General features: G+C 33.2%; 43 protein-coding genes and 1 tRNA gene (1 of these 44 running past the window's edge). 25 read left to right on the top strand and 19 right to left on the bottom strand.

The window, feature by feature from the left end:
- Positions 1-790 precede the first annotated feature (790 nt).
- From DNC80_RS05345 to panB, 5 genes are all read right to left on the bottom strand, one after another.
- Entirely contained in the window at positions 791-1,588 is a 798-nt protein-coding gene (locus DNC80_RS05345; protein ID WP_182649870.1) for a hypothetical protein, read from the bottom strand.
- Positions 1,589-1,634: 46 nt separating this feature from the next.
- Positions 1,635-2,960: an aldehyde dehydrogenase gene (locus tag DNC80_RS05350; RefSeq protein ID WP_370628697.1), complete on the bottom strand. Its 1,326-nt coding sequence runs from the start codon at positions 2,958-2,960 to the stop codon at positions 1,635-1,637.
- Between the two features lie 143 nt (positions 2,961-3,103).
- Complete coding sequence (locus DNC80_RS05355; protein WP_182649872.1) at positions 3,104-3,793, bottom strand: RluA family pseudouridine synthase; 690 nt, start codon at positions 3,791-3,793, stop codon at positions 3,104-3,106.
- A 111-nt stretch (positions 3,794-3,904) separates the two neighbouring features.
- Positions 3,905-4,255 (bottom strand): four helix bundle protein, encoded by a 351-nt coding sequence (locus DNC80_RS05360; protein ID WP_182649874.1) that lies wholly within the window; start codon positions 4,253-4,255, stop codon positions 3,905-3,907.
- A 54-nt stretch (positions 4,256-4,309) separates the two neighbouring features.
- Positions 4,310-5,128, bottom strand: coding sequence for a 3-methyl-2-oxobutanoate hydroxymethyltransferase (panB, locus tag DNC80_RS05365; protein WP_144892010.1), 819 nt, complete (start codon positions 5,126-5,128; stop codon positions 4,310-4,312).
- A gap of 99 nt (positions 5,129-5,227) precedes the next feature.
- Between panB and DNC80_RS05370 the strand changes: the two genes are divergently transcribed.
- The gene (locus DNC80_RS05370) at positions 5,228-5,671 is read left to right on the top strand and encodes a nuclear transport factor 2 family protein (RefSeq protein WP_182649876.1); all 444 of its coding nucleotides are present in this window, start codon (positions 5,228-5,230) and stop codon (positions 5,669-5,671) included.
- Positions 5,672-5,756: 85 nt separating this feature from the next.
- Here the strand turns inward: DNC80_RS05370 and DNC80_RS05375 are convergent, their stop codons facing one another.
- The 3 genes from DNC80_RS05375 to DNC80_RS05385 all read right to left on the bottom strand — a co-directional run bounded on the left by DNC80_RS05375 (position 5,757) and on the right by DNC80_RS05385 (position 8,587).
- A complete protein-coding gene (locus DNC80_RS05375) occupies positions 5,757-5,927 on the bottom strand; it encodes a hypothetical protein (RefSeq protein ID WP_182649878.1) in 171 nt (56 codons plus the stop codon).
- Positions 5,928-6,121: 194 nt separating this feature from the next.
- Positions 6,122-7,108 carry a fumarylacetoacetate hydrolase family protein gene (locus DNC80_RS05380; protein WP_182649880.1) on the bottom strand — a complete coding sequence of 329 codons (987 nt, stop codon included), beginning with the start codon at positions 7,106-7,108 and terminating at the stop codon, positions 6,122-6,124.
- Positions 7,109-7,159: 51 nt separating this feature from the next.
- Entirely contained in the window at positions 7,160-8,587 is a 1,428-nt protein-coding gene (locus DNC80_RS05385) for an L-serine ammonia-lyase (RefSeq protein ID WP_182649881.1), read from the bottom strand.
- 248 nt (positions 8,588-8,835) lie between these two features.
- Between DNC80_RS05385 and DNC80_RS05390 the strand changes: the two genes are divergently transcribed.
- Entirely contained in the window at positions 8,836-11,343 is a 2,508-nt protein-coding gene (locus DNC80_RS05390; RefSeq protein ID WP_182649883.1) for a M14 family metallopeptidase, read from the top strand.
- Positions 11,344-11,397: 54 nt separating this feature from the next.
- On the opposite strand, the gene DNC80_RS05395 is transcribed toward DNC80_RS05390, so the two are convergent.
- From DNC80_RS05395 to DNC80_RS05405, 3 genes are all read right to left on the bottom strand, one after another.
- Positions 11,398-13,692: a BamA/TamA family outer membrane protein gene (locus DNC80_RS05395; RefSeq protein WP_182649885.1), complete on the bottom strand. Its 2,295-nt coding sequence runs from the start codon at positions 13,690-13,692 to the stop codon at positions 11,398-11,400.
- Between the two features lie 66 nt (positions 13,693-13,758).
- Entirely contained in the window at positions 13,759-18,633 is a 4,875-nt protein-coding gene (locus DNC80_RS05400; RefSeq protein WP_370628698.1) for a translocation/assembly module TamB domain-containing protein, read from the bottom strand.
- A gap of 348 nt (positions 18,634-18,981) precedes the next feature.
- A complete protein-coding gene (locus DNC80_RS05405; protein WP_158729898.1) occupies positions 18,982-19,401 on the bottom strand; it encodes a thioesterase family protein in 420 nt (139 codons plus the stop codon).
- 329 nt (positions 19,402-19,730) lie between these two features.
- On the opposite strand from DNC80_RS05405, the gene DNC80_RS05410 reads away from it, so the two are divergent.
- The 4 genes from DNC80_RS05410 to DNC80_RS05425 all read left to right on the top strand — a co-directional run bounded on the left by DNC80_RS05410 (position 19,731) and on the right by DNC80_RS05425 (position 24,060).
- A complete protein-coding gene (locus tag DNC80_RS05410) occupies positions 19,731-20,849 on the top strand; it encodes a VWA domain-containing protein (protein WP_182649889.1) in 1,119 nt (372 codons plus the stop codon).
- Positions 20,850-20,993: 144 nt separating this feature from the next.
- Positions 20,994-22,451: a magnesium chelatase gene (locus DNC80_RS05415; RefSeq protein ID WP_144891994.1), complete on the top strand. Its 1,458-nt coding sequence runs from the start codon at positions 20,994-20,996 to the stop codon at positions 22,449-22,451.
- A 114-nt stretch (positions 22,452-22,565) separates the two neighbouring features.
- Positions 22,566-23,159 carry a 2OG-Fe(II) oxygenase gene (locus DNC80_RS05420; protein ID WP_182649891.1) on the top strand — a complete coding sequence of 198 codons (594 nt, stop codon included), beginning with the start codon at positions 22,566-22,568 and terminating at the stop codon, positions 23,157-23,159.
- A 49-nt stretch (positions 23,160-23,208) separates the two neighbouring features.
- A complete protein-coding gene (locus DNC80_RS05425; RefSeq protein ID WP_182649893.1) occupies positions 23,209-24,060 on the top strand; it encodes an EamA family transporter in 852 nt (283 codons plus the stop codon).
- Here DNC80_RS05425 and mptB read toward each other — a convergent pair.
- Genes mptB through DNC80_RS05450 form a run of 5 tightly spaced genes read right to left on the bottom strand, consistent with a single transcriptional unit; the run spans position 24,057 to position 28,799 of the window.
- Positions 24,057-25,421, bottom strand: a complete 1,365-nt coding sequence (mptB, locus tag DNC80_RS05430; protein ID WP_182649895.1) for a polyprenol phosphomannose-dependent alpha 1,6 mannosyltransferase MptB — start codon at positions 25,419-25,421, stop codon at positions 24,057-24,059. The two genes, DNC80_RS05425 and mptB, sit on opposite strands and share 4 nt — an antisense overlap.
- A 41-nt stretch (positions 25,422-25,462) precedes the next feature.
- The gene (locus tag DNC80_RS05435; protein ID WP_182649897.1) at positions 25,463-26,944 is read right to left on the bottom strand and encodes a cellulose synthase family protein; all 1,482 of its coding nucleotides are present in this window, start codon (positions 26,942-26,944) and stop codon (positions 25,463-25,465) included.
- Position 26,945: 1 nt separating this feature from the next.
- Positions 26,946-27,635 (bottom strand): glycosyltransferase family 2 protein, encoded by a 690-nt coding sequence (locus tag DNC80_RS05440; RefSeq protein WP_144891987.1) that lies wholly within the window; start codon positions 27,633-27,635, stop codon positions 26,946-26,948.
- A 4-nt stretch (positions 27,636-27,639) separates the two neighbouring features.
- On the bottom strand, positions 27,640-28,038 hold the full coding sequence (locus DNC80_RS05445; RefSeq protein ID WP_182649899.1) for a toxin-antitoxin system YwqK family antitoxin: 399 nt from the start codon (positions 28,036-28,038) through the stop codon (positions 27,640-27,642).
- Between the two features lie 41 nt (positions 28,039-28,079).
- Complete coding sequence (locus tag DNC80_RS05450) at positions 28,080-28,799, bottom strand: DUF547 domain-containing protein (protein WP_144891983.1); 720 nt, start codon at positions 28,797-28,799, stop codon at positions 28,080-28,082.
- An 848-nt stretch (positions 28,800-29,647) separates the two neighbouring features.
- Between DNC80_RS05450 and DNC80_RS05455 the strand changes: the two genes are divergently transcribed.
- The 10 genes from DNC80_RS05455 (at position 29,648) to DNC80_RS05500 (ending at position 40,406) form a co-directional block, all read left to right on the top strand.
- Complete coding sequence (locus DNC80_RS05455) at positions 29,648-31,093, top strand: MFS transporter (RefSeq protein ID WP_182649901.1); 1,446 nt, start codon at positions 29,648-29,650, stop codon at positions 31,091-31,093.
- 89 nt (positions 31,094-31,182) lie between these two features.
- On the top strand, positions 31,183-32,019 hold the full coding sequence (gene kduI / locus DNC80_RS05460) for a 5-dehydro-4-deoxy-D-glucuronate isomerase (RefSeq protein ID WP_182649902.1): 837 nt from the start codon (positions 31,183-31,185) through the stop codon (positions 32,017-32,019).
- 5 nt (positions 32,020-32,024) lie between these two features.
- Complete coding sequence (locus DNC80_RS05465) at positions 32,025-32,810, top strand: gluconate 5-dehydrogenase (RefSeq protein ID WP_182649904.1); 786 nt, start codon at positions 32,025-32,027, stop codon at positions 32,808-32,810.
- A 16-nt stretch (positions 32,811-32,826) separates the two neighbouring features.
- Positions 32,827-34,227, top strand: coding sequence for a glucuronate isomerase (gene uxaC, locus DNC80_RS05470; protein WP_182649906.1), 1,401 nt, complete (start codon positions 32,827-32,829; stop codon positions 34,225-34,227).
- A 118-nt stretch (positions 34,228-34,345) separates the two neighbouring features.
- The gene (locus tag DNC80_RS05475) at positions 34,346-34,585 is read left to right on the top strand and encodes a cupin domain-containing protein (RefSeq protein WP_370628701.1); all 240 of its coding nucleotides are present in this window, start codon (positions 34,346-34,348) and stop codon (positions 34,583-34,585) included.
- 14 nt (positions 34,586-34,599) lie between these two features.
- On the top strand, positions 34,600-35,622 hold the full coding sequence (locus tag DNC80_RS05480; protein WP_158729884.1) for a sugar kinase: 1,023 nt from the start codon (positions 34,600-34,602) through the stop codon (positions 35,620-35,622).
- Between the two features lie 11 nt (positions 35,623-35,633).
- A complete protein-coding gene (locus tag DNC80_RS05485; protein WP_182649908.1) occupies positions 35,634-36,314 on the top strand; it encodes a bifunctional 4-hydroxy-2-oxoglutarate aldolase/2-dehydro-3-deoxy-phosphogluconate aldolase in 681 nt (226 codons plus the stop codon).
- Positions 36,315-37,130, top strand: coding sequence for an SDR family oxidoreductase (locus tag DNC80_RS05490; RefSeq protein WP_182649909.1), 816 nt, complete (start codon positions 36,315-36,317; stop codon positions 37,128-37,130).
- A gap of 186 nt (positions 37,131-37,316) precedes the next feature.
- The gene (locus tag DNC80_RS05495) at positions 37,317-38,762 is read left to right on the top strand and encodes a tagaturonate reductase (RefSeq protein ID WP_370628705.1); all 1,446 of its coding nucleotides are present in this window, start codon (positions 37,317-37,319) and stop codon (positions 38,760-38,762) included.
- A 27-nt stretch (positions 38,763-38,789) separates the two neighbouring features.
- On the top strand, positions 38,790-40,406 hold the full coding sequence (locus DNC80_RS05500; RefSeq protein ID WP_182649912.1) for a UxaA family hydrolase: 1,617 nt from the start codon (positions 38,790-38,792) through the stop codon (positions 40,404-40,406).
- 81 nt (positions 40,407-40,487) lie between these two features.
- Here DNC80_RS05500 and DNC80_RS05505 read toward each other — a convergent pair whose 3' ends face one another.
- Positions 40,488-41,516 carry a LacI family DNA-binding transcriptional regulator gene (locus DNC80_RS05505; protein WP_182649914.1) on the bottom strand — a complete coding sequence of 343 codons (1,029 nt, stop codon included), beginning with the start codon at positions 41,514-41,516 and terminating at the stop codon, positions 40,488-40,490.
- Positions 41,517-41,822: 306 nt separating this feature from the next.
- Here DNC80_RS05505 and DNC80_RS05510 point away from each other — a divergent pair, with 306 nt between their 5' ends.
- The 8 genes from DNC80_RS05510 (at position 41,823) to DNC80_RS05545 (ending at position 53,758) form a co-directional block, all read left to right on the top strand.
- A complete protein-coding gene (locus DNC80_RS05510) occupies positions 41,823-43,268 on the top strand; it encodes a glycoside hydrolase family 28 protein (protein WP_182649916.1) in 1,446 nt (481 codons plus the stop codon).
- 34 nt (positions 43,269-43,302) lie between these two features.
- A complete protein-coding gene (locus DNC80_RS05515) occupies positions 43,303-46,443 on the top strand; it encodes a TonB-dependent receptor (RefSeq protein WP_255493169.1) in 3,141 nt (1,046 codons plus the stop codon).
- A gap of 11 nt (positions 46,444-46,454) precedes the next feature.
- Entirely contained in the window at positions 46,455-48,110 is a 1,656-nt protein-coding gene (locus DNC80_RS05520) for a RagB/SusD family nutrient uptake outer membrane protein (protein WP_182649918.1), read from the top strand.
- A 117-nt stretch (positions 48,111-48,227) separates the two neighbouring features.
- Complete coding sequence (locus DNC80_RS05525; RefSeq protein ID WP_182649920.1) at positions 48,228-49,187, top strand: DUF4861 family protein; 960 nt, start codon at positions 48,228-48,230, stop codon at positions 49,185-49,187.
- 20 nt (positions 49,188-49,207) lie between these two features.
- Complete coding sequence (locus DNC80_RS05530; RefSeq protein ID WP_182649922.1) at positions 49,208-50,395, top strand: glycoside hydrolase family 88 protein; 1,188 nt, start codon at positions 49,208-49,210, stop codon at positions 50,393-50,395.
- A gap of 44 nt (positions 50,396-50,439) precedes the next feature.
- Entirely contained in the window at positions 50,440-51,459 is a 1,020-nt protein-coding gene (locus tag DNC80_RS05535; RefSeq protein ID WP_255493170.1) for a pectinesterase family protein, read from the top strand.
- 213 nt (positions 51,460-51,672) lie between these two features.
- Positions 51,673-53,019: a glycoside hydrolase family 28 protein gene (locus DNC80_RS05540; RefSeq protein WP_182649926.1), complete on the top strand. Its 1,347-nt coding sequence runs from the start codon at positions 51,673-51,675 to the stop codon at positions 53,017-53,019.
- A 7-nt stretch (positions 53,020-53,026) separates the two neighbouring features.
- Positions 53,027-53,758 carry a rhamnogalacturonan acetylesterase gene (locus tag DNC80_RS05545; protein WP_182649928.1) on the top strand — a complete coding sequence of 244 codons (732 nt, stop codon included), beginning with the start codon at positions 53,027-53,029 and terminating at the stop codon, positions 53,756-53,758.
- Between the two features lie 82 nt (positions 53,759-53,840).
- On the opposite strand, the gene DNC80_RS05550 is transcribed toward DNC80_RS05545, so the two are convergent.
- A complete protein-coding gene (locus DNC80_RS05550) occupies positions 53,841-54,173 on the bottom strand; it encodes a helix-turn-helix transcriptional regulator (protein ID WP_182649930.1) in 333 nt (110 codons plus the stop codon).
- A gap of 180 nt (positions 54,174-54,353) precedes the next feature.
- Between DNC80_RS05550 and DNC80_RS05555 the strand changes: the two genes are divergently transcribed.
- The gene (locus DNC80_RS05555) at positions 54,354-57,482 is read left to right on the top strand and encodes a TonB-dependent receptor (RefSeq protein WP_182649932.1); all 3,129 of its coding nucleotides are present in this window, start codon (positions 54,354-54,356) and stop codon (positions 57,480-57,482) included.
- Between the two features lie 146 nt (positions 57,483-57,628).
- On the opposite strand, the gene DNC80_RS05560 is transcribed toward DNC80_RS05555, so the two are convergent.
- Positions 57,629-57,671 (bottom strand) — tRNA-Tyr (locus DNC80_RS05560) (it continues 38 nt past the right edge of the window).

The following is a 57,671-nucleotide window of genomic DNA, read 5'->3' on the forward strand; positions in this document are numbered from 1 at the left end:
AACAACTATAATGCAATAATTAAAGAGTAGAACAGCTGAGTCAAAAGGGATGATTTCAAATAATAAAAGAGTAGATATATAGATAAAATTTAAACTAATAAAAATCCAATACCATTTTTGAGATTTTATAATAGAATAGGAGAAAAAGAATGTAATTATGTATGCGACAAAGGGAATTTTATCATTTGGAAATAGTATTAAATTTCGTGAAATAACAACAAACGAGATTAGGAATGCAACTCTAAAAATCTTTTGGATGTAATGATAAATATATTTTGATTTAAGACTTAGGAAATAAATCAAAAATAAAAGGCTTCCTAATATTAAGTTAGGTATTAAAAGACTTTTTGTTCTTACTTTAAATATTTCGAATACAATTTCTAAAACGGGTATAACTAAACCCAAAAATAAAAAATACAGTTGGTATTCTTCACTCTTTGAATCCTTAAGAGGGTAATTTTTAATATATCCCGGATACAATAAAGTTCTAATTTTTGAGAATTTAAAAATTAGCAAAAAAAACAATAAAAAGATAAATGGATTAATTACCCGAAATAAATTATTATCTACTGCTAATTTATCAAAAAGCATCATTAATTTACTTGAAATAGTTGTTGTAAACCAACTTGTTGAAAGGTAGCTTAATGGGATTGTGGGTAAGTATCCGCAGTAATGATTCAAATTTTCTTAAATTGAGTTAGTTATTTTATTAAATAAAAAACAACAAATTACTACTTTTATTTGAATAAGCCAAAATTGATTTCAAAATCAATTTTGGCTTTATTTTTTATTACAGAGATTCAAAATTTGTAGGTACTACCTCTTCTTTATTTTCAGGAAAACCAATAATGTATTTGTAAATGATGTAGCTCATGGAATATATAAACGGAAAAGTAAAAAGGATTCCAATGCAACATGCAAAAATACCTAAGCAAACTACTATAATACCTATAATTAAGAGAGCAAATAATATAAATGGCTGTTTAGCAACAATAACGATACTAGTTTCTATGGCTTTCAACGCTTTTAAATTTCCAAAAATTATTAAAGGAATAGATAAAAAAGTGAATAATGATAAAATAGTTGAGAGTACGGCACCTAAAAGAGGTATTTCTGCATAGTTTATTACTCCACGAATGAAACTATCTACTACACCAATTAAAAATGAAGCAATAATAATTTCCTGAACATACGGAGATTTGTAATAATGAAACATGGTTGATACATGAAATTCTTCATCTTTATCTGCGTTATGAGCCATTTTAAATAATCCAGCAATAAAAGGACTTACTAATGTACCTATGGCAATACTTATAAGTAATACAATCAAATAGCCATAAAGGTCTAAATTTTCAGGCCTGAAATCTTCTGCTTTTAAAATAGTTAATGCTTCATCGGTTCCAAAAATTACTGCGAAAATTCCAGCAAGCCCCAATATAAAAACAACAAAAAACATAAAGAGTACTAGACCGCCATACATAGCAATTTTTTTATAGTTTTCTATAGTTTGATTAAATACATCGCCAAAATCAATGTTGTAGCCTTGTGATTTAATTTCGTCTATACGTTTTTTAACAGGTGCATTCATTTTAAAATAGGTTATTGGTTATTAATTAGTTTAAAGTTTAAAAATTTTACATCAGTTTTAAAAATTTCCGAATCGTTTTTAGTTTTTCATTGTAAGGAGCATAGCGCAAAGGTAAGTCAAGCCATGTTCCTCGTTTTACAATTGCTTTTTTATGCGAAAAAATATCAAAACTTAATTTACCGTGATAGGCACCCATTCCTGAATGTCCTACACCACCAAATGGCAATCTATTGTTTACGAGATGTACAACGGTGTCATTGACACAACCTCCACCAAATGAATATTTTTTAAGTATTTCATCAGTGAATGATTTATTAGTACTAAAAATGTAAAGAGCTAGAGGCTTTTCATAACTTTTTATTACTCTTTCCAAATCTGAAGTAGTTTGGTAAGATAGGATAGGTAATATTGGACCAAAAATTTCCTCATTCATTACGGGACTTGTACTTTTAGGTTCGTCTAGTAAAGTAGGGGCAATGTATAAGGTGTCTTTATTTGTTTGTCCTCCGAATAAAATGGTTTCGTTATTTAATAAATCGTTTAAACGCTGCCAGTTTTTCAAATTTACAATTCGAGCAAAGTCTGGTGATTGCTCAGGATTTGTACCTAGTGCTTTTTCAATTTCTTGAATCAAATAAGTTGTGAATTCTTTTTTTATTTTTTGGTGAACCAAAATATAATCAGGTGCTACACAGGTTTGTCCAGCATTGATGATTTTTCCCCATACAATTCGGCGTGCGCTAAGTTGTAAATCAGCCGTTTCATCTACAATACAAGGACTTTTCCCTCCTAATTCTAAGGTAACCGGCGTAAGATGAACGGCTGCGGCTTGTGCTATGATTTTTCCCACTGCAACGCTTCCTGTAAAAAAGATATAATCCCAACGTTTGCTCAATAATTGTGTTGACACGGTGGCGTCACCTGTTATGACAACGACATCTTTTGCGGCAAAAGTTTCACTAATAATTTTTGAAATGATGTGTGAAGTATTAGGAGTAAGCTCAGAGGGTTTTAGTGTTACTTTATTTCCGGCGGCTACAGCGGCTACAAGAGGACACAATGCGAGTTGAAAAGGATAATTCCACGGAGCCAAAATCAAAACATGTCCATAAGGTTCGCTATATATATAATCTGATGAAGGAAAATTTAGTAATGAGGATCTAACTTTTTTTGGCTTAGCCCAAGAATCAATATTTTTAATAGTTTCTTTTAAGTCGCTGATAACGTAATTTGTTTCTGTTAAAACGGCCTCAAAAGCTGGTTTTTTAAAATCATCATACAAAGCTTTTATTATTGCCTCTTCATGGTTTATGATGACTTGCAATAATTTTTTCAAAGATTCTTTACGAGTACTTATATCAATTTGATTCACAATTTAGATTTTAAATATTACAGTATTATTTTAGAAACAAAATATCGCAAGAGGTCTTTACCATAGAAATTTACAAATTCTTCTCTTGGTGTTAGTAGCATAAGTATCAAATTTGTTACGCTTTAAATTTCATGAAGTGCTCATTAAATGGCATTCCAGATTACATCATTTGGTGTGGGAGCAATAATAGTGGTTACTTCTTTAGAAACGGGGTGGGTAAACATTAACTTTCGGGCGTGCAAATGAATTCCACCGTCTGGATTGCTTCTGTCAAAACCATATTTTAAATCTCCTTTTATGGGCGTATTTATGGCAGCGAGTTGGGCTCTAATTTGGTGGTGTCTACCTGTATGAAGATTTATTTCTAACGCATAATAATTATTGAGTTCCTTGATGATTTTATAATCTAAACTAGCTAATTTGCTGTCAGGAACTTCTTTTAAATGTGCTTTTGAGCTGTTATTTTTTTCGTTTCTTTTAAGATAGTGCACGAGTTTATCCGTATCATGTAAGGGTTTGTTTTTTACCACACACCAATAGGTTTTTTGAGTCTCGCGATTGCTAAACAACTCATTCATTCTAGTCAACGCTTTGCTGGTTCTTGCAAAAACTACAATTCCTGTTGTAGGTCTGTCAAGCCTATGTACCACTCCTAGAAAAACTTCTCCTGGTTTGTTGTATTTCTCTTTGATGTATTCTTTAACCACATCAGATAATGGTTTGTCACCCGTTTTATCGCCTTGCACAATATCACCCACACGTTTGTTTACCACAATTAAATGGTTGTCTTCGTGTAGAATTTGTAAGTTATTTTTATCAGAAACTATTTTCATTTGGATTTTTTAGATTGTTAGATTATTAGATTTTTAGACAGGTTAGACTTTGTTAGATGTTTAGATTCTAAACAATTTTTACCGTCTAAAAACAATAAAAATTAAGAAAGACTATAATAAAGTTGCTCTAAACCTTGAAGTCATCTTAATAATTTCCTCTAACATATTTGTTAATTCTATTAAATCTTGCGGAGTGATGAAACCCAAATCGGATGAAATAAGAATTTGTGTTTCAATTTCATATGCTGAACCGATGGCAATTTCTAAAAATCGTGCAAAGTCCTTATTTGATTGCCTAGACGATCCTTCGGCTATATTTGAAGGAATAGAAACAGTAGCTCTTCTTAATTGATTTGTTAGTCCAAATTTTTCTTCGTTAGGAAAAGACGAAGTCACTGTGTAAATTTTTGAACAAAAAAATCTACTTTTTTTCCAAATTTCTAAATCTTTAAATCGATGCATTTCATTTTTTTATTCTAACAATCTAAATAGTCTGATAATCTATGTGGTCTCTACTTAATATTGTTCGTTTGCATTAGGGAAATCACTTGACTTTACATCAGCAACATATTGCCCGATAGCAGCTGTCATTTCTTTGTATAAATCCATATAGCGTCTTAAAAAACGTGGACTAAATTCGTTATTCATCCCTAGCATGTCATGAATTACAAGTACTTGGCCATCTACACCACCACCAGCACCAATCCCTATTACAGGAATAGAAATACTTTGCGCTACTTTTTCGGCTAAATGAGCTGGTATTTTTTCAAGAACTAATGCAAAACAGCCTAATTTTTCAAGTAATTGAGCATCTTCTATTAGTTTGTCTGCTTCTTCTTCTTCTTTGGCTCGAACGGTATATGTACCAAATTTATAAATGGATTGCGGCGTAAGACCTAAATGTCCCATAACCGGAATTCCCGCATTCAATATTTTTTTTATAGAGTCTTTTATTTCTTTACCGCCTTCAAGTTTTACGGCATGACCACCGCTTTCTTTCATAATTCTAATAGCAGATCGTAAGGCTTCTTTTGGGTCTGATTGATAACTTCCAAAAGGTAAATCAACCACAACAAGTGCTCTTTCTATGGCGCGCACTACAGATGAAGCATGATAAATCATTTGGTCAAGTGTAATTGGCAATGTAGTTTCATGACCCGCCATTACATTTGATGCCGAATCACCTACAAGAATCACATCAATTCCTGCTGTATCTACAATTTTTGCCATTGTAAAATCATAAGCTGTTAGCATTGAAATTTTTTCGCCATTGGCTTTCATTTCAATCAACGATTTAGTTGTAATTCTTTTATAATCTTTTTTAGCTACAGACATAATTTTATATTTAAGTTTGTAAAGGTACTAAAATGAATATTTTTATTCTTTAATGTCTAACTAAAGTTTTTCTATTCAAAAACTCGTAAATCATCTGCTATGAGAACTATTATTGTATTATTTTTTCTAGTTGTAAGTAACTGTATTCAAGCACAAAATAATGAAGCGCAAAATGCAATTGAAAAATTTTTCATGGCTTTTCATGCCAAAGATACGATGACGTTAAAATCTCTTTGTGATAAAAAAATGATTTTACAAACCATTTCAGAAAAAGAAGGAAGTGCTAAATTAGAAAATAGTGATCCAGATACGTTTTTTAAATCAATAGCTAGTATTCCAAAAGGAACAGTATTTCTTGAAAAAATATTGAGATATGAAGTTCAAATAGAAGGAAGTTTAGCGCACGTCTGGACGCCTTATGAATTTTATGTCAACGGTAAACTGAGTCACAAAGGAGTTAATTCATTCACCTTGTTTAAAGATCAGTTTGCAGAAAATTCAAATTGGAGAATCATTCATTTAATTGATACTCGCCGAAAATAATGCATGTTTTTGAGAATTTTTTTCGTCGAATAATACTCAAATAGAAAGTAGTATCAATTAAAATTGCTGTCTAAAAAGGGAATATTTAGTAATTTTCATCGTTTAAGTCAGATTCTTGTTCTTCTTGTTTTTTAAAATCTTGGTTTAAGAAATCCGTATAGTCTTCTTTGTCTTTATTGTTTTTTCTTATCAAAAAACATATTAAAACTAGAATCCCTATAGCTAATCCAATAAGTATTATCCAATTGATTTTCATGATTTTGCTAGGGATTAATGTAAGAGAAAGTATAATTAAAATCATCACAAAAAGTAACGCACTGTTTCGGCGCTTGGCAAGTTTGGAATTATGATAACTTTTTTTTAAAAATTAAATACGAAACTTTGAAAAGAACAAAATCATCTTTAAATTATATCTAAAACCCAAACTTGCCAAATGCCTTTTTACAACAGTTATTTTTTATATTCTTTTATGATTTGATTTATTTTACCAAAAATTGACTTACCATCATTATCTTTCATTTCAATTTCTATTCTGTCCCCAAAACTCATAAATGGAGTAGAGGCTTTTCCATCTTTTATTATTTCTAAACATCTAACCTCTGCTAGACAGCTTGAACCATCGAGACTTCCTTGATTTGCAACTGTTCCTGAGCCAATAATTGTTCCAGCCATTAATGAACGAGTTTTAGAAGCATGTGCAACTAATTGGCCAAAGTCAAAAGTCATATCAATCCCAGCATTAGGAGAACCAATAAGATTTCCGTTTAAGGTTGAATGTAGTGGCAAATGAAGTTTTCCATTTTTCCAGCTATCAGCAAGTTCATTTGGAGTTACAACCACAGGTGCAAATGATGTCCAAGGTTTAGATTGATAGAATCCAAATTGTTTGGAAAGCTCATTTGGTATTAAATTACGTAAAGACACATCGTTAATAATGGTGATTAACTTAATATGTTTTAAAGCATCTTCTGAATTAGTTCCTGCTGGAACATCATCTGTAATAACAGCTACTTCAGATTCAAAGTCAATACCCCAATCTTCATTTTCGATTTCAATGTCATCATTCGCTCCAATAAATGCGTCAGAAGCTCCCATATACATTAAAGGATCTGTCCAAAAAGATTCGGGTAATTCAGAATTTCTAGCCTTTCGCACTAGTTCTACGTGAGTTACATAAGCACTCCCGTCAGCCCAATGATACGCTCGAGGAATTGGCGCTAAAACTCTAACAGAAGAAAAGTGAAACGCATTAGGCAACTTATCAGAGTTTAAGTCATTATAAACACTTTCTAATTTAGTTTCTGTTTCTTTCCAGTTATCAATTGCGAATTGCATTGTTGCTGCAATTTCGGGTACTATAACTGCTTTTGTTAAATCTTTATTTACAACAACTAATTGTCCATCTCTGGTCTTATTGTCAATTGAAGCTAATTTCATTTAGATTTTGTTTATGAGTTTATTATTATAGCTTAAATATTTATTTCAAGGTTAACAATCAGCCATGTTTACTGCAATGGCAAGTCCACCTTCAGATGTTTCTTTGTATTTATTATTCATGTCTTTGGCAGTTTGCCACATTGTGTCAACTACTTTATCCAATGGCACTTTTGCATTCTTAGGATCAGTTTCAAGTGCAAGCTCAGCAGCATTAATGGCTTTGATGGCTCCCATAGTATTGCGTTCAATACACGGAATTTGAACCAAGCCTCCTATTGGGTCACAAGTTAAACCTAAGTGATGTTCCATTGCAATTTCGGCAGCCATAAGTACTTGCTCAGGAGTACCACCCATAGCTTCACAAAGTGCCGCTGCTGCCATGGCTGATGACACTCCAATTTCTGCTTGACAGCCACCCATAGCAGCTGATATTGTGGAGCCTTTCTTGAAAATACTACCTATTTCGCCGGCCACCATCAAGAATTGTTTGATTTCTGTGTTGCCTGCGTTATGATTTTCTATTACTAAATAGTACATTAAAACTGCTGGAATTACTCCAGCACTTCCATTTGTAGGGGCAGTCACTACGCGACCTAAAGCTGCATTAACTTCGTTAACGGCCAGTGCAAAACACGATACCCATTTTAGAATTTGACGAAATTTCACCTCCGTTTTTCTGATTTCTTCCAACCAAGATTGTGGCGAATCATAATTTGCTAATCCAATTAAATTTTGATGCATATCAAAGGCGCGTCTACGTACATTGAGTCCGCCTGGCAGAATCCCTTCAGAGTGGCAACCGATGTACATGCATTCTAGCATGGTTTTCCAAATACGCATGAGTTCATGATCAATTATCTCCTCAGTGCGCATTGATTTCTCATTCTCAAATACTATTTCTGAGATTGATTTTTTTTCTTTGGTACAAATTTCTAGCAATTCAGATGCCTTATCAATCGGATAGGGAAAAGCACATTTTACCTGTGTTTTCTTTTTAGCATTGGTACGTTCTTCTTTTACAACAAAACCACCACCTATGGAATAAAATGTAGCTGTGTAGTTTGAATCGTTAGTAAGAAATGCTGTAAAAGTCAATCCATTTGCATGAAAGGGAAGGAAGTTTTTATTGAAAACAATGTCTTGTAAAAAATAGAAAGGAATGTTTTTTTCGTTCCCTAAATTGATTTCGTTTTTATTTTCGATTGATTTAATGATGCTATCGATATTCTCAACGGGAATGTATTCTGGATCTTGGCCACTTAATCCTAGCATGACTGCTAGATCTGTTGCATGGCCTCTTCCTGTTAAGGAAAGTGAACCGTATAAATCTATTTGTACACGAGTCACAGCTGAGAGTAAATTTTCAGTTCTTAGTTCTTCTAAAAAGCGTTCAGCTGCTCTCCAAGGCCCTAATGTATGAGAACTTGAAGGACCAACACCAATCTTTAGCATGTCAAAAACAGAGATACATTCTTCCATCTAGATTTAATTTTGTTTACTGCAAATATAATAGAATGTTGCAACGAAACGAATTTTTGAACTCCTAAAAGTGCTTTTTTAACAATGAGAATGTCATTTTTATTCATTTTTATTAAAATTGAAACTTCCTAAATTTTGATATCTTTTGGAGCAATATGTACTTTCAATTTTTTCATTTTCGTAGTTAACGGTGCCTTGTAGAAAACTAATTTTATAGTTAAATTTGGAGCATAACTAATTTTAACTCTATGAAAAAAATCGTTTTTTCAGTTTTGTTCAGCGCAGCAATGGTGCTGCAAGCGTATGCTCAAATTCAATCTCCTGAGCAATTTTCACCTAACTATGGCAAGCAAATTTCGCATTACCATCAAGTTGAAAACTATTTCAAACAGCTTATTGATAATTCTTCTGCCATTGTAAAACATAAATACGGAGTAACGGCTGAGCAAAGAGATTTAAATGTTTACTATATTTCAACCCCAGAAAACTTGGCAAATCTTGAAGAAATCAGGACAAATAATCTGGCATCAATTGGGCTTTCGCCAAAGAAAAATCAAACTGTAGGTGATAAAGTAATTGTCTGGTTGAGTTTTAATGTTCATGGCAATGAATTTGCTGGAACAGAAAGTGCGATGACTGTTGCTTATGAATTGCTAAATCCTTCCAATACAACAACAAAAAAATGGTTAGAGAATACCATTGTAATTCTAGATCCGTGCATTAATCCAGATGGATATTCTCGATACGGGAATTGGTTAAGAGAAATTTCCGGAAAGAAAACACATCCAGAACTATCCGATAGAGAACACATGGAGGATTGGCCAGGCGGAAGATTCAATCATTATCTTTTTGATTTAAATAGAGATTGGGCTTGGCAAACTCAGCTAGAGTCTCAGCAACGCATTGCTTTGTACCACCAGTGGATGCCTCAAGTTCATACTGATGTGCATGAAATGGGGTATGACTCTCCTTATTTTTTTCCTCCGTCAGCTGAACCTTTACATGAATTTATTGAAAAATATCAGCGGGATTTTCACCAAACTTTAGGTCAAAACATTTCTAAAAAATTTGATGCGCAAAACTGGATGTACAACACCGGAGAACGTTTTGACTTGTTTTACCCAAGTTACGGCGATACTTATCCTACGTACAACGGAGCTGTAGGTATGACGCTAGAACAGGGCGGAATAGGAGCTGGGCGCGCAATACAAATGAGTAATGGATCTATATTGACCATTAAAGATAGAGTAGCGCATCATGCAACTGCGGTTTTAACAGTGGTTGAGTCGGCTTCTAACAAAGCAGAAGAATTGCTCAATGGTTTTCGTGGATTTATGAACAATTCCAGAAAAACAGTTAAGGGAGCTTACAAAACCTATGTTATGAAAAGCAATCCAAAATTAATTCAAATGACTGATTTACTTTCAAAAAACAAAATTGAATTTAGTTTTGCTGCAGCAAGTGCAAAAACATCAGGTTACAATTATTCCACAAAGAAGGAAATCAGTTTTGCAATAGAACCTAATGATTTAATTGTAAAAGTAGATCAACCTAAAGCGGTTTTGGCACAAATTCTTTTTGAACCCAATCAAAAACTAAATGATAGTTTATCCTATGACATAACGGCTTGGGCTTTGCCACTCGCTTATGGTGTTCAAGGTTATGCTGTAAAAAATGAGGTTGCCATTTCAACTAAGACATCCGTAGAAACTCCAGTTCGTGAAGTTTCAAAAAATATATATGCTTTTCATATACCTTGGAATAACAGAGTTTCAGCGCAAGTTTTATCTGTTTTACATCAAAATAATATTAAAGTTAGAACAGCTGCAAAAGAAGCCGTTTTTGGCACTGTTACTATTGCCCCAGGAGGGTTAGTAGTGACGAAAACAGATAATCCACAGGTATTAAATTTTGAACAAACCATTTCTAATTTAATCAAAGACAAATCTGATTTTAATACTATTTCAACGGGTTTTTCATCGAATGCTAGAGATGTTGGTGGTGAAAATTTTAGTCTTTTAAAAGCTCCAAAAGTGGTATTACTTTCTGGAAAAGGGGTGAGTCCAACAGAGTTTGGAGCCACTTGGTATTATATGCAAGAGACACTGGGCTATCCGGTAAGCGTAGTTGAAACCAATAATTTTAACAGATTGAATTTAGCTTCATATAACACACTGATTTTAGCAGATGGCTATTATGATTTTACTGAGGCACAGCAGAAAAAAATATCAGAATGGATTAACAATGGCGGAAAAGTGATTGCCATGAATAATGCTATTTCCCTTTTTGATGGAAAAGAAGGTTACGCTTTGACGCCATTTGCTTCAGAAGAAGAAAAACTGTTAGCAGAAAAAGAGGCGGATGAAGATGTTTTATTAGAAAGAACACTTGATTATCAAAATGCAGAGCGCAGGTTTATTTCTAAAGCAATTCCTGGAGCAATCATTGAAAATAAATTAGATCAATCACATCCTTTAAGTTTTGGACTAGGAGATCGCTATTTTAGTTTAAAAACAGATGACAAACGCTATTCATTATTAAAAAATGCATTTAATGTAATATATGTTCCTACTGATTACAAAAGTTACGGATTTGTAGGTAGTAAAATCAAGAAAAAACTAAATAATACTGTAAGTTTTGCAGTAGAATCAAAAGGGGCTGGATGTGTTGTTTACATGATTGATAATCCCTTGTTTAGAGGTTTTTGGGAAAATGGAATTCTCTTATTTAGTAATGCACTATTTCTTGTGGATTAATTATAAGAATTTCTTTTAACAAAAAAAGCACGTTGATTCATGCTTTTTTTGTTTTTAAAATGGATAACCAATGGCTAGATTGAAAATTAAATTTTCTTTTCTCCAAGGACCACTACCAAAATTGATTTGGTCTATAACCCAACGGTTCTCTGAGGGTAAATTTGGTTTTCGTAAAGGAAAAGCAAGATCCGTACGCAATACTAAAAAAGACAAATCGAAGCGTAATCCGGCACCCGCTCCAATGGCCATTTCACTCATAAATTTATTCGAAAATTTAGCGCCTGGTTTTTCTGTATTTTCACGTAATAACCAAATGTTTCCTGCATCAATAAATAAAGCTCCCTTTACGAGTCCATAAATTTGTGCGCGATATTCTGTATTGAACTCGAGCTTAATGTCACCTGATTGATCGGGTAAAAAAGAATTTGTATTTTGGTTTTCATTTTTAAAACTTCCTGGTCCTACAGATCGAGCTCTAAAAGCACGTAAACTATTGGTTCCGCCAATGAAGAATTGTTTAATAAAAGGCATTTCTCTTGAATTTCCGTATGCAATACCTGCGCCAGCAATGATTCTGGTTGCCAATTGGGAATTTTCTGAAAATTTATAATAATGCCTAAAGTCATTTTCTATTTTTATAAATTGACTAAAAGGAACATCAAATACGGTAATTGGGTCTTCTTTTTTTGCATTGGCACCTGTAGCTAATCCTGCAATATTTCCAGCTAAATCAACAGTTCCTTTGTAGTAAAAGGTGTTTTTTCTACGTTTTTGAGTAGTATTGGTATACGTATAAGAATAGGTAGGACCAAAAATCAATTGTTTTTCGATTACTTTATTTAAAGATGGATTTTCTGCAATTTTTTCTAAATACAATTCGGTAACATTCTGAGGACTTGCGTATGTTATTTCACTAACATTAAGTTGGTGTTCTTTTCTTTCATTTTCTTTCCAAAGGTATCCAAAAGAGGCTTTGAAGGTTTGCAAAGAATATAGTTTTGTTCTATTTTGAAACTCATAGCCTATTGTTGCTTTCGTTTTTGGTACAAAACCTGAAGGCGATTTAAATTTAAAAGGAGCGATAATTCTTGGCCAAATTAAATTAGCTTCAGTACCAAAACGATATACATTAAAGCCATTATTTTGTCCAGAAACTTGTACTTCAACACCACCAAATGCTGAAATAGTTAGCAATTCAGCACCTCTAAAAGTGTTGCGATTGCTCCAGTTTAGGTTTAATTCTGTCCCGGTATAATTGGCTGAATTGGTTTTACCCAAAAGCTCTAATTGAATAGATTTCCTTGGTAATGGAGTAAGATAATAATAGGCATCAAGATAATTTCCTATGGTATCTGAAACTTTGAATTGATTTTTTACAAATTTAAAAACACCAAGATTAACTAGTCTGTTTAGAGATAAATTATGATTGGTACGGTTGTATAAATCCTCTTTTTTAAAATACAAAGCTCTATCAAAAATGCGGGGTTTAAATAAATTTTCGGGATCAATAATAGCGAGTCCATTTTGTTTTTTAATGGTATCAATTTTTAGGGCTTTGTTTTCAGCATCAAGAGTATAATTAGAAAACACTACTATTTTATTTATTTTGTAAGGTGTTGTTGCAAGTTTTGATGCATCAGATTTGATTTTGACTATGAGGTCTACTTTATTTTTTGCAACAGTTGAGTCTACTTGAACAATAATATTGTCAGGATTAAAGTAAAAAAAACCTTTTTCTTTTAATCTTGCATCTATCCTAATTCTTTCCTCTTTTATGACCTCTAAACTGTATGGATCTCCTTTTTTTAATCTGGATCTTCGTTGCGTATTGCGTATTTCAATTCCTATTTTTGAGGAGTCTATAGGGAACTTAACTTCATTAATTGTATACTGTTTTCCTGTAGTTACCGTGTATGTAGCGCTAGCTTTTTTATCAACACGTGTTGAATCGGCTTTGCTTTTTCCGTTAAAGTATCCATTATTTTCAATGTAGTTTTGCAAGACACTTTTGTTATACTCTAAATCAACTTGGCTATATAATACAGGCGGTTCTCCCACTTTATTTTTAAGCCAGTATCGCAATCCTTTTTCTTTTTTTGGAGTTCCAGCAAGGTTATAAATGTATAATTTTGGTTTTAACCCTAAGATAGATTTATTGGGCTTGGGTCTGACTAGTGCTTCTAAATTGTTTTTGAGTTCTTTTCTTGATTTCTTAGTACTGTCATTTTTTTCAATAGTAACATCAGCACCTGTATACAACAATTCACCTTCAGGTAAAAAACGGGTGTTGCTGCAGGATTGAAATAGCAGACATAAAAAAAATAAGATTATAATACCTTTCCCTTTCATTACGATTCGTTTTGTAAAATAAAGACTATTTTGATTTGTAAGTACAGCTTTATTTATGATTTGAAATTATTTTTTTGATGCATTTTTTCGGAACAATTCACTGAACTTGTTGTAATCCATTGTGATTACAAATGCAACTCCAGTTTCTACAACTTCACCTTGAAGTGCTACTTGGTATTTATTGACACGATAAGCTCTTACTTTGTATCTTCCATCTTTTGTAAGTTGATAATCAATAGAAACATCACCTGCAATATTATTCGCATTTTGATTGGCTTGTTGAGAACCTTCTATACCAAAACTACTTCCTACGGTTATTTTGAGTCGGTCATTGAGTAGTTTTTTGGAAACACCTACACTAAAATCAGTTTTGTTTTGACGTTGTCCTGATGTGAAATCTTCAGTTGTATTTAAATCAAAATTCAATTCGATTCCTTGAATTAAATCTCCTGCCAAGTTATTGAGTTGTTGCGATAAAATTTTGCTAGCGCTTTCTCTAGCTAATGAAGAAACGGTTGTACCACCGTTTTCGCTAGTAAAAGGATTCTCCCCAATAAAACGATTTAACAATAACAATGCAAAAACTTGCTTGTTCAACTCATCTTGTTGTTCTCTTAATTGACTTAGTTTAGCTTGAGTTGTATTAATAATTTCAGTAGAAACATTGTTGTTACCATCAGGTAAAATAATATCAAATGAAATGTTGGGTTTCATAAGATCTCCATTCATTTTTAGGGCTGTTTCAAAAGGAATTTTTTCTTTGTATGTATTTCTTAACGTAGGTGTTATGTCACCCAATTGATCGTTTACTAAATCAATAGGCGCAGCATTAGTTTTATAAATAGCTGTAATATTAATATCTGCACTAGTTGGTTCGCCGGTCCATAAAATATAACTGCCTTCTTTAATATTGAATTTTCGTTTGATACCGTTAAAATTCATTTCATAGCTTCCTTCATTCAACTCATATCGACCAGTTAAATTTGTCTTCCCTGATGCATCTATGCCGCCAGTTAATTGAGCCTCGCCTTTCAATTTTAAATAATCTCCATTTGCTTTATCAATAACCAGTGAAAGCTCTGCATCCTTATCTATTTCAATATTTACTGATGCATTAATACCTTTTACGGTTGATTCACTACTTATATTTTCAAGATTTGTATTCGTAATTATTTGAGGATTATCTTGATCTATAAATTCAACAATTCCCTCACGATCAGCAATGGATGGATCAGATTGTGGCAATACAATGGTAAATTTGGTGTCCCTATTGATTTTTATTGTACCATCAATTATAGGATTGTTTAAACTACCAGCTATCCTGATGTTGTTATCCAGAAATAATTCACCGTAGTATAAATCATTGTCTTTTGCTTTTGAATTTACTGCTTTAAAATTTTTAGCATCAACGGTTAGATTAAATCCGAAATTACTAAAATTAGACGTATCAATTGTCCCATTAACGTTCAACTCATTGTCATTTTCATCCTTTATGGTAAAGGTTTCAAAAACAATTGTGTTGGGTTGAAAAACTATTTTATCATTAATGGATTTGAATCTAGCATTAAGAGGAGTCACTTTAAATCCGATTTCGTTAAAAGCTAATTCACCCTGTACATTAGGTTGGCTTGCACTTCCTGTAATCGATAATTTTCCGTTTAAAAAACCAGTACTTTCCGTTAGATTATTTAAAGTAAATCCTTGTATGCTTTTAAGGTTTAACTTGTCAATAATTAAATTCATATCAAAACTACTGGTGGTCGTTTTATAATTCCCTTCAAGATTTACTTGATTTCCTTGACCTGTTATTGCAACAACGGCATCATACTGGTTTGCAATAGTGTTATTTACTTGAAGCTTTATATTTCCAATAGTATCTTTTTTGAATGTAAAATTCTCGACACTTAAATCAGAAGTGAAAAGGGGTGATGTGTTTAAATTTCTTATTTCTGCCGTTCCATTGATTTTTCCACTAAGTTGTAAATCCTTTTTCTCTACAAAACTTGTAATAGTGTTGATATCAAACTCCTTAAAATTGACTTGTAACGGAGCATTGGCATTACTTGATTTTGATTGTACTTGAATAGTACTTCCGTTGTTTTTAAGATTAAAATTATTAATAAACAAGCCTTTAGTTAAACTGCTAACTACGTTTTCTTTATCAATGGTCCACGGTTCATAATTCAATATTAATTTATCAGGATTCAATCGTATTTCTGTACCACCATTTTGAGATTGAACAGTACCTGCAATGAGGTAGCGTTCTTCTTCTTTAGTGTTTTTTAACTGAAGTGCATACGTTATGATGTTATTTTGAATATCCCCAGTTAGTTCTGTATGCGGAAGTTCAAACTGTTCGTTTTGAATATCATCAACCATAAAATTATAAAGCAACTTTTGATCTTGTGTATCCAGTTTTAGTGTAGCATTTGTAACCGTTATGCTCTCATAAACTAGTTTTGGAATGGCTCCATTTAAAACAATCGAATCATTTACACTGTTGTAATTACCTGTAATAGTAATAGGTTCTAAGCTCTTAATTTGAGGAATCAATTGCATCACAATAGGACTATCCTTGATTTGAACCTTAAAATCAAACTGTTGATTTTCTTTAGTTTTCTTTTTCGATTTTTTAGGAGTAGTATCGTAATAAGCAGCAATCGAGTTGGTAATTGCAGTTCCTATTTTTGATAATTTGTATTTCCCTTCTAAAAACGCATCCATAAAAGGTGCTTTAACTTCAATAGAATTTTTTTGAGCGTTTGCTATTGCATGAACTTGGATAGAATCAATAGTATAGTTTTCTTTAGCATTGGTAATATTAATATGATGAGCAGTTAATGAACCATTGAGATAATCTAAATCCCCCGATTGGATGTCTGCATCTACAATACCACGAATTTTTAAAGGTCCAGCATGTAAATTCAGTTTTTCTAAATCAGCTATATCTACATTTAATTTTATTTTTCCGGATGGATATTTATCTTGAAATCTACCATTACCCACTAAATTGAATGTCAAATTAGGGTCTCTAGCCACTGCAGTAGCGTTAAAATTACCTTTTTGGATAGTTCCTTTTACAGCTATATTTTTATACGTATACTTGTTAAAATACGCTTTTTGAATACTTGCATTAAGAGCTACTGTAGCTGTTTTTGGGTTGAAACCAGTGCCTTTGATAGTGGTTTTTAGGGTAATTTTACCAATGGAGTCGTTCTTAATAAATTTCCCTAGATCAAAGTTTACAAAATCAGCTTTGGCATCATATTTTTCAAAGTTTTTGCGACTTTGATCAAATTTGGCTTTAATAGCTGCATTTCCATAACTACTTATGAGCTTCAAATCAGTCAAAAAAGTAGCAATAGTTCCCTTAAAAGTTCCTGTAACAGTCATTCTCGAAGGCAATTGAATGGTGTTAGGAATAGTTCCTTTGGGTACAAAATTATTTATGTCTTTTTGACCAGACTGAAATTTTTTAATATTAATGTCAAAGTAGGTTTTATCAACATTTGGTAAACCAATTATTGTGCCGCTCGCTGCCAGTGAAGTTGAGCCTATTCCGCTGATTTCCATTGACGGAATTGTTATATTTTTTACTTTTCCTTTAACCTTTCCGTTTATAGAAATGACTGCTTTTGGATTACTTTTAAATGGATTTGTAGAAGCTAAATTAGGAACAAATAACAGAATATCTTGAAAACCAATACTACTTTTGGTAAGGTTTGCTATCAAACTCAAATCTCCAATATTTTTTGAAATAGTAGCAAGAGATGAATATCCTATTTGTATTTCATTTTTTATTTCGGTTTGAGGGGTTTTTAAATACAGATTTTTGATGAAAGCATTTTTATTGCCATAGAAAAAGTCACCGTTTAGCGCCGAAATGTTCAATCCGCTTTTATCTTTAGCTGAAAAAGATTTAAGTTCACCTGAGATGTTTTCATTGTTGTAATTGAGAACTTCTAGGTCTAGATTCAAGCTTTTAATGTCTAAATGATTGTAGTCTAATCCTTTTTGAGTAAAAGCAACGTTATTGTTGTCATATTTAAAATTGATTCTCTTAAAAACACTCTTTTTTACTTTAATATCCCAATTGTTTGAACTGTTTGAAGTTTTAGTATTTTGGGTGACTAATTTTTTAATTTTACCTAACTCTAGAGCACCTTCAACTCCTGTTAATTCTAAATTTTCTAGAATAGCATATTGATTGTTCAAGTCTATTTTATCTAATTTTGTGATCAATTTTTTCACGTAGATATTGGTAGCCAATTTAGATTCTTGGCTTTTGTATTCAATTTTTATTTTACCAAGGTCTACATCACCAAATTTTAATTTCAGAGGATTTTCTATTGTATTATTCTCTGTTACAGTGCCTGATTTTTTTATAGAAGCAATGCCCTGAATTAATTTGAATTGCAAACCATTAACCTTGATTTTTGGAATGTCAAAGTTCATTTGGTTTAAATCAAATGTTTTGATACTAGTTTTAAAATGATTGAGATAAGTTGCAATTTCATTATTTGAAATAGCATCAGAATAGTGAAAATTAATTCTATCCAACTGAATTTCGTCAACTGAAAATTCCATTGGGGCTGAATCAGTCTTTTGTTTTTCTTGAGATGCAAGGGCTTTAATAATGTAGTCAAAATTAAAATTTCCTTTGCTGTCTTTTTTTATGTACGCCGTAATACCTGATAAATCAACACTATTTATGTCTACTTTATTGTTTATGAGTTGAAATAAACTGATGTTTACAGCAAGAGTATCTCCAGCAAAAAGAGTGTCTTTTTTTTGGTCTTCAAAGTATACGCCCTTTAATATAACTTTCTTTGGAAACCCTATTTCTAGACTGTCAATCACAACCTTTGTTTTGATTTTTTCTTCAAGATAGTGTACCGCTTTGTTCTTGGCATAATTTTGAACGGAAGGAATTTGTATCACCAAAAACAGTATTAAAAATAGGGATATCAAGGAGCCAACTGTCCAGAGGAACACTTTTAAAAGAATCTGTAAATATTTTTTCAAACGAAGTTTTTTATCTATCAAAATCATGTGATGTATTTGCTAATGCAGAAACATAAATGTCTACAAATATCGCTACAAAACAACAATTACCATTATATAATTGTATAAAATAGTTATATAATTCTTTCAAAAAAAAGTATAGCAATTGTTTCTAATTTCCATTTTCAAGATGAAGACGTCAACGTTATGCTTAAATACTTTGGGTGAAATATTCAAGGAATGTAATTCACCCAAAGGAAAAAAAGTGTGTTTGATAAGGACGTATTATTCTTTTGGAAAAACACTCAAAGCTTTTTTGGCCAATTCAGGTGTAGGCAAAGCTAATTTTCTCAGTTTAATATCCATCCAAGCACCATCAACGGTTATGGTTGCACAAACTTGATCGGCATCATTTCTAAACTCGTGAATAATAGACCATCTTGAGCCGTCTTCATTAACTTGTGAACTTCTGGTATGCATGACAATTTTGTCTGAAAGTTTGATTTCTTTTCTAAAAACACATTCTTCTCTAAACAATATAGGACCAAAGCCTTGTGATTGCATTACTTTCATGGTTAAGCCTAGGCTTTCTAGTATTTCAATACGGTGTTGCGCGCCAAAATCATAATACGCACTGTGTCTTACATGAAAGTTAGGATCAAGATCAGACCAACGAAAGGACAATTCTTTTATAAATACGCTCATTTTTAATCGGGGTTTTTGTTTTTAAAATGGATTGCTAAGGTGCGAAAAAGTTTTTAGAGTATTCATATTCTTATTTTACAATTAAACTCTGAATTTACTTTTTTAGGAAATACGTTCTTTTTAAGTGGTTTTGCGTGAGTGATGGTAGTGGAAATCCTCCCTTTTTTTGGGAGATTGAGAACGTACAGCACGACCTCACCGCAACGGTAGTGGAGGTGAGGGCACGCCCAAATCATTTTTGTAACGTTTATATTCTTGAAATTGCTTTTAACTAAAAATTAATAAACGTTTGTAAGCTTTCCTTTGAAAATGATGTAATTTTATGTTCTATGAAAAACGATAATAAAAAAGGATTTTATTTCAAGCAATACGAAGCACCTTTCCAGTCTCCGTTTGATAAACTCTTTGGTATTTTCAAGGAATTAATCACGCATACTTCGGGAGACTTTGATGAGGCAATTGACTGGTTACGAGAATTAGATGTAGAGTATAAACTTACTGATGAGGCTTATACCATTGATGATTTTGTTGAAGATTTAAAGAAGAAAGGCTATATTCGGGAAGAGTTGAAAGAGGATGGAAGTTCCGGACTGGGGATAACAGCCAAGACGGAGCGTGCCATTAGGCAGCAAGCTCTAGATAACATTTTTGGAAATCTTAAACGATCTGGAAGTGGCAATCACAAAACCAAACATGTAGGCAATGGCGATGAGCATACAGGAGAGTTTAGAGAATTTCATTTTGGTGACGGACTTGAGCGCATTTCCTTGACAGAGAGTTTGCGAAATGCTCAAATCAATAATGGTGTTGGCGATTTTATGCTAACCGAAAATGATTTGGTAGTGGAGGAAACTCAATTTAAGTCGCAAATGAGTACGGTTTTAATGATTGACATCAGTCACAGTATGATTTTGTATGGCGAGGATAGAATTACGCCTGCTAAAAAAGTTGCCATGGCACTGGCGGAATTAATCACCACGCGTTATCCCAAAGACACTTTGGATATTCTTGTTTTTGGTAACGATGCTTGGACTATCGCCATACGAGATTTACCCTATTTAAAAGTAGGTCCGTATCACACTAATACGGTTGCGGGCTTGCAACTAGCCATGGATATTTTGCGCAGAAAGCGTAATACAAACAAACAAATTTTCATGATTACAGATGGAAAACCAAGTTGTGTTCGTGAAAAAGATGGTTCGTATTATATGAACAGCAACGGTCTTGATGAATATATTGTGGATAAATGCTACAATCAGGCGCAACAAGCCAGAAAATTACACATCCCCATTACTACCTTTATGATTGCTAATGATCCTTATTTGCAAAAATTTGTGAACAAGTTTACGGAGTCAAATCAAGGAAAAGCCTTTTATACAGGATTAAAAGGATTGGGCGAAATGATTTTTGAGGACTACGAGACCAATAGAAAAAAGAGAATAAAGTAATTTTGGGCGTTTCCCTGCGGGTCGGGCTATTCGTTTCAATCTTTTTTGAGTCCCGATAATTTCGGGACTCAAAAAAGGATTTACACTGCTATCCCTAACGCAAACCCCAACAAATAATCAATATCAATTTCAATAGAAAAATAGATGAATACTATAAAAACATTAGGAGAATTAAAAAAATCAGGATACGAGAGCAAAAGCATTAAAGATGAATTGCGATCGAACTTGAGAGAAAAAATAAAATCAGGGAAACCCACTTTTGAAGGAGTTCATGGTTTTGAGAATACCGTAATTCCAGAGCTGGAGCGGGCTATTTTATCCCGTCATAACATCAATTTATTAGGGCTTCGCGGTCAAGCTAAAACGAGAATGGCTCGCAAGATGATTGAATTGCTTGATGAGTACATTCCGTTTGTAACAGGTTCTGAAATCAATGATGATCCGTTGCAGCCGATATCTCGTTTTGCCAAAGATCTTATCGACGAAAAAGGAGATGAAACCCCAATATCCTGGTTGCACAGAAGTGAACGTTTTTTTGAAAAACTAGCCACTCCAGATGTAACGGTTGCCGATTTAATAGGTGATGTAGATCCTATAAAAGCAGCAAATTTAAAATTATCGTATGCTGATGATCGCGTGATTCATTTTGGAATGATTCCAAGAGCGAATCGTTGCATATTCGTAATCAATGAGTTACCTGATTTACAAGCAAGAATTCAAGTAGCATTGTTTAATATTCTACAAGAAGGAGATATTCAAATTCGTGGATTTAAATTAAGAATGCCGCTGGACATGCAATTTGTCTTTACCGCAAACCCTGAAGACTATACCAATCGTGGTAGTATTGTAACTCCATTAAAAGATAGAATTGGGTCACAAATCCTGACGCATTATCCTGAAACCATCAAAATTGCTAGAACTATCACAGAGCAAGAAGCAAAACTGGATGTTACACAAAATGACATGGTGTATGTACCCTCATTAGCAAGAGATTTATTAGAACAAATAAGTTTTGAAGCTAGAGAAAGTGAATACATTGATAATAAAAGTGGCGTGAGTGCCAGATTGAGTATCACAGCTTTTGAAAATTTACTTAGCACTGCAGAAAGAAGAGCATTAAAAGCTGGTGCAGACAAAACTACCTTGCGTTTGTCTGATTTTATGGGGATTATTCCAGCCATTACTGGAAAAGTAGAGTTGGTTTATGAAGGAGAGCAGGAGGGAGCAGCTGCCGTAGCACAACACTTATTGGGTGATGCCATTCATACTTTCTTTCCAGCGTATTTTCCAAAAATTGAAAAACTAGAAAAAGAAGGTGTCAAAAATGCGTACACAGATATCATAGAATGGTTTTTTGCCGAAAGTGGTTTTGAATTACTTGATGATTGCTCAGATGAAGAGTATGAAAAAATTCTAGGTGGAATTGCACCATTGGAAGTTTTAATTAAAAAATACCAACCGCAAGTAAGTCCAGAAGATAAATTTTTCATGATGGAATTTATACTTTGGGGATTGGTAGAATACAAGAAACTAAGTAAAGATCGTTTTTCCGAAGGATACCAGTTCAAAGATATTTACGGTAGTTTTATCAGTAAGTTGTAAATGCAAAAGGGTTTAGTTTTTACTAAACCCTTTTTTTTATAAAAACAGCCTTTGTAATTTTATTTCATCTACCTTGCTACGTTGACTGTATTTTCAGTCTTTCCCAAAATTAAAATGGAAAATTCCTTTGAGAATTTGATATCAAGTTATGTTGAAAATAAAGTAGGCATAGCAGAGCATTTTTTAAGTCCAGAACTTTCAGATCATTTAATACAAAACATTCTTAACTTAAATGAAAGAAGTTTGCTTACGGCTGCTGGCATTGGCAACTCAGATAAATTGCTTTATGATGGTGCTATAAGGAGTGATTCTATTTATTGGTTGGATAAAAAGCACAATAATGTTTTTGAGAATGAATTTTTTAAATTAATTGAAGCCTTCATTTTATACTTGAATCAAAGTTGCTATGCTGGAATTACAGGTTATGAATTTCATTATTCCCTGTATGAAAAAGGAGATTTTTACTTAAAGCACTTGGATCAATTTAAAAGCAATCCTAGCCGAAAATTTAGCATGATAAGTTATTTAAATGCGGACTGGAAAGTTACAGATGGCGGTGAGCTAATGATACATCAAAACGATATTCCTCAAAAAATTGCTCCTACTCTGGGAAAAACAGTTTTTTTTAAGAGTGATGAGCTGGTTCATGAAGTATTGGAAACAAACTGTCCCCGAATGAGTATTACAGGATGGCTTAAAAGAGATTAGGTTGCTATTTTTAAAATTGGTACTTAAATAGTAATTTTGAGGAAAAAACATGATTTATCTTTTACTTAGTGTAGTTTGTAGTGTTACTGTAGGCGTGATTTTTAAATTATCTAGACAATACAACTCTAGTGCTATACAAATGGTAGTAACTAACTATGCGGTTGCCATACTTTTATGTTTCTTTTTTTTCGATTTTAAATTTACTTCTTTATCCACTGCTCCATGGGCATTGTATGTTAGTATCGGTTTTTTATTGCCAACAGTTTTTTTGTTTTTGGCAACCTCAATAAAACAAGTGGGAATTGTAAAAACAGATGCAGCTCAAAGACTGTCTTTATTTATTCCTATTTTGGCAGCTTGGTTGATTTTTGACGAGACTTTTAATTCGTACAAACTTGTAGCGATAATTATTGGTTTTCCAGCTATACTTATGATATTGATGAAACCTGTATCAAAAGAAAAAACAAATTGGACTTATCCATTATTAGTTTTACTAGGTTTTGGGATCATCGATATTCTTTTCAAGAAAATGGCACTTTATACAACGATGCCTTTTACAAGTTCATTGGTTGTCGTTTTTTCTATAGCATTAGTTATTATGCTGCTGGTGGTATGTTATGATACAGTTGTAAACGCATCTAAAATAACTCTAAAAAACATTTTGTTAGGTGGTCTTGTGGGTGTATTCAATTTTGGGAACATCCTTTTTTATCTCAAAGCGCACCAAGTATTTACTGCAAATCCATCTACTGTTTTTGCAGGAATGAATTTAGGAGTTATAATTTTAGGAAGTGTTATAGGTGTTGTTGTTTTCAAAGAAAAGTTGTCTTTAAAAAATTATCTAGGTTTACTTATTGCTTTAATTGCAATACTCTTGATTGTGTTTTCTCAGCAATCTTAAGCTTTTATAGAAAATGAATTTGAAAGTTTAGATTGTAATTTTTTATAAAATGCTAAGGGTTTAAGTTCTAATTCTCGAAACATAAACCAAAAAACAACTAAATATTCAATGGCAATAAGCATTAAATTCTCTTTGAATAGTTGACCTGAGTAAGCAAAATAGCTCAATACAACTGTAAAACTCCATAAAATTGGGAATTTGTATTTTGTAAAAACCGAAACTAAAACAAGATTTATTACATACCACGGATGTATTGTTGTTGATACAAAAAAGTAAATACTTAGCACAAGTAATATACTTTTTAGTAAGTCTGGTGTGGTTTTATTTTTACCAAAAAAGGACTGTAAGAGGATAAAGATTATGATTAGTATTGGGATTACTTTTCCAGTGCTATGAATGATGTTATAGCCTTTATAATAAAATCCTATTTCTCTGATGATGTAATAAAAACTGGCATTAAATTCAAAATTTACAAACCATAAAGCAATTGTATTCGAATAATTCTCAGCCATTGCGGTTGATAAAAACGGCAAGAAAAGCAGTACGTTAATACTAATAACTATGGGATAAAACACAAAGCTTTTTTTCCATCCTAATTTTTGAAAAAATAATGGAAGTAGTATAAGTGGCAAGAGTTTAGTTGCAATTGATAAGGCTATTGCTACTGCAGCCGTTTTCCACTTGTTTTGGTGTAATAAATAAATTCCCAATATAAAAAAGAACAGCATAACACCTTCAAAATGTAAGTTTCCTGTGAGTTCTATAAGTACCAATGGGTTTAATATGTACCAGTATATTTTATACTTTTCGAAACCCATTGATTGTAATAATCTTGCTCCAAAAATAGCTGTACCAAAATCGGCTGCAATGATAATGCATCGCAAAACAATGGTTGCCGTAACTATGGATTGGGTGCCAAAGATTCCCGCGATCACAAAAAAAAGTTGGTTAATTGGCGGATAATTTGAAAAATGAGAAGCACTGAGACTCCCCATAGATTTAATTAATTCCTGTGCCTGAGCAATATTAAAATTAGGGTTAACAATTAAATCATTGGGTAAATTGGTGTAAGGATTAAATCCTTCTAAGAGTATTCTCCCGTCCCAAATAAATCTGTAAAAATCCTGAGAAAGATTAGGTAAGGTAAATGCAAATAGGATTCTAAAACAAAGACCTAAACCAAGTAAATAGTTGATGTTTTCTTTTTGTTCCTGAATGATTTTTACAAGTGAGAAAAATAAAACACCAAATAATAAAAGCAAAACAACAAAATCCTTACGTTCCATGAAATAGCCTATGTAGGTATAGCATACAGCGCTCAATAGTGTATAAAGTTTACATGAATTACTAAGTGCTTTCATTTTGCGTAAGCGAATTTATTAAAAAAAATAGAGATTACATTCTAGTTTCCAATTCGGAAAGAATTAACAATCACAAACCCATAGCCAAAGGATAACATAATATGAAACGGAAGTAATCCATAGTCATTTAACTGAATTCCACTGTATATTCCAAAAAGAAAATAGAGGAGTAGCAGACTTTCAATGATTATATTTTTTGATATCTTTTTATTGATATAACTGTTTTGTTTCCATTTCTCTTTTAAGCTTTCAATGTTAAACTTAGGAGTACGGATGAAATCACTTTTTTTTCCAATAAGCCCTTGAACAACAGCAATGGTATTATGAAACGTAAAACCCATGGCAATGCTATAAAATGTAAAAAATAAACCAATGTATTTGATGAAATTTACAAATCCTCCACCATATATTTTTTTGTAGGTAAACCAATAACAAGTGAAAAAAACAACTGAGGTAAATACAAAAAATGCTAAAATTTTAAAAAAAACTTCCAGTTGCGGGAACCAACTTTTTATAAACAAAACAGGTACACTAAACAGTGCCATTGTAAAAACAAATAAAAACATAGAACTATTTAGTAAATGAAGTAAGCCATGAATTTTTGTTTTAAAATTGATATTTGTTGCGCTAATGATACGCTGATTCATTTTTACAAAATTTTCAGCGCCACCTTTATTCCAACGAAATTGTTGAGAACGGGCAGCACTTATAATTACGGGTAGTTCTGCGGGTGTAACTACATCAAGTAAATATTTGAATTTCCAGTTTTTTAATTGTGCTCTGTAACTTAAATCTAAGTCTTCGGTTAAAGTATCGCTTTCCCAGTTTCCAGCATCAATAATACAAGATTTTCGCCATACACCTGCAGTGCCGTTAAAATTTATAAAATGAGACTGTGAATTTCGGCCTACTTGTTCTAATGTGAAATGTGCATCAAGTGCAAATGCTTGAATTTTTGTTAAAATGGAATAATCTCTATTCAGGTGACCCCATCTAGTTTGTACCACTCCAATCTTTGGATCTTTAAAATGCGGAATAGTTTGCAACAACCACTCTTTTTGTGGCACAAAATCAGCATCAAAAATTACAATAAATTCGCCTTCAGCAGTTCTTAAACCTTCTTTCAGTGCACCTGCCTTAAAACCGATTCTATTGCTTCGGGTAATGTGTTTTATGTTTAAACCAGTTGCAGCTAATTCATTTACAATATGAATATTTTCGGTTAAACTTTCGTCAGTGCTATCGTCTAATACTTGAATGTCTAATTTGTCTTTTGGATATTCTAAATTAGAAATAGTATGCAACAAGCGTTCTACCACATATTTTTCATTATAAATAGGTAGTTGAATGGTAACTTTTGGAATTTCATTTGGGTCATTAAAATTAAATTGATTCGATTTTAAAATTTTCTTGGAACTTTTAAGGTAATTAACCAATAAGTTCAATTGAGAAAGGCCGTAAAAGAAGATTAATATAATAGATACACTATAAAAAAATAGGATGATGTAAGATAGTACTAACATATTATTTGAAAGCGTATTTAATGATCCAACTAATAATTTTAACTCCTGCCATAATAGTCCCTTTTACAGTACCGGATACTTTTGAAACTCCAATTCTATTTTTGTAGCGAACAGGGATTTCAGTATAGCTGATATTTTTTTTAAGTACTTTCAATTGCATTTCAACAGTCCAACCATAGGTTTTGTCTACCATGTTGAGTGACTGTAAAGTATCATATCTTATGGCTCTAAACGGACCTAGATCAGTAAATTTAGATCTAAAAAAAAGACGCATTAACACAGTGGCTAATTTATTTCCAAAAATTTGTTGTGGTGTCATTGAACCATCTTCTCTTAACTCAGGGACTCTAGCGCCAATGACAAAATCAGCCGTGTTATTTAAGATGGGAGCAATTAATTTAGAAAGATCTTCAGGATAATCTGAGTAGTCACCGTCAAGAAAAACAACTATATCGGGTGTGTTGGGAGTAGTATTTATGTAATCAAGACCTTTTAAACAGGCATGACCATATCCTTTTCTGTTTTCTGATAATACAGTAGCGCCAGCTTTTTGGGCTACCGCTACTGTTTGATCAGTGGAGTTGTTATTGACTACAATAATTTCTGACACATAACTTGGAATTTCATGAATAACATGTTCAATAGCATGTTCCTCATTATATGCGGGTATGATTACTTTAATTATTTTCATTGTTTTATGGATTGTCTTTTTTATAACTCGCTATTGATGTCCATTCTTTTATTTTTAATCCGGCATTGTATCTTGCAGCTTTGTAAATTTTACCATCGTTGTAAAAAATACTTAAACCATTTTCAAGATTGTTATTAAATTCAATTTTTCTTTGAATTTTACCGTTGACATCATATACAATCCACCACTTTGTTTTTTTATCGTTAAAGTAATGTCCTTCTTCTTTCTTGTTACCGTTTTTATGGTAAAAGAACCAGTAATCTGTTTTTTTATTTAGGTTGATCCAACCTTCAGAACTTATTTTTCCATTATCGTAATAATTTTTTAAATATGTTTTTTGTGCTTGTAAAGGTGTAAAACATAGTAAAAAAAGTACTGAAATAATATAATATATTTTTTTCATATAATTCTATTTGCCCTACACAGCGGTAGGGCCATATAGGATTATATTTTATTTAAATTCCAATCAAAATCGTAAGTTTTTACAGTTAATTTATTATCAATTTTTTTCTCTAAAAATAGATTGATAAAATCAATTTCATTAAAATAGTTTACTGCAAAATCTTTTTTGTACCATTCGAATATTTTTGGTAACTCAATAGTTTTATTTTCTTTGTCAACATAAAAGTAATATTTTGAATTAATTACTAATGTGGCTCTTGATTTAATTTGCTCGTCTACTGTTGTAGGTAAATAAGCAGTGTTTAATAGTGGCGCTCCACCATTTGCTGCACTTGTTAATGCAAAATGAATAGCAGGGTCAAAAAACAAATCTCTCAAGATTACATTTTCAATATCATCTAGAGTTAGTTCTTGATTACCTACTAAAAAAGTTTCAGTACTAAAAAATCCTGGAACTTTTTCAACTGACTCAATTGGGAATTTATCAACTACACTTTTAATGACACGTAAATTGTATACATTAATCCAGAATGCTTTTGCTACTTTTTTATCGCTAAATTTAGTGTCTAGTTTTTCTATATTGCTCAAAATATAAACAAGTTCTCCAGGACTTTTTTTGATTGAAAAGTAATCTACTTTACCCTCTGGAGTTACATTTTTCTTCAAGAACATCGTTGCCTGTTCAAAAAATAATTCTGTTGTTTGAGCTTTTGAAATCAATGTCAAGCCAAAAAAACAAAGCGTTAAAATAATTTTTTTCATTTTGAAATTCTTTAATTAGTATTGGTTATAAAATCTATTTAGTTTAAAATTTAATTTTTAATGTTGTCAGTGAATTTTCATCAATAACGTGTTATTATTAACTTATTAATTATAAATGTTTTAACATATATAACTAAAAAATAATACTATGGAGATGCAATTCATTTTACAATTTAGAATTCAGTACTTCAAACTCTATTCCAAATTTTGCGCAAAGATATAATAATTATATAGACAATCTAAAATATTGTTCATTTAGCTTTTAATTCGACAATTCCCAATATTTCAATGAACTTATAGTAATCAAATACTCATTTATTTATCAATACATTCACTTTCTTTAAATGATAACATGTACTAATGGATCCAATTTGACAAAGTGGACATTACTGTTTCACTTTATAGGATCATTTACGAGAGTTTAACATTTTTAGTTTTTTTCATTTTCTATTTGTGATAGCAAATACTTATTTATTTAAAGTATTTAGTATGCTATTGCTTTGTATTTTAATGTATTGGGAAGTTATAAAAATACTCAAATAAAATATCACTATTTGGTTTTTTTTCTAAAGTATATTGATGTTGCTGAAAGGGTTGTTTTTTACCTTTATTAACAGTTAACTTATAAAATATGTATTTGTTTATTGTTATTTTTAATTAATACATTTTTTTGAGTTGTTTATTTAAAATTATATGTAATTAATTTGGATAATCATTTTTTACATCTATATTTGTGCAATCGATTACATTTTATATTTTTATCTTTTTTTAAGTTTAAATAGTTATTGGTAAAATGTTTCATCGCTCAATAGTCAGGAATTAATGTAATAAATCATATCTACAACAATATGAATCAAAAAAGTAATAAAATTGGAAGCTATCGTTGGTCTATTTGTGGATTGCTATTTTTTGCAACAACAATTAATTATCTAGACAGACAAGTTTTATCCTTGACTTGGAGTGAATTTATAGCACCAGAATTTCATTGGACTAATAATGATTACGGAAACATAACTGCGTTATTCTCTATTTTTTATGCGGTTTCATTGTTGTTTGCAGGTCGTTTTGTCGACTGGATGGATACCAAAAAAGGTTTTTTGTGGGCTATTGGGATTTGGTCATTTGGTGCTTGCTTGCATGCTTTTTGTGGTATTGCCACTTCAGGAATTATCACTGGCAATTGGTTTGTGGGTTTTGAAGGAGCAAAAGAAACTTTAAAAACAGTCAATGACACGGGATTAATTATAAATGTTAGTGTAACCTTATTTATTTTTGCCCGATTTGTTTTAGCGGTGGGTGAGGCTGGTAATTTTCCTGCTGCAATAAAAACTACGGCAGAGTATTTCCCTAAGAAAGATAGAGCTTTTTCAACCAGTATTTTTAATGCTGGTGCAACAGTAGGTGCCTTAGCAGCTCCAATCTCCATTCCGTTTATTGCTAAAGCATTTGGTTGGGAAATGGCTTTTATAATTATTGGTGCACTTGGTTTTATATGGATGGGTTTCTGGGTTTTTATGTATGATAAACCTGAAAAGCATCCTAAAGTTTCACAAGCAGAGTTAGAGTACATTCAACAAGATGATATTGCCGATAGTAAACTTGCAGGTTATGTTCCTGAGACTACAACAAAAGTTTCTTTAAGTGATTGTCTTAAATACAAGCAAACTTGGGCTTTTGCATTTGGGAAATTCATGACTGATGGAGTTTGGTGGTTTTTCTTATTTTGGACACCAGCCTATTTAAGTTCTGTTTATAATATGGATTCAACACAATCTGCATTGCCATTGTTTGTGCTTTATATGATTACATTATTATCAATTATTGGTGGTTGGTTGCCTACTTATTTCGTAGAAAAGAAAGGAATGAATCCTTATGAAGGCAGAATGAAAGCCATGCTTATTTTTGCTTTTTTTCCACTCTTAGCACTCATAGCGCAACCACTTGGGCATATTAGTTATTGGCTTCCAGTAATTATTATTGGGATTTCAGGAGCGGCCCATCAATCGTGGTCTGCTAATATTTTTACAACCGTGGGAGATATGTTTCCTAAAAAAGCAATTGCCACAATAACAGGAATAGGAGGTCTGGCAGGAGGAATAGGTTCAACATTAATTAATAAAGGTTCTGGTGTTTTATTTGATTACTCAAAAGAAACGAATTTGATTTTTATGGGTTTCAAAGGTATTGAGGCTGGATATTTTATTATTTTTTCAATCTGTGCTGTGTGTTATTTAACGGGCTGGATTGTAATGAAGTCTTTGGTACCTAAATATAGTCCTATAACCTCTCTGTAATTCTTAATTTAAAATATTTATAAACTATTTTGCCAAAGTTTTATTTTATCAAGTACCTTTGTGCAATCGATTACATTAAAAAATAAAACATGACAAATCTTTCTTTTAGATACGCTACCAACCCTACTGATTTTAAAAATTATGGAACCGATGAATTGAGAGAACAGTTTTTAATAGAAAATATATTTGTTCCTGATGAAATTCAGCTTACGTATTCCATGTATGATCGGTATGTTGTTGGTGGAGTTATGCCAGTAAAATCAAGCTTAAAATTAGAAACAATTCCATATTTAAAGTCTGAAAACTTTTTAGATAGGAGAGAATTGGGAATAATCAATGTAGGTGGAGCCGGAGTTGTAACCGTTGATGGAGTTGTCTATGAATTGAATACTAAGGAAGCGCTTTATGTAGGTCAAGGTTGTAAAGAGGTTCTTTTTGCAAATGCTGATGGACAACAAGCCTTGTTTTATATCAATTCGGCACCAGCTCATACTTCTTATCCAACAAAAAAAATTGGTAGAGAAGATGCAGAAATCATTCCACTGGGAGATGAAATTACAGCTAATAAACGCATTCTAAATAAGCTGATAGTAAATAGTATTGTACAAACCTGTCAACTTCAAATGGGGCTAACAGAATTGTTACCAGGTAATGTTTGGAACACCATGCCCGCTCATACTCATGATCGTAGAATGGAAGCATATTTTTATTTTGATATTCAAGCTCCGCAAACAGTGTGTCATTTTATGGGAGAGCCACAAAATACAAGGCATCTTTTTATGCAAAATCACCAAGCAGTTTTATCACCAGAATGGTCTATACATTCAGGTGCGGGTACAAGCAATTACTCTTTTATTTGGGGTATGGCTGGAGAGAATTTAGATTATGGAGATATGGATATTGTAGCACCTAATGAACTAAGATAATACCTATGAATTTATTTGATTTAAATGGAAAAAGAGCTTTGATTACTGGTGGAACCCACGGATTAGGTTTGGCTATGGCCGAAGGTCTCGCTCAAGCTGGAGCAGCACTTGTCATTACAGGAACTACACCCTCAAAAATGGAAGAAGCTCTTGCTTATTATTCACAAAAAGGATATACCGTTTCGGGTTATTTATTTGATGTTACGGATGAGAATGCAGCAGCAGAAAATCTTGAACGTATTACAAAAGAGCAAGGTGATATTCATATTTTAATAAACAATGCGGGTATTATTAAGAGAGAATTAGCTGTTAATATGCCTATTGCTGATTTTAGAAAGGTGATTGATGTAGATCTTGTTGGTCCGTTTATTATGTCTCAACTTGTTGCTAAACAAATGATAGAAAGACAAGAAGGCAAGATAATTAACATTTGTTCTATGATGAGTGAGCTAGGACGCAATAGCGTATCTGCTTATGCTGCTGCAAAAGGTGGACTCAAGATGCTTACTAGAAATTTAGCTACAGAATGGGCAAAGTACAATATTCAAGTTAATGGGATTGGTCCGGGATATTTTGCCACTACACAAACAGAACCTATACGCGTAGATGGTCATCCGTTTAACGATTTTATAATCAACAGAACGCCAGCTGCACGTTGGGGAAATCCTGAAGATTTAGCAGGTACAGCTGTTTTTTTGGCTTCAAAAGCTAGTGACTTTATAAACGGTCAAATTGTATATGTAGATGGTGGAATTTTGGCCACTATTGGGAAACCTACAAACGAAAATTAATTCAAAAATTAAAAAAATGAGTGCGCCATTTATACACGATAATTTTTTATTAGAAAATAAATATGCAGAAGAGTTGTATCATGATTTTTCTAAAAATCAGCCTATTATAGATTATCATAATCACCTGTCACCACAGTATATTGCTGAAGATAAAATTTTTGAAAACATAACTCAAGTTTGGATAAATGGAGATCATTACAAGTGGCGTGCCATGAGAACTCTGGGTATTAAAGAACAATTTATTACTGGTAATGCAACTGATAAAGATAAGTTTTTACAATGGGCTAAAACGGTTCCTTACACGATGCGTAATCCATTGTTTCATTGGACACACCTAGAACTTGCCAGATATTTTGATATTCATGAGCTGTTAAATGAAAAAACAGCCGAAAAAATCTATGAGGAATCATCGGCAAAAATAGCTTCAAAAGAATACAGTACCCAAAACTTGTTAAAAAAAGTAAATGCCAGTTTTGTGTGTACAACTGAGGATCCAATTGACACTCTAGAACACCATCAGTTTTTGACTAAAAACCCATTTGAAACTAAAGTTAGTACCGCTTTTAGACCAGATAAAGCTATTCTTATTTTAAACGATGGGTATAATGCTTATATGAATTCATTAGGTGACGCTGCAGGTATTTCAATTGATTCGTATGCTGATTTGTGCGTAGCTTTAGAAAAAAGAATTGATTATTTTGATCAGAACGGTTGTAAACTTTGTGATCATGGCTTGGATCAGATTTATTTCGAAAATTTTACTGAGGTTGAAGTAAATCGTATTTTTAGAAAGAAAAGAGAAAACGTGTCTATAACTACTGAGGAGGCTTTTAAATTTCAATCAGCGATTTTATTGTTTTTATCCGAGACATATCACAAGTATGGCTGGGTACAACAGTTTCATTTAGGAGCATTACGAAATAATAATGAGCGAATGCACCGTATTTTAGGGCCAGACACAGGATGGGATTCTATAGGAGATTATCCGCAAGCGTTAAAACTTTCTCGTTTTTTAAATGCTTTGGATAGCCAAGATAAATTAACAAAAACGATAATTTATAATTTGAATCCTGCTGATAATGAAGTTATGGCTACTATGATTGGTAATTTTAATGATGGTAGCGTAAAAGGAAAAGTGCAATTTGGTTCAGGATGGTGGTTTTTAGATCAAAAGGATGGAATGACAAAACAATTAAACGCACTTTCTAACATGGGGTTAATAAGTTGTTTTATAGGAATGTTGACTGATTCAAGAAGTTTTTTATCATTTCCAAGACATGAATATTTCCGTAGAATTTTGTGTAATTTGTTAGGTGATGAAATTAAGAGGGGAGAGTTACCACCAGATATGGAATGGATAGGTAAAATGGTTTCTGACATTAGCTATCACAATGCAAAAGAGTATTTTAATTTGTAATTCAAAAGCTTATGTCTAAAAATAGTTCCAATCAATTATTTTTCTTGGCAGATGAAATGCAATGGGAAATTGCTAGTACTGGTGTTTTAAGACAGCTAACAGGATTTATGATCGTGTTATGATGGTGAATGTTAGGTTTAAAGATGGCGCTATAGGACCTATGCACAAGCACACGCACACACAACTGACATATGTAGCCGAGGGTAGATTTGAGGTTACCATAGAATCTGATACCTGTGTTTTAAAAAAAGGGGATTCATTTCAGGTTCCTTCTAATAGTTTGCATGGTGTTTTATGCTTAGAAGAAGGTATTTTGATTGATGTTTTTAGTCCTATGAGAGCTGATTTTATTAAATAGTAAAGGAATATTGAATGAGTAAAGTAGTCACTTTTGGCGAAATAATGTTAAGACTTTCAACAGAAAGACATTTGCGTTTTGAACAAGCCAAAACTTTTACAGCATCTTACGGTGGCGGTGAATTTAATGTAGCGGCATCATTAGCAAATTATGGAATTGAAGCTGAATTTGTTACTAGAATTCCTGATAATGAGATAGGAGTTTGTGCAGAGAAAGAAATGAGAAAAATGAACGTAAGTTCTAAAAACATTCTTCGTGGCGGGGAACGTTTGGGGACTTATTTTTTAGAAACTGGAGCAGGAACAAGAGGTAGTAATGTGGTTTATGATAGGGCTCACAGCGCTATGGCTACAATTACGAAAGGGTTAATTAATTGGGAACAGGTTTTTGAGGGTGCAACATGGTTCCACTGGAGTGGTATTACTCCAGCAATTTCTAATAGTGCTGCCGAAGCTTGCTTAGAAGCTGTTCTTGTGGCTCATAAATTGGGATTAACTATTTCATGTGATTTAAATTATAGATCTAAATTATGGCAATATGGTAAAACTCCTAGTGAAGTTATGCCAGAAATTCTTAAATACAGTAATGTCATTTTAGGTGATATTGATACAGCATATTTTATGTTGGGTTTATCTAAAGTGCAACCTAATTATCAAGACTTAGTTTCGTTGCCGTCCTTATACGGTAAATTATTTCAGCTATGTCCTAACTTAAAAATTGCAGCTACAACACTCCGCTATTCTGTGAGTGCATCACACCAAAGAATTGGAGGTATATTATATGATGGTAAACATATAAGTAATGCAGCAGTAAAAGAAGTAACGCCTGTGGTGGATAGAGTGGGTAGTGGGGATGCTTTTATGGGTGGTTTAATTTATGGATTATTGAATTTTCCAGTAAGTAATCAACGTGCTTTAGATTTTGCAGTTGCCGCTTGTTGTTTAAAACATACCATCGCGGGAGATTATAACTTAGTTACAATAAAAGAAATAGAAAACATGCTAGATGGAGACGGGTCTGGTTTAGTTTCACGATAAAATAGTATTATATGGCACGATATTCTAGAATTGAAGTAGCAAATGCAATGGCGGCAACGGGTTTAGTCCCATTGTTTTTTCATAATGACGTTGAACTTGGAAAAAAAATTATAAAAGCATGTTATGATGGTGGTGCCAGATTGATGGAGTTTACCAGTCGTGGTGATTTTGCTTTTGAAGTTTTTGGAGCCTTGAACAAATATGTATTATCAGAACTACCAGGAATGATTCTAGGTGTTGGTTCTGTTACTGATGCTGCTGCAGCATCGCTGTATATGCAACTTGGAGCTAATTTTATTATTACACCTGTATTGCGGGAAGATATTGCACTTATTTGCAATCGCAGGAAAGTGCTATGGTCACCGGGTTGTGCATCCCTTACAGAAATTGCTCGTGCAGAGGAATTAGGATGTGAAATTGTAAAACTTTTTCCTGGAGATGTATACGGTCCTCAATTTGTCAAAGGAATCAAAGGTCCTTGTCCTTGGACTAGTATTATGCCTACTGGCGGTGTAACTACAGATAAAGAAAACTTAAAAAGTTGGTTTGATTCAGGTGTGACTTGTGTGGGTATTGGTTCTCAATTAATATCACAAGTTGTGATAGAAAATCAAGATTTTCTTGGACTTGAAAACACAGTAAGAAATACCCTGGAAAATATACAACAAATTCGAGACGAAAATAAAAAGTAAATGGAAACTAATTTTTCATTAAAAGGGAAGGTGATTGTAGTCACTGGAGGAACTGGAATTATAGGGTATTCATTTATAAAAAGTATTGTTAGTGCAGGAGGTATTGTTGGTATTTTAGGCAGAAATGAAAAAATAGCACATCAAAGAGTTCAAGAAATACAAGATAAAGGTGGAAGTGCCATTGCTTTACTTGCAGATGTTACAAATGAAGCCCAATTGCTTTTGGCTAGGGATAAAATTTTAGATGCTTTTGGTAGAATTGATGGCTTAGTAAATGCTGCTGGAGGAAATATTCCAGATGCCGTTGTGCAACCAGATCAGGATATTTTTAGTCTTAACATAAATGCCTTAGAACAAGTGATGCAGTTAAATTTACTAGGAACCATTTTACCTACACAGGTTTTTGGTGCAAGTATTCAACAAGCAGGATCGGGCAGTATAGTTAATATTTCATCTGTAGTATCTCAACTGGCGGTAACTAAAGTTTTAGGGTATAGTTTAGCTAAATCATCAATAGACAGTTACACTAAATGGTTTGCTACAGAACTTGCCATACGGTATGGAGATGCCATCAGAATGAATTCTATTGCGCCAGGTTTTTTTTTAACAGAACAAAACAAAACCTTACTTACAAACCAAGATGGAACTCTTACTGATAGAGGAAATCAAGTATTGCAAAGCACTCCTTTCAAACGTTTTGGTCATCCTGATGAACTTGCAGGAGCATTAATATGGTTGTTAAGTGACGCATCAAAATTTGTCACCGGTTCTAAAATTACAGTAGATGGTGGCTTTACAATTTTTAGCGGAGTATAAATATAGTATTATAGTAAAGGTATAATAAGCGACTTATACCGTGTTTTTTTGATCGTTATTCTTAACTCCTCATAGAGAATAAAAGGATGTAAGCATAAAAGTAAGTCGTTTATAATACTCTATCATTAAATTTCTACTTTTTTAGGGGTATTATAAGTACTATAAAAGAGTGTTAAATAATTTAAAATCATGAATTTAAATAGAAAAAATACAAACCTAGAGGTCTTAAGTCCTATAAAAGTGGTGCAATTTGGCGAAGGTAATTTTTTAAGAGCTTTTGTTGATTATGCTTTTCAAGAGCTTAATGATTCTTTAGAATTTAATGCAGGAATTGCAGTTGTTCAACCCATAGAGAATGGTATGGTCGACTTGCTTAACAATCAAGATGGTTTGTATACGCTATTCTTGAAAGGATTAACTAAAGGACAAGAAATCCAAGAGAAAAAATTAATTACAAACTTGGTTACAGGGATTAATCCATATGTAAACTTTCAGGATTTTTTGGCTTTAGCCAAAGAACAGGAGCTTCAATTTGTGATTTCTAATACTACTGAGTCTGGAATTGCTTATGTCTCATCAGACACTCCTTCAATGCAACCACCTAGTTCTTATCCCGCTAAGTTAACACTTCTTTTATACGAAAGATTTAAGTTTTTTAACGGTGATCCTAGTAAAGGTTTGTGTATTATTCCATGTGAATTAATTAATAATAATGCAGATACGCTTAAGGAATTCATTATCAAATACAGTAATGATTGGAATTTAGGCATTGATTTTATAGATTGGGTAAACCAAAATAATAGTTTTCATAATACGCTAGTAGATAGGATTGTACCTGGTTATCCAAGAACTGAAATTGAGGAATACAACAATCAATTAGAGTATACCGACAATTTAATTGTAACTGCTGAAACCTTTTTTCTGTGGGTTATTGAAGGTGGTGACGCTTTAAGAGCCAAATTACCTTTTCACAAAACCAGTTTAGATGTGAAAATTGTAGATGATATGCAACCGTATAGAACGAGAAAAGTTCGTATTTTAAATGGTGCTCATACTGCAATGGTTCCATTTTCATTGCTATTTGGTAATGAAACTGTAAAACAAACTGTAGACCATACTTTTACAGGCTCTTTTGTCAATGATGCTATTTTTAAAGAAATAAATGAAACCATAGCAATGGACAAGGTAGAACTTGATCTTTTTGCAGAGGATGTTTTAGACCGTTTTAGAAATCCTTTCATAAAACATAATTTATCAAGTATTGCGTTAAATTCTATTGATAAGTTTAAAGTTAGAGTGCTACCAAGCATTGTGGAATATGTTAAAAAGCTTGATAAAACACCAATAAATCTTACATTCTCTTTTGCTTGTCTCATTAGGTTTTATCAAGGAACTTGGAACGGAGAAAAACTGCCGCTTGATGACAATCCCGAAATTATAACTTTTTTTGATGAGATTTGGAAAACAAATAGTTTAGAGGAAGTAGTTCAAAAAACGCTTTCAAATATCAATTTTTGGGGACAAGATTTAAATGCAATTAATGGATTGTACAATGATTTAGTGTTAGCATTGACGGAAATTGAAAAAAATGGGATTGAAAAGGGCTATGCTAATTTCAGTCAAAAAAAATAACTTCATCAACGAATTACATTTTTTATTATGCAAAAGAAATTAATAAAAGTAAACCCATCAGATAATGTAGCAGTTGCATTAGTTAATCTTGCAGCTGGTGAAAATATCAATTTTGAAAATGATACAATTACCATTACTGCTGCAGTAAAAATGAAGCATAAAATTGCCTTGAATGATTTAAATTTAGGGGATAGAATCATCATGTACGGAGTTTTAGTTGGTAAAGCGAGTGCATTTATAGAAAAAGGTGGATTACTCTCTACTGATAATGTAAAGCATGAAAGTGATGCTGTATCTGGAAAAACAGAAACTATTGGTTGGGAGGTTCCTAATATTGATAAATGGAAAAGTCGAACTTTTAATGGGTACCACAGAGAAGACGGACAGGTAGGGACCGAAAATGTGTGGCTGTTTTTTCCGCTTGTTTTTTGTGAAAACAGAAATATTGAAATCTTAAAAGATATTTTTGAAAAAGAACTTATGAAGCCAAAAGAAAATGATTATCAATTGTTATTGAGGTCATTAGTAAGTGCTGAAAACGGGGAAAACGAAACGATTTCAAAGACACAAAATTCAGATTTGTTTCAAAATATTGAAGTTAAATTTATAACTCATCAGGGTGGTTGTGGTGGTATTCGTCAAGATTCACATAGTTTAGCTAAATTATTAGCTGGTTATGTAAATAATCCTAATGTTGCTGGTGCAACTGTTTTAAGTTTAGGGTGTCAAAATTTACAAATCCAAATTTTTAAAGATGCGCTACACGAAATAAATCCTACGAGTACAAAACCGGTTTTGATTTATGATCAGCAACAAATAGGTACTATTGAAGCTATGTTGAGTAGCGTTGTTAAAGACACTTTTGAAGCCATAAAAAAAGCCAATGAATTGGAAAGAAAACCAGCTCCTTTGTCCAAACTTTCTATTGGTTTAGAATGTGGTGGATCTGATGGTTTTTCAGGTATATCAGCAAATCCAACTTTAGGTGTTACCTCAGATTTGTTGACAGCTCTTGGTGCTACTACTATACTCTCAGAGTTTCCAGAATTGTGTGGAGTAGAACAAGAATTAGTGAACCGTTGTGTTGAAGATGAGGCTGGCGTTCGATTTTTGGAACTAATGAAATGGTACGAAAAAACAGTAGTTGATGCAGGCTCAGGATTTGATATGAATCCGTCACCTGGAAACATAAAAGATGGTTTGATTACAGATGCTATGAAATCTGCTGGAGCAGCCAAAAAAGGTGGAACTTCACCTATTGTTGGTGTTTCTGATTATGGAGAATATATTACAAAACCAGGTTTAAATTTACTTTGCACTCCAGGAAACGATGTAGAATGCACTACTGCTATGGTAGGATCAGGAGCTAATATGGTTCTTTTTACCACAGGTTTAGGAACGCCAACGGGTAATCCAATTGCACCGGTTGTAAAAATTTCTTCTAATACTGACTTAGCGCAAAAGATGTCTGATATTATTGATATTGATACTGGTGGTATTATAACTGGTGAAAAAACAATTGATGAAATGGCCGATGAAATGCTAGAGTTTATTATTCAAGTGGCAAGCGGTGAGATAAAAACAAAAGCCGCTTTGTTAAATCAGAATGATTTTATACCATGGAAAAGAGGCGTTTCTTTATAATTTAATATAAAGATGTAAGTATTTGAATACCAATTAGAGTTCGTTAAAAACGGGTGTTGCTTAATTGCAACATCCGTTTTTTTATTCCTGATTTCTTAAAGAAGATTTTCTGATGTGTAATATTGGATTGAGAACAATCTTTTTTTCAATTTTAACATTATCTGAAGTATTCATTTGTTCTAAAAATACTTTTGCAGCCATTTTACCCATTTCTTGGGGAGATTGATCTATGGTTGTAATAGAGAGTTCCATGAATTTTGTAAAAGGTTCGTTTCCAAAACCCACCACACAAAAATCTTGTGGCAAAGTAAAACCTTGACTTTTTAATTCTTGTATGGCTCCTAATGCAGCAAAATCACTCGCCGAAAATATAGCGTCAGGAGGTGTTTCTAGTTGTAATAATGTTTTGGTTACCAATGCTCCTTCTTCTAAATTACTTTTAGAACGAATAACATATTCCTCTATAAAAGGAAATCCATGGTCTAGTAATGCTTTTTGATATCCTTTAAAACGATTTTCATAAATTTCAAGAGATTGATCACCACTCAAATGTGCAATTTTCGTACATCCTTGATCTATTAAATGTTTAGTAGCCATATAACCCGCTTTGAAATCATCAATAGTAATGGAGCTTACGCCATCTATATTTTTTTTTCTATCAAAAAAGATTAAGGGTACTTTTTTTTCTAAAACCCTATGAATTATTTTTTCATTTTTCTTTGATTCGTTTGTAATAGAAATCATTATACCATCTACTTGTGCATCAAGTAAGGTGTTTATGTTTTCAATTTCTCTATTCTCATCTTCATGAGTTTGACAAATGATTACGTTGTATTTATTAGGGTGAAGTTCTTCTTCGATACCACGAATAACAGAACCAAAAAAATTAGTATTGATACGAGGAACAATTACACCAATATTTCCGCTTTTTCCACTGCGCAAAGCTAGAGCAAGTCGGTTTTGCTTGTAGTTCATTTTTTCGGCAGTATCTAGAACAAGCTTAATGGTGGACTCACTAATTTTTGGATTTTTATTCAAAGCTCTTGATACAGTGGCTGCTGATATGTTGAGCTCTTTTGCGATATCGTAAATTGTTATTTTCTCACTCATTGGGAATCAGTAGTTTATATTGATGGTGTAAAACTAATACTTTTTTGTTAATAATACAGCTATGTTATCGATTGTATAAAACCAAATTTAGTTTCATTTTCACGAATGTACACCTGTTTATAATGTAATTTAAATGATAATATATTGCATTAAGTAAATAAAAACAATCTTTTTTTTATAGTACTGCTATTTTTATGATTTTAATTTTGGTAAAATGAAAATAAATATATACGTTTGTGTAATCGATTGCATTACTTGATTACAGTATTTAATAAGTATACGCATTTTTTAATTTTTAAAAATAAAATGACAGTAAAACACACTTATACAGTTCAGTTATTCTTATCTATCGCTTTAGTAAGTTTAGTGTTATTATCTTGTTCCACAACTAAAACAAAAGAAGTTGAAGGTTTAAATCCATGGAAAGAAATGGCTTTGATATTAGATAGTATTCAGGCTCCTCAATTTCCAAATAAAAATTACATTATTACTGATTTTGGTGCTCAATCTGGTGGGGTAATGAATGCAAGTGAGGCTTTTAAAAAAGCAATTGGTGCTTGTACAAAGAATGGTGGTGGGAAAGTAATTGTACCTGCGGGTAAATTTTTAACGGGGCCTATTCATCTTGAGGATAATGTTAATTTACACTTAGAGCAAGGTGCAGAAATAGTGTTTAGTACAAACCCAAAAGAGTATCCGCTGGTGCATACCTCTTGGGAAGGAACTGAATTAATGAATTATTCTCCATTAATTTATGCATATCAAAAAAAGAACGTTGCCGTGACGGGTAAAGGAGTTTTAAATGGTCAAGCCAATAATGAAAATTGGTGGTGGTGGTGTTCTAAAAAAGAATATGGATGGAAAGAAGGAAAACCCAATCAAAACGATCCTCTAAACCGATTGCGATTGATTGATTTGGCTGAAAAAAGAGTGCCTGTTGAAGAGCGTATTTTTGGCGAAGGCCATTACTTAAGACCTAGTTTTGTGGAGTTTTTTGATTGTAAAAATGTGCTTTTAAAAGATGTGAAAATAATAAATGCTCCTTTCTGGATTGTGCATCCTATAAAATCAGTAAATGTTACCATTGATGGAATTACGGTAGAGAGTCATGGTCCTAATAATGATGGTTGTGATCCTGAATATTCTAAGAATGTATTAATTAAGAATTGTGTTTTTAATACAGGAGATGATTGTATTGCTATAAAATCAGGAAGAGATGCTGATGGTAGGCGTGTAGCAATGAAAAGTCAAAATATAATTGTGCAAGATTGTAAGATGATTGATGGACATGGTGGTGTAGTTATAGGCAGTGAAATATCCGGAGGAGTGAGTAATGTTTTTGTTGAAAATTGTGTGATGGACAGTCCAAATTTAGAGCGAGCAATTCGAATTAAAACGAATTCAAATCGTGGTGGGCTAATAGAGAATGTTTTTGTTAGAAATTTAAAAGTAGGCCAGGTTAAAGAAGCGGTTTTAAAACTTAATATGTTTTATGAAGTCTATGGCGCTAAACCAGGCACTTTTATCCCTCAAATTCAAAATATACATTTAGAAAACATAACAGTCCAAAACGGTGGAATGTATGGTATACTTGCCAAAGGATATGAACAATCTCCTATTAAAAATGTGACTTTTAAAAATGTAAAAATTATAAAAGTAAAAGAAGCTTTTTCCATAGAGAATCTGGTGGGGCTTAAACTAACCAATACCTATATCAATGGTGTAAAAGTAAACACACCAACAAAGATTTAAATTTTATTATACTAACTAACCAAATTATTAAATTATGAATTTCAGACATTTATTAAAAAAAGGCTCTGTATGTTATGTTGCCTTTTTCTTATTACTGAGCTTGTTTACAGTTCAGGAGATGAAGGCTCAGCAACCTTCCTCTGTTTCAGGAACTATTACAGACGCTGCTGGATTGACATTGCCTGGTGTAAATGTGGTTGAAAAAGGAACACGTAATAGCGCAAGTACAGATTTCTCTGGAAATTTCAATATAAAATTAACTAAGGAAACTGCAGTGTTGCAGGTTAGTTTTGTAGGCTTTGTTACTCAGGAAGTAAATGTAAAAGGAAAAAGTACTGTAAAAATCACTCTAGTTGAGGAATCTCAATCCTTGAAAGAAGTCGTGATTGTGGGGTATGGTAGCGTAAAAAAAACGGATTTAACAGGTGCAGTAAACACTTTATCATCGGCTAAAATTACTGAAAGAAATGTTACTAATCCTCTAGAAGCCATTCAAGGAGGAATTGCAGGAGTTCAAGTAACATCAAACTCAGGTAGATTAGGGGATGGTTTTAATGTTGTTATTCGTGGCTCTAATTCTATTAATAAAGACGGTTCAAAGCCTTTATTTGTTATTGATGGTGTTCCTACTGATAATATGGATTTTTTGAATCCGCAGGACATTGCACGAATGGATGTATTGAAAGATGCTTCCTCTGCAGCAATATATGGTTCAAGAGGAGCTAGTGGAGTAATTATTGTTACTACAAAAGGTGGCGCTAGTGCAAAATCAGGAATCAATGTTTCTTATGAAACTTCATATGGAAACAAGCAAGTGGCACGATTACCACAATTTATGAGTGGGGAAAAATGGTGGAGCTACCATCAAGCGGCTTTTTTGCCAACATCACTTTCCTCAACAGTACCTAACTATGCTAGTATAACTCCAGCTTTATTGACTGCTAATGTAGGAGCTACTGGGACAAACAATGTTTTATTACAAAGGGTTGCTAGAAACCAAACTTTTGACTGGACTGATGCAGTCTTGAGAGGTGCTATGACACAAAATAATTACTTATCTATTTCAGGTAGAGGAGAATCGGGGATGGCTTACAACTTAGCAATAGGACAACAAAAAGAAACAGGAAACGTTCAAAATGAAAGTATTGATAAATATACGTTCAAAGCAGGTATAAATCATCAAGTTAATAGCAAATTTGGTTTAGGGGTAAATTTAACTTTATCAAAAACAGATGAGCAACTAGGTAGCCCAACCGCTATGCAAGAAGCTTTTAGACAAAATCCATTTACTTCACCTTGGGCAATTGATGCGGCAGGTAATGAAATCATTGGAACATTGGCGTTACAGCCAGGAACATTAAGATATCCAAACGGTACTTTGGCTATCAATAAAACAGGATCTATAAATCCATTGCTTGAAATTGAAAATTCAACAGATCAACGTGTTAACTGGACAACGATAGGTAATGTTTTTGCAGAGTACAAAGCTACTAGTTGGCTTACCTTCAAAACTACATTCTCAGCTGGTAAATTAGATTCAAAAAGAGGTAAAGCTTTTGGTCCATTAACTAATATTGGAATAGCGAATAAAAATTTACTTTCAGGAGAAATTGACAATCTTCAAAATTTCAATTATACTTGGGATAATCAATTTAATATTAATTATACCTTAAATACGGATCATGTTTTCAACTTTTTAGGATTGCAAAGTTTATACAGTAATACAACCGAAACTTCTTTTTTATCTTCTCGTGAAAACCCATTTGATACTGATTTTAACAATCTTGGATCAGGTCCTCAAAACACGTATAATGTTCGTTCAAACTTCTTTAAAAACACTTTAAATTCGTATGCGGCGAGATTGAATTATACCTTCAAAGGAAGATATTTATTAACTGGTACTATAAGAGCCGATGGTTCATCAGTATTAGCCAAAGGTAACAAATGGGCGTCTTTCCCATCGGTTGCAGTAGGATGGAAGGTAAATGAAGAAAGTTTCTTAAAAGATGTTTCTTTCATTAGTAATTTAAAATTGAGAGCCAGTTTAGGATACACAGGTAACGATAATGTTACACCTTATTCAAGTTTGAGTGTACTAAGAAATTCAACTTTTTATGATTACAATAGTACCACTTTAAGCAATGGTTTTATTCCTTCAAGTTTAGGAAATCCAGAGCTTACTTGGGAAAGAACAAGAGAGACTAATTTTGGTTTGGATTTTGGGTTTTTAAGAAACAGAATCTCGGGAAGTGTAGATGTTTATGATAGATTATCGGATGATTTGTTGTTTCAACAAGCGCTTCCTTTAGAAATGGGAATTCCTATCATTACTTCAAATGTAGGATCTGTAAGCAATAAAGGTGTAGAGGTTGCTCTTTCTACTAAAAATATTCAAACTAAAAATGTTACTTGGGAGACAAGTTTTACTTTCACTAAAAACGTAAATAAATTGGTTTCTATTTACAACCAAAAAGAGGTGAGCGATGTGGGAAATAATTTGTTCTTAGGTGAAAATATTAATTCATATTATAATTTTGTTTTTGATGGTGTTTGGCAAGAGAGCGAAAGAGCTCAAGCAGCAATTTACAATCAATTGCCGGGTGAAGCACGTGTAAAAGATTTAAATAATGATGGAAGAATAGATGGGAACAACGACAGAGCGATTTTAGGTAATTTTGATCCAAAGTGGACAGGAAGTTTTTCTACTTCATTAAAAGTGCATCAATTTGATTTTGGATTGTCTTTAATAGCAAATCAAGGGATGACAGTTTTTAGTGATTTTCACAACAACTTTGCAGATGTGAATGATCGTGGACGCCAAAAATTAGATCTTCAAGATTGGTACGTACCAGCAAACGGCGCAGGTATTCCGCAACAATTTTCAAATACGAATCCTTTGCCACGAGCTGCTGGTGTGTATTATACTAATAATGATGTTGCTTTTTATAAAGACGCTTCATTTGTTAAAATCCAAAACATGTCATTTGGTTACAGTTTTGATGACGAATTATTAGAAAAATTGAAAATTAAATATTTAAGATTGTATGTAAATGTTTTAAATCCATTTGTGTTTACAAATTATGAGGGATATGATCCAGAGTGGGCTACAGCGTCACAAGCAATCAATCGTGTAGCATCTACTACTATTCAAATGGGAGTAAGTTTAAAATTTTAAATTAAATTAAAATGAAAAAAATTATAGTAATTATAGGGATTCTAGCATTATCAATGAATTCTTGTTCCTCTTTTATTGAGGAAGACAACAGATCTTTGGGAAATCCAGAAGAGTTTTACTTAACCAATCCTGGATTTGAAGCTTTAGTAAATACCAATTATTTCATGCTAAAAGATATTTATGGGGGTAATCCGTGGTTGTTTGAGGCGGGTACCGACTTATATTCTGAAGGAAGGAACATGGAACCTGATGGATTGAGTAAATATGCTAATTTAGATTCGACATCGGATGGAGTAGATCAATTGTATAAAACGTGTTATGCCGCAATACAGCAAGCCAATACAGGTTTATATTTTGCTCCATTAACTGCTCCAAACACAAATTTAAATACTAGAGTAGGGGAATTAAAATTTTTACGTGCTAATGCTTATTTTTTATTAGTTCAAACCTATGGTGGTGTGCCTCTTGTTCTTGACTATTTTAAAAGTCCAGTTCAATCATTTGATAGAAATACTGCTGAACAGGTATATACACAAATTTTAAAGGATTTAACAGAGGCTTTGCCTGCAGTTGCTACTGGCGGATACACAGGAAGGGTTAATCGTAGAGCAGTTCAATATTTGCTTGCAAAAGTATATTTGACACGAGGTTATGAAACTTTTGGAGCTTCAAATGATTTTGCAACAGCTGCATCATTAGCTGACCAAGTAATTAGTGGTCAACAGTTAAATGTGTCATTTGATAACGTTGTTCGACCAGGAAATGAAATGAATGCTGAAACTATTTTCTCGGTTCAATTTTCACCACTTGCAAATTCAACTGGAGTTACAACTTTAGGAAATGCCCAAGGGTATTATTTTGGACCTTATTTAGGACCTGCAGCAACTGGAAATCCATATCCAAACAGAAGCTACACCTTGTTACCTACACCATATGCATTATCTTTATTCGAAAAAGGCGATCGTCGTTGGGAAGGTTCTTTTATGACCGAAATTTATACGCGATATTATGCTTTTTATGAGGTGACTGATAAATCAACTTTAAAAATAACTGACTTTTATGAGCCTAGCTGGTTCACATTAGCTGACAGAGCTGCTTGGAAAACGGCGAATACTCCAAGATATCAAAATGCAGCTACATTTAGATACCACAATTGGGGAACATTCGCATCGTCATCTAATGTTAGTGCGGATTATGCGACAATTCCAGTTCGTAAATTTGATGATCCAACGGCACCTTACGGAACAGCTACTAATAACAGAGTAAGTACCCGAGATTTTATCATATCGCGTTTAGGTGAAACGTATTTAGTTGCTGCCGAAGCGTATTTGAAAGCGGGTAATCCTGCAACAGCTTTACAACGACTTAATGAAGTACGAAGAAGAGCTGGTGGAGGAACTGCAGGAGTAATTCCAGTGCTTACAACTATTGATATTAATACTATTCTTGACGAAAGAGGTCGTGAATTACTGGGTGAGTACCACAGATGGTTTGATTTAAAACGTACTGGTACTCTTGTAGCTAGAACGGTTTTATACAACCCAAAAATAACTAGTGCTGCTGTTTTTAATGGAAAAAATGGGAATTTGAAAGTTTTAAGACCAATACCACAATCGGTATTAGATTTGAATAGAAGTACCAATTATCCACAAAATCCAGCTTATTAATAATTTAAAGATTTTGGTTCAATAATTTTTTTTGAGTTTGTTAAAAAAAGGGGTTTGATGTTTGTATCAAGCTCCTTTTTCTCTTACATTTCATCATTTTTTTAGTTAAAGACAGTTATGAAAAATATAAAAATAATACTAGGTGTTTTTTTGCTGAGTTCCCTTTCTACACTAGCACAAAATCCTCATAAAAATAGAAAAACATACGCTGAAATATCTGTGAAAGAAGGCGGAAAATGGGAAGGTCGAAAATACATCGGTGGTACGTTCAAAAACGTTCAAAAGTTGAAACTTGCGCCGGAACATACGGATCATTCGTTTGATATTCGTTACGAAGGTCCAGGTTGGGAAAGCAACAAAATTGGATACCGTTTGTATCTAGATTGGAGAAATGCCATTGATATTTTTGGAAAAAAAACCGAAGCAATCGTTTTGCCACAAGTGGGTCAAGATGGTTTTGATTCTTATCACGAAATGAGTGATTGGGGTTCAGATATTTTAAAAGCAGGTAAAGGTATCGGTATAGGATCTATAGACCGATATTTAAACAATGAAAGATTACACTTTTATGAAGTCGATTCTACACTTGCTAATGTGGAGAATAAATCCAAATCTTCTGGCGTATCTATTCAATACTATGGATGGAAAACAGCGGGAGAAAAAATTGATTTCACTTCTCGATTAACAATTGCTCCAAATCAACGTCATACTCAACATACTATCCAAGCTTCTAAAGCAATAAGTGGAATTTGTACTGGAATTGTTAAACAAAAAAACACAGAAGTCTTCAAAAAAGTAAGTCAAAACAAAAGATGGGCTTATTTAGCTACTTATGGTAAACAATCTCTTGTTCCTGATCAGTTAGGAATGGCCATTTTCTACGAAGTGAGTACAATAGAATCTGAAGTAAATGCAGAATTTGATCATCTTTTAATTTTTAATCCTTCAACTCAACCCGTAACGTTTTATTTTTTAGGTGCTTGGGAACAGGAAAAAGACGGAATTAAAAATAAAGAAGCTTTTATAAAATATTTGGACGAAAAACTAATCGAACTCAACAAAAAAGGCAAAATTTAATCATAAAGAACAATTTAATCATGAGAAAAAATAGTTTTATCACCCTTTTAATAATTGTTCTAGGAGTATGCGAAGCTAGTATTATGAATGCGCAAACCATATCTCCAAAACTAAAATGGTCAGAGCGCATGGCCGCTACCGTAATGCTACAACACCAAGAATCGTATATGATAGATCATGCGACTTCTCCAAAATGGGATTATGTTCACGGACTGGTTTTGACTGCAATGGAAGAATTGAATAAAAAACATCCCAATCCAAAATATACCGAATACATAAAATCATATGTAGACAAACTCATCCAAAACGATGGGACTATCGATAGCTACAAATTTGATTCGTACAATATTGATATGGTAGTAGCTGGTAGATTATTATTTGATATTTATGGTAAAACCAAAGAGGGAAAATATCTAAAAGCATTACAAACGCTCAGAAAACAAATCGAAGAACAACCTAGAACTCCGAGTGGTGGATTTTGGCACAAAAAAATATATCCTAACCAAATGTGGTTGGACGGATTGTATATGGGAGAGCCTTTTTATATCCAATACACCATGACTTTCGAAAACGGAAAAAGTTTAGATGACATCGCTAAACAATTTGAACTCATTCAAAAAAATGATCGCGATCCTAAAACTGGATTGCTTTATCATGCTTGGGATGAAAGCAAACAAATGCCTTGGGCCAATAAAACGACTGGAACGTCCCCAAATTTCTGGTCTCGTTCTTTGGGTTGGTACGCCATGGCATTGGTGGATGTTTTAGATTATATGCCCAAAAATCATCCAAAACATAAAGAATTAGTAAGTTATTTGAACCAATTGGCCTCAGCATTGGTTCCTTTTCAAGATGAATCAGGACTTTGGTATCAAGTTACAGATAAGGGAAATCAAGGCGGAAATTACTTAGAAGCCTCTGGTACGGCAATGTTTAGTTATGCTTTTGCAAAAGGAGCAAATAAGGGATACTTGCGCAAAAAATACAAAAAGATTGCTCAAAAAGCTTTTAATGGTCTTACAGGAAATTTGGTTAAAATTGGCTCAAATGGCGAAGTAATCATCACTCAAGCCTGTGCAGTGGCTGGACTTGGTGGAAATCCTTACCGAGATGGCTCTTTTGAGTACTATGTAAACGAAAAGAAAAAAGACAACGACCCAAAAGCAACTGGGCCTTTTATTTTAGCTGCTTTAGAGTTGAATAAGTAAGTTCATCATATTAATTTTTTATAATGCTTTTTGAAATGAGGTACATGCAAAGAATTATAAATGTTATGGTTTGTATTTTTGTTTCTAATATAAATATTCTGGCTCAAAGCTCCAGCGAGATCCCAAATACGAGTACAGTAGTAAAGGTAGAAGTACAAACCAATGAAAATTATTTTGTGGTAGATGCTAAAGGATCTGGCAATTTCACCAAGATTCAAGACGCCATTAATGCGGCTCGTTCCTATCCCGATCAGCGCATTATAATCTATATCAAAAACGGAAAATACTACGAAAAAGTAAAAATCCACGCTTGGAATACCAAAATTTCCCTCATTGGTGAAAGCAAAGAGAACACTATCATTACTTTTGACGATCACTTCAAAAAAGTGAATGTGGGACGCAACAGCACCTTTCACACCTACACCGTTTTAGTCGAAGGAAACGATTTCATCGCTCAAAATTTAACCATCGAAAATAGTTCGGGCGAGGTCGGACAAGCTGTTGCGCTCCATGTAAACGCCAATCGGGTAAAAATTGAAAACTGCAATCTCTTAGGAAACCAGGACACGCTTTACACCTCAGGCGAGGGAACCAAAAACTATTTCAAAGATTGCTACATCGAGGGCACCACCGATTTTATTTTTGGCGATGCTACAGTTTTGTTCGAAAACTGCACGCTGCACAGCAAAAAAGATTCTTATATCACCGCAGCTTCAACGCCTCAGGACAGCACTTTTGGCTACGTTTTCAAAAACTGCAAACTCACGGCAGACGCTAGTGTCAAAGAAGTCTATTTAGGCAGACCTTGGCGCATCTATGCGAAAACCGTTTTCATCGATTGCACGATGGATGCCCATATTCTCCCGCAAGGATGGCACAATTGGTCAAAACCCGAAGCCGAAAAAACCAGCCTTTATGCCGAATACAACTGTTCTGGTTCTGGCTTTCAACCGCAAAAAAGAGTCCCGTGGTCGCATCAACTCACCAAAAAAGAAGCTAAAAAGTATACTATTGAAACCATTCTTAGTGACAAAATAAAAAATTGGTACCTAACCGTTAAATAATTAATTTCTAGGAGCGGTAACAAAGGGCTTTTCAGGAAATAAAGTCCCGCTATCCGTTATAATCTTTTGTGCCATCCCGAAGTTTCGGGACCGGCACAAAAAGATTTCCACTACACCAGAGCGATAGTGAACTGGCGAAGCAATAGGGGCTAGCAGCCAAGAAATTGTACTCTTGGTTTCAGCGTGAAAAAATAATAATAAATACCACCAAAAATGAAAAAATATCTGTTATTCTTCGTCTGCATCAGCCTAAGTGGTTGTTCACAAAACGCGCCTTTTCCCATAGAAAAAGTCAATGCTATCCTAAATAGTATCGTTTTACCCATCATTCCTCCATTCACCATAAAAGTGACTGCAATAGGAGCCAAAGGAGATTCAATAAGCAATGCAAAACCTGCTTTTGATAAAGCAATGGCGCTTTGTAAAAAGAAAAACGGCGGAACAATCATTGTCCCAAAAGGTGTCTATACACTACAAGGTTCGCTTCATTTTGTGAGCAATGTTCGCTTGCATTTAGAGGACGGTGCCAAAATCAGATTTGGTTCTAATCCAAAAGATTATCCGCTAGTTTTGACCAGCTGGGAAGGAACAATGCTATATAATTACAGTCCATTGATTTATGGAATTGGTTTAGAAAACATTGCCATTACCGGAAACGGAATTATCGATGGAGAAGCCAAAAACACTTGGATCAAATGGAAACCGCTAGAAAAGAAAGACCAACTTTTGAGTAGGGAAATGAATCATCAAAATGTTCCCGTCAAAGACCGAGTTTTTGGAGAAGGACATTACTTGAGACCGCAACTTATTCAATTCATCGACTCGAAAAATATACTTATCGAAAATGTTCAAATAGAAGATTCACCATTTTGGTGCATTCATTTGTTAAAAAGTAAAAGCATTACGGTTCGAGGTTTAAAATACAAAGCATTCAATAACAATAACGACGGAATTGATCCCGAATATGCTAGTGATGTCCTAATCGAAAATATTTCTTTTGATAATGCCGATGATAACATCGCCATAAAATCAGGAAGAGACCACGAAGGAAGAGCCAATAGTGCCACTCCAAGCCAGAATATTGTCATCCGAAATTGCAATTTTAAGGGACTTCATGGTGTTGTGCTTGGCAGCGAGATGTCGGCTGGAATTCAAAACATTTTTGTAGAAAATTGCAAGACAACTGGCTACCTCAAAAGAGGTATTTACCTAAAAACCAATGCCGACCGTGGTGGCTATATCAAAGATGTATTTGTAAACAATTTACAACTCGACGAGGTAGAAGATGCCTTGCATATAACTTCCAACTACCACGGAGAAGGTAGTGGTTTTGCTTCAAGGATTAGCAACATCAATTTTTCGAATATCGTTTGCAACAAAGCTACACAAACCGGCATTGTGATTCAAGGCTATCCTGAATTAAAAATAAAAGATATTTTCTTTAATAACATTCATATCCAATGGGCTAAAAATGGTATTTCAAGCCAAAACGCTGAAAATGTCGTGCTGAACGAAGTCACTATTGGAGAAAAAGCTACAGTTCCAACCTCCGTAAAATAACATTAAAATGAAAAAGTACTTCCTAGTAATTGCCTGCATCACCCTAAGCGGTTGGGCACAAAAAACGACCATTTACACCATTGGCGATTCGACTATGGCTAACAAAGTAGCCCCAGAACAAAACCCCGAAAGAGGATGGGGACAAATGCTACCGTCTTTTTTTTCAGACAATGTGGTGATAGAAAACCATGCCGTCAATGGCCGAAGTACACGCAGTTTCATTGATCTAAAATTATGGGACGCTGTATACAATTCACTCAAAAAAGGTGATTATGTCTTTATACAGTTTGGTCACAACGATGGCAAAGTAACCGACCCAACTCGTTATACCAACCCGCACACAAGCTATAGACACAATTTGATTCGTTTTGTAGAAGAAACAAGAAAAAAAGGTGCAACTCCTATTTTGTTTTCCTCCATTACCCGAAGAACTTTCAATGAACAAGGTGTTTTGATTGATTCACACGGCGATTATACTCAAGAATTAAGGCTCGTAGCACAAGAATATAGAGTTCCTTTTATCGATATGCAATACTATACAGAACTTTTGGAAGAATCCTACGGAGTAGAAAAATCAAAAGAATTACATCTGCACTTTACCGCGGGAGAAAACAGTTATTTCCCAAAAGGAATCGATGACAACACCCATTTATCTATAAAAGGAGCCACAGAAATTGCTAAAATTGCTGCGCAACAAATAAAAGCACTCCACATTCGCTTATCCAAAGAAGTGAAATAAACCAGATAAAACCGTAATGTTTTATCCCATATAACAGGAAGTGTTGCTTGTAAATTGATGTTTAAAATTTGTTTGATTTATTTTAACAACAATTTCTTTTTGGGCGGTGAACCATCGTTTTTTTATTAAATCGTTCAAAAATGGTAAAAACACGTTCAAGCTTATTCCATTCAAGAGTATATAAAGATTGTGTCCCACTTAATTTTCTACATATTAGATTTTCTTCAAGCAAATCTTTTAAATGTTTAGAAACGGTAGATTGAGACAAGGGTAACTCGGCCACAATTTCCTTGCAGGTTCTATCCTTATGTCTTGAGAGTATGGCTATAATTTGGATTCTTGCAGGATGGGATAAACATTTTGCCAATTGTGAAAGTTCTAGATCTAAACTGTTAAAATTGTTATTTCCTTTCATATTAATCGTGTTTTATAGATAATTAGTTTGGACATTATAAAAAATATTAATTCAGTGTAAGTTTTTATTATTCAGTGTTTTATGTTGATTTTAATGAAGTATAATCGTAAAAATACGATAAATTATTAAAACTTAAACACATTTAGTTACGTAGTTTTATAAAATCTATATTTTATAAAAATGAAGTACATTTTCACTTTTTTAATTCTGTTTTGTTCAGGATTATTATTCGCTCAAGAAACTACTGGAATAGTAAAAGGAACCATAACAGATGAGCAAAATAATACCTTGCCATTTGCTACTATTTCTATTGTTCAAAAATCAACAGGAATAAAATATGCAACGCAATCACAAGCAGATGGGTATTATGAATTCAATCAGTTACAGCCAGCGTATGATTATGAAATGAAAATTGTAGCGGAAGGGTTTAATACCTTACTTTCAGATGCTATTCAAGTACAACTAGGTAAAACTACCAAACTTGATTTTATACTTTTTGCAAAAGCAGAAGTATTGCAATCAGTAGTAGTTGTAAACAATGCTGAGTCTAAAAAAGGAAATGAAAAGCGTTTAAAAATAGATGTAATTACGAACCTTCCTACGGCAAATAGAAGTATTCAAGATGCTACGCGATTACTACCAGAGGCAAACCTAAATTCATTTGGAGGGGCTAACTATAGGTTTAATAATTTATCTATTGATGGGAGCGCTACAAATGATGTTTTAGGCTTTCAAGAGCCAGCGAGTGGTGCAGCAGGATCAACTGCTTCAGGAACTCCAGGAGGTTTAGCAGGTACGCAACCTATAGGTTTTGGAGCCATAAGTGCACTCTCTGTAAAAACTGCCCCATTTGATGTAACTTTTGGGAATTTTACAGGTGCAAGCATCAATGCAGTTACTAAAAGTGGAACGAATAAAACAACTGGTCTTGCCTACACCTTTGTGAAAAATAGAAATTTAGTAGGTACTTACGCTGATGGTATTAAGCAACAAAAAGCAGCTTTTAATGACTATACCTACGGTTTTAGTATTGGCGGAAGCCTAGTTAAAAATAAATTGTTTTATTTTTTTAATGCAGAATTGGCCGATAGAAATGAAACGGTATTTAATGCTCCTGGAAGTATAACTTCCAATATTTCTGCTGAAACGGTTGCCCTTATAGCTGATAGACTTAAAACAAAATATAATTATGATCCAGGAACTGCACTCAATGCCCAAATAGAGCGCAAGAATACCAAACTTTTTTTAAGGTTAGATTACAACATTAGTGATGATCATAAATTAACGTTGAGAAATAATTTTGTTAAAGGCTATGCTGATAATCTAGAATGGACTCCCACTGTTTTTAATTTTACAAATCAAGGATACAGGCACAATTCTACTACAAATAGTATTGTAGCAGAGCTAAAAAGTAAATTCACAAATCAGCTTTCAAATAAAATGACAGTTTCTTTATCAACGGTAAATGATGATCGGACTTATGAAGGTCGTGTTTTTCCTCATTTAGAAATTATTGACAATACCTCAAATACTGTTTTTGCAGGAACGTATAGAGAAGCTTCTATTTATGGTTTAAGTTTAAATACTATTCAGTTTACAGATAATCTTACATATTATCACAAAAATCATAAATTTACCGCTGGAGTTTCATCTGAAATTAATAGTATTGAATATCGCTTTTTAACGGCTTTCAATGGTAGGTGGCAATACAACTCTGTAGCTAGTTTCTTGGCAGATCAACCCAATCGTGTTCGTGGAGTGTACAATATTGAGAATAACGATTTTGAGTTTAATAAAAAGACACCATCAGCAGATTATGGAGTTGTATTAGGTAGTGTTTATTTACAAGATGAAATTAGACTCTCAAAAAAGTTTAATATTTTAGCTGGAATACGTTTAGATTGGCAAAATACGCCTACCGCTTTTCCTGTTTCTGATGAAATTCAACGTACACCAGAGTTTGCAGGTTATCAAAATAAAATTAATAGTACACCAATAATTAATCCGCGTTTTGGCTTTAATTATACTATAGATAAAGATGGAAAATACAATTTAAAAGGCGGTTCTGGTTTATTTACTGGAAGAATGCCTTTTGTGTGGTATGCTTATGAATATTACATTTCAGGAACTAAATATTTTAACATTGATTATCGTCCCACAACCAGTTTAAATATTAATGAGGATTTAAGCCAATTAGAGTCTTTACAAAATAGAAAGTTGACCGAAGTAAATTTAGTAGACACTAATTTTAATTTACCACGTGATTGGAAAAGTAACATTGCGCTTGATGTAACTTTAAAAAATAACTTTGCTTTAAACTTGGAGGCTACTTATACTAAAACTTTAGATGGGTTGTTGTTTCAATCCATAAATAGGAGAGAGGATCAAAAAAGTAATTTTTTAGGAGCAGATCAACGTCCGTATTACAATACCTCAGCAGAGAGCATTAAAATCAATCCTAATTTCACAAATGTTTTTTTATTGACTAATACTTCTCAAGGGTATAGATACAACTTAACTCTAGGGCTTACTAAAACAGAAAGCAATTACAATGGATTTTTAGGGTATACTTACGGAGTGAGTAAAGACATTTCAAGCACCAATAGGAATTCACATGCAGCAAATTTTGAATGGAACCAAGCCTTAGTAGCCAATTCACCAGAACTTACTGCATCAAATTTTGATTTGCGTCATAAAATTGTTTCCTATCATTTTTATGATATTCATTTCAAATCGAGCAGTTTTAAAGTAGGATTATTATACAACGGTAGATCAGGGAGTCCATTTACATTTGTTTATGAAGGAGATATTAATAGAGATGGATCAGCCAAGAACGATATTATTTATATTCCCAGAGATCAATCGGAAATTAAACTTCAAAATATAGTAGATAGGAATAATACTGTTGTTGTATCAGGAGCTGAACAATGGCAGCAGCTTAATGAATACATCAATGACAATGATTATTTGAGTAAAAACAGAGGTAAATATGCCAATAGAAACGCGGCAAGAACACCATGGAATCATCAAGTAGATTTAAAACTCATGTATGAGACAAAACTTTTTAAAAATAAAGTAGAGTTTGCGCTTGATTTATTTAATGTAGGCAACCTAGTTTCAAAAAATTGGGGTACTCAAGTCTATGTTCCTAATATTAACAATTCAGGTTATGCTTTGCTTGATTTTGTTCGAATAGAAAATCAACAACCCGTTTTTCAATTTAAAAATCCAAAAGGTACTCCTTGGTTAGTTGATAATTTAAATTCAAGATGGCAGGGTCAACTTAGTGTGAGTTATCATTTCTTGTAAGAGTGATTTTTTAAACTCTAAAATGAGCCAACAGAATTATTCATGTAACGTATGGATAATTCTTTTTTTTAAGAATTGTAAAATTAGGCAGGAAATAATAGGTAAAGATAAAACATAAAAAAAGCGTTGCAAATGCAACGCTTTAGTGGGGAGAGCAGGATTCGAACCTGCGAAGTTTACACAGCAGAT

The organism is Flavobacterium sp. SOK18b (assembly GCF_014156605.1).
Taxonomy (GTDB): domain Bacteria; phylum Bacteroidota; class Bacteroidia; order Flavobacteriales; family Flavobacteriaceae; genus Flavobacterium; species Flavobacterium tiangeerense.

Bases quoted from the DNA above. Each gene is read 5' to 3' on its own strand.
- DNC80_RS05535 (WP_255493170.1), top strand. From the start codon at position 50,440: ATGCAAAGAATTATAAATGTTATGGTTTGTATTTTTGTTTCTAATATA.
- DNC80_RS05530 (WP_182649922.1), top strand. From the start codon at position 49,208: ATGAGAAAAAATAGTTTTATCACCCTTTTAATAATTGTTCTAGGAGTA.
- DNC80_RS05415 (WP_144891994.1), top strand. From the start codon at position 20,994: ATGAATACTATAAAAACATTAGGAGAATTAAAAAAATCAGGATACGAG.
- DNC80_RS05550 (WP_182649930.1), bottom strand. From the start codon at position 54,173: ATGAAAGGAAATAACAATTTTAACAGTTTAGATCTAGAACTTTCACAA.
- DNC80_RS05525 (WP_182649920.1), top strand. From the start codon at position 48,228: ATGAAAAATATAAAAATAATACTAGGTGTTTTTTTGCTGAGTTCCCTT.
- DNC80_RS05450 (WP_144891983.1), bottom strand. From the start codon at position 28,799: ATGAAAAAAATTATTTTAACGCTTTGTTTTTTTGGCTTGACATTGATT.
- DNC80_RS05465 (WP_182649904.1), top strand. From the start codon at position 32,025: ATGAATTTATTTGATTTAAATGGAAAAAGAGCTTTGATTACTGGTGGA.
- DNC80_RS05425 (WP_182649893.1), top strand. From the start codon at position 23,209: ATGATTTATCTTTTACTTAGTGTAGTTTGTAGTGTTACTGTAGGCGTG.
- DNC80_RS05540 (WP_182649926.1), top strand. From the start codon at position 51,673: ATGAAAAAATATCTGTTATTCTTCGTCTGCATCAGCCTAAGTGGTTGT.
- DNC80_RS05505 (WP_182649914.1), bottom strand. From the start codon at position 41,516: ATGAGTGAGAAAATAACAATTTACGATATCGCAAAAGAGCTCAACATA.
- DNC80_RS05475 (WP_370628701.1), top strand. From the start codon at position 34,346: ATGATGGTGAATGTTAGGTTTAAAGATGGCGCTATAGGACCTATGCAC.
- DNC80_RS05375 (WP_182649878.1), bottom strand. From the start codon at position 5,927: ATGAAAATCAATTGGATAATACTTATTGGATTAGCTATAGGGATTCTA.
- DNC80_RS05510 (WP_182649916.1), top strand. From the start codon at position 41,823: ATGACAGTAAAACACACTTATACAGTTCAGTTATTCTTATCTATCGCT.
- DNC80_RS05490 (WP_182649909.1), top strand. From the start codon at position 36,315: ATGGAAACTAATTTTTCATTAAAAGGGAAGGTGATTGTAGTCACTGGA.
- DNC80_RS05435 (WP_182649897.1), bottom strand. From the start codon at position 26,944: ATGTTAGTACTATCTTACATCATCCTATTTTTTTATAGTGTATCTATT.
- panB (WP_144892010.1), bottom strand. From the start codon at position 5,128: ATGTCTGTAGCTAAAAAAGATTATAAAAGAATTACAACTAAATCGTTG.
- DNC80_RS05555 (WP_182649932.1), top strand. From the start codon at position 54,354: ATGAAGTACATTTTCACTTTTTTAATTCTGTTTTGTTCAGGATTATTA.
- DNC80_RS05395 (WP_182649885.1), bottom strand. From the start codon at position 13,692: ATGAAAGGGAAAGGTATTATAATCTTATTTTTTTTATGTCTGCTATTT.
- DNC80_RS05355 (WP_182649872.1), bottom strand. From the start codon at position 3,793: ATGAAAATAGTTTCTGATAAAAATAACTTACAAATTCTACACGAAGAC.
- DNC80_RS05455 (WP_182649901.1), top strand. From the start codon at position 29,648: ATGAATCAAAAAAGTAATAAAATTGGAAGCTATCGTTGGTCTATTTGT.
- DNC80_RS05370 (WP_182649876.1), top strand. From the start codon at position 5,228: ATGAGAACTATTATTGTATTATTTTTTCTAGTTGTAAGTAACTGTATT.
- mptB (WP_182649895.1), bottom strand. From the start codon at position 25,421: ATGAAAGCACTTAGTAATTCATGTAAACTTTATACACTATTGAGCGCT.
- uxaC (WP_182649906.1), top strand. From the start codon at position 32,827: ATGAGTGCGCCATTTATACACGATAATTTTTTATTAGAAAATAAATAT.
- DNC80_RS05345 (WP_182649870.1), bottom strand. From the start codon at position 1,588: ATGAATGCACCTGTTAAAAAACGTATAGACGAAATTAAATCACAAGGC.
- DNC80_RS05410 (WP_182649889.1), top strand. From the start codon at position 19,731: ATGAAAAACGATAATAAAAAAGGATTTTATTTCAAGCAATACGAAGCA.
- DNC80_RS05405 (WP_158729898.1), bottom strand. From the start codon at position 19,401: ATGAGCGTATTTATAAAAGAATTGTCCTTTCGTTGGTCTGATCTTGAT.
- DNC80_RS05520 (WP_182649918.1), top strand. From the start codon at position 46,455: ATGAAAAAAATTATAGTAATTATAGGGATTCTAGCATTATCAATGAAT.
- DNC80_RS05480 (WP_158729884.1), top strand. From the start codon at position 34,600: ATGAGTAAAGTAGTCACTTTTGGCGAAATAATGTTAAGACTTTCAACA.
- kduI (WP_182649902.1), top strand. From the start codon at position 31,183: ATGACAAATCTTTCTTTTAGATACGCTACCAACCCTACTGATTTTAAA.
- DNC80_RS05485 (WP_182649908.1), top strand. From the start codon at position 35,634: ATGGCACGATATTCTAGAATTGAAGTAGCAAATGCAATGGCGGCAACG.
- DNC80_RS05385 (WP_182649881.1), bottom strand. From the start codon at position 8,587: ATGGAAGAATGTATCTCTGTTTTTGACATGCTAAAGATTGGTGTTGGT.
- DNC80_RS05420 (WP_182649891.1), top strand. From the start codon at position 22,566: ATGGAAAATTCCTTTGAGAATTTGATATCAAGTTATGTTGAAAATAAA.
- DNC80_RS05515 (WP_255493169.1), top strand. From the start codon at position 43,303: ATGAATTTCAGACATTTATTAAAAAAAGGCTCTGTATGTTATGTTGCC.
- DNC80_RS05545 (WP_182649928.1), top strand. From the start codon at position 53,027: ATGAAAAAGTACTTCCTAGTAATTGCCTGCATCACCCTAAGCGGTTGG.
- DNC80_RS05445 (WP_182649899.1), bottom strand. From the start codon at position 28,038: ATGAAAAAAATATATTATATTATTTCAGTACTTTTTTTACTATGTTTT.
- DNC80_RS05360 (WP_182649874.1), bottom strand. From the start codon at position 4,255: ATGCATCGATTTAAAGATTTAGAAATTTGGAAAAAAAGTAGATTTTTT.
- DNC80_RS05440 (WP_144891987.1), bottom strand. From the start codon at position 27,635: ATGAAAATAATTAAAGTAATCATACCCGCATATAATGAGGAACATGCT.
- DNC80_RS05390 (WP_182649883.1), top strand. From the start codon at position 8,836: ATGAAAAAAATCGTTTTTTCAGTTTTGTTCAGCGCAGCAATGGTGCTG.
- DNC80_RS05500 (WP_182649912.1), top strand. From the start codon at position 38,790: ATGCAAAAGAAATTAATAAAAGTAAACCCATCAGATAATGTAGCAGTT.
- DNC80_RS05380 (WP_182649880.1), bottom strand. From the start codon at position 7,108: ATGAAATTAGCTTCAATTGACAATAAGACCAGAGATGGACAATTAGTT.